Origin of the sequence: Paraburkholderia sp. RCC_158 (genome assembly GCF_041355255.1) — a bacterium.
GTDB lineage: Bacteria > Pseudomonadota > Gammaproteobacteria > Burkholderiales > Burkholderiaceae > Paraburkholderia > Paraburkholderia graminis.
Map to the genome: position 1 here is coordinate 1 of NZ_JBFUPM010000001.1, position 57,671 is coordinate 57,671.

General features: G+C 64.4%; 52 protein-coding genes (1 of these 52 running past the window's edge). 16 read left to right on the forward strand and 36 right to left on the reverse strand.

Features of this window, described 5'->3' with window-relative positions:
* Nucleotides 1-154 precede the first annotated feature (154 nt).
* From AB6809_RS00005 to AB6809_RS00045, 9 genes are all read right to left on the reverse strand, one after another.
* Nucleotides 155-721: a phosphonate degradation HD-domain oxygenase gene (locus AB6809_RS00005; protein ID WP_029970323.1), complete on the reverse strand. Its 567-nt coding sequence runs from the start codon at nt 719-721 to the stop codon at nt 155-157.
* Nucleotides 722-725: 4 nt separating this feature from the next.
* Complete coding sequence (gene phnY, locus AB6809_RS00010; protein WP_029970322.1) at nt 726-2,177, reverse strand: phosphonoacetaldehyde dehydrogenase; 1,452 nt, start codon at nt 2,175-2,177, stop codon at nt 726-728.
* Nucleotides 2,174-3,451, reverse strand: coding sequence for a phosphonoacetate hydrolase (phnA, locus tag AB6809_RS00015; protein ID WP_307259712.1), 1,278 nt, complete (start codon nt 3,449-3,451; stop codon nt 2,174-2,176). Before phnA ends, phnY begins: the two co-directional genes overlap by 4 nt.
* A 64-nt stretch (nt 3,452-3,515) precedes the next feature.
* Entirely contained in the window at nt 3,516-4,262 is a 747-nt protein-coding gene (locus tag AB6809_RS00020) for a phosphonate utilization associated transcriptional regulator (RefSeq protein WP_006053230.1), read from the reverse strand.
* Between the two features lie 94 nt (nt 4,263-4,356).
* A complete protein-coding gene (phnV, locus tag AB6809_RS00025) occupies nt 4,357-5,220 on the reverse strand; it encodes a 2-aminoethylphosphonate ABC transport system, membrane component PhnV (RefSeq protein ID WP_006053231.1) in 864 nt (287 codons plus the stop codon).
* Nucleotides 5,210-6,175, reverse strand: a complete 966-nt coding sequence (locus AB6809_RS00030; protein ID WP_029970319.1) for a 2-aminoethylphosphonate ABC transporter permease subunit — start codon at nt 6,173-6,175, stop codon at nt 5,210-5,212. Before AB6809_RS00030 ends, phnV begins: the two co-directional genes overlap by 11 nt.
* Nucleotides 6,153-7,253, reverse strand: a complete 1,101-nt coding sequence (gene phnT / locus AB6809_RS00035; RefSeq protein WP_006053233.1) for a 2-aminoethylphosphonate ABC transport system ATP-binding subunit PhnT — start codon at nt 7,251-7,253, stop codon at nt 6,153-6,155. The genes AB6809_RS00030 and phnT overlap by 23 nt, the downstream gene beginning before the upstream one ends.
* Nucleotides 7,254-7,354: 101 nt before the next feature.
* Entirely contained in the window at nt 7,355-8,443 is a 1,089-nt protein-coding gene (gene phnS, locus AB6809_RS00040) for a 2-aminoethylphosphonate ABC transporter substrate-binding protein (RefSeq protein ID WP_029970318.1), read from the reverse strand.
* A gap of 614 nt (nt 8,444-9,057) precedes the next feature.
* Nucleotides 9,058-9,813 carry a DeoR/GlpR family DNA-binding transcription regulator gene (locus AB6809_RS00045; RefSeq protein WP_006053235.1) on the reverse strand — a complete coding sequence of 252 codons (756 nt, stop codon included), beginning with the start codon at nt 9,811-9,813 and terminating at the stop codon, nt 9,058-9,060.
* A gap of 572 nt (nt 9,814-10,385) precedes the next feature.
* Here AB6809_RS00045 and AB6809_RS00050 point away from each other — a divergent pair.
* A complete protein-coding gene (locus AB6809_RS00050; RefSeq protein ID WP_006053236.1) occupies nt 10,386-10,736 on the forward strand; it encodes a hypothetical protein in 351 nt (116 codons plus the stop codon).
* A 133-nt stretch (nt 10,737-10,869) separates the two neighbouring features.
* Here AB6809_RS00050 and AB6809_RS00055 read toward each other — a convergent pair whose 3' ends face one another.
* The 13 genes from AB6809_RS00055 to AB6809_RS00115 all read right to left on the reverse strand — a co-directional run bounded on the left by AB6809_RS00055 (nt 10,870) and on the right by AB6809_RS00115 (nt 24,856).
* Entirely contained in the window at nt 10,870-11,706 is an 837-nt protein-coding gene (locus AB6809_RS00055) for a DeoR/GlpR family DNA-binding transcription regulator (RefSeq protein ID WP_035570305.1), read from the reverse strand.
* A gap of 78 nt (nt 11,707-11,784) precedes the next feature.
* Nucleotides 11,785-12,786 carry a 4-hydroxythreonine-4-phosphate dehydrogenase PdxA gene (gene pdxA, locus AB6809_RS00060; protein ID WP_029970316.1) on the reverse strand — a complete coding sequence of 334 codons (1,002 nt, stop codon included), beginning with the start codon at nt 12,784-12,786 and terminating at the stop codon, nt 11,785-11,787.
* A gap of 72 nt (nt 12,787-12,858) precedes the next feature.
* Nucleotides 12,859-14,214 (reverse strand): four-carbon acid sugar kinase family protein, encoded by a 1,356-nt coding sequence (locus tag AB6809_RS00065; RefSeq protein WP_029970315.1) that lies wholly within the window; start codon nt 14,212-14,214, stop codon nt 12,859-12,861.
* Nucleotides 14,211-15,191 (reverse strand): 2-keto-3-deoxygluconate permease, encoded by a 981-nt coding sequence (locus AB6809_RS00070; protein WP_029970314.1) that lies wholly within the window; start codon nt 15,189-15,191, stop codon nt 14,211-14,213. The genes AB6809_RS00065 and AB6809_RS00070 overlap by 4 nt, the downstream gene beginning before the upstream one ends.
* Before the next feature lie 419 nt (nt 15,192-15,610).
* A complete protein-coding gene (locus AB6809_RS00075) occupies nt 15,611-16,237 on the reverse strand; it encodes a DAK2 domain-containing protein (protein WP_029970312.1) in 627 nt (208 codons plus the stop codon).
* A 12-nt stretch (nt 16,238-16,249) separates the two neighbouring features.
* Nucleotides 16,250-17,260 carry a dihydroxyacetone kinase subunit DhaK gene (locus tag AB6809_RS00080; protein WP_029970311.1) on the reverse strand — a complete coding sequence of 337 codons (1,011 nt, stop codon included), beginning with the start codon at nt 17,258-17,260 and terminating at the stop codon, nt 16,250-16,252.
* 48 nt (nt 17,261-17,308) lie between these two features.
* Nucleotides 17,309-18,310 carry an ABC transporter permease gene (locus AB6809_RS00085; protein ID WP_006049724.1) on the reverse strand — a complete coding sequence of 334 codons (1,002 nt, stop codon included), beginning with the start codon at nt 18,308-18,310 and terminating at the stop codon, nt 17,309-17,311.
* The gene (locus AB6809_RS00090) at nt 18,307-19,842 is read right to left on the reverse strand and encodes a sugar ABC transporter ATP-binding protein (protein WP_371025918.1); all 1,536 of its coding nucleotides are present in this window, start codon (nt 19,840-19,842) and stop codon (nt 18,307-18,309) included. Before AB6809_RS00090 ends, AB6809_RS00085 begins: the two co-directional genes overlap by 4 nt.
* Before the next feature lie 62 nt (nt 19,843-19,904).
* Nucleotides 19,905-21,014 (reverse strand): sugar ABC transporter substrate-binding protein, encoded by a 1,110-nt coding sequence (locus AB6809_RS00095; RefSeq protein ID WP_006049726.1) that lies wholly within the window; start codon nt 21,012-21,014, stop codon nt 19,905-19,907.
* Nucleotides 21,015-21,078: 64 nt separating this feature from the next.
* Nucleotides 21,079-21,750: an L-fuculose-phosphate aldolase gene (locus AB6809_RS00100; protein ID WP_029970309.1), complete on the reverse strand. Its 672-nt coding sequence runs from the start codon at nt 21,748-21,750 to the stop codon at nt 21,079-21,081.
* Nucleotides 21,747-22,826 (reverse strand): S-methyl-5-thioribose-1-phosphate isomerase, encoded by a 1,080-nt coding sequence (gene mtnA, locus AB6809_RS00105; RefSeq protein WP_029970307.1) that lies wholly within the window; start codon nt 22,824-22,826, stop codon nt 21,747-21,749. The genes AB6809_RS00100 and mtnA overlap by 4 nt, the downstream gene beginning before the upstream one ends.
* Nucleotides 22,827-22,842: 16 nt before the next feature.
* Entirely contained in the window at nt 22,843-24,111 is a 1,269-nt protein-coding gene (gene mtnK, locus AB6809_RS00110; RefSeq protein WP_029970306.1) for an S-methyl-5-thioribose kinase, read from the reverse strand.
* A 49-nt stretch (nt 24,112-24,160) separates the two neighbouring features.
* Nucleotides 24,161-24,856, reverse strand: a complete 696-nt coding sequence (locus AB6809_RS00115) for a GntR family transcriptional regulator (RefSeq protein WP_307259724.1) — start codon at nt 24,854-24,856, stop codon at nt 24,161-24,163.
* A gap of 360 nt (nt 24,857-25,216) precedes the next feature.
* On the opposite strand from AB6809_RS00115, the gene AB6809_RS00120 reads away from it, so the two are divergent.
* Nucleotides 25,217-25,981 (forward strand): Crp/Fnr family transcriptional regulator, encoded by a 765-nt coding sequence (locus AB6809_RS00120; protein WP_029970303.1) that lies wholly within the window; start codon nt 25,217-25,219, stop codon nt 25,979-25,981.
* On the opposite strand, the gene AB6809_RS00125 is transcribed toward AB6809_RS00120, so the two are convergent.
* The 4 genes from AB6809_RS00125 to AB6809_RS00140 are packed head-to-tail and all read right to left on the reverse strand — an operon-like array spanning nt 25,956 to nt 30,160.
* A complete protein-coding gene (locus tag AB6809_RS00125; RefSeq protein ID WP_029970302.1) occupies nt 25,956-26,612 on the reverse strand; it encodes an aspartate/glutamate racemase family protein in 657 nt (218 codons plus the stop codon). The two genes, AB6809_RS00120 and AB6809_RS00125, sit on opposite strands and share 26 nt — an antisense overlap.
* 30 nt (nt 26,613-26,642) lie before the next feature.
* Nucleotides 26,643-28,160: a sugar ABC transporter ATP-binding protein gene (locus AB6809_RS00130; RefSeq protein WP_029970301.1), complete on the reverse strand. Its 1,518-nt coding sequence runs from the start codon at nt 28,158-28,160 to the stop codon at nt 26,643-26,645.
* Nucleotides 28,160-29,101 carry a sugar-binding protein gene (locus AB6809_RS00135; RefSeq protein WP_006049734.1) on the reverse strand — a complete coding sequence of 314 codons (942 nt, stop codon included), beginning with the start codon at nt 29,099-29,101 and terminating at the stop codon, nt 28,160-28,162. Before AB6809_RS00135 ends, AB6809_RS00130 begins: the two co-directional genes overlap by 1 nt.
* Before the next feature lie 57 nt (nt 29,102-29,158).
* On the reverse strand, nt 29,159-30,160 hold the full coding sequence (locus AB6809_RS00140) for an ABC transporter permease (protein ID WP_081653049.1): 1,002 nt from the start codon (nt 30,158-30,160) through the stop codon (nt 29,159-29,161).
* 244 nt (nt 30,161-30,404) lie between these two features.
* Here AB6809_RS00140 and AB6809_RS00145 point away from each other — a divergent pair, with 244 nt between their 5' ends.
* Nucleotides 30,405-31,304 (forward strand): NAD(P)-dependent oxidoreductase, encoded by a 900-nt coding sequence (locus AB6809_RS00145; protein WP_006049736.1) that lies wholly within the window; start codon nt 30,405-30,407, stop codon nt 31,302-31,304.
* 54 nt (nt 31,305-31,358) lie between these two features.
* On the opposite strand, the gene AB6809_RS00150 is transcribed toward AB6809_RS00145, so the two are convergent.
* The 4 genes from AB6809_RS00150 to AB6809_RS00165 form a co-directional block, all read right to left on the reverse strand.
* Entirely contained in the window at nt 31,359-33,041 is a 1,683-nt protein-coding gene (locus tag AB6809_RS00150; RefSeq protein ID WP_310032280.1) for a methyl-accepting chemotaxis protein, read from the reverse strand.
* 113 nt (nt 33,042-33,154) lie between these two features.
* Nucleotides 33,155-34,525: an MFS transporter gene (locus AB6809_RS00155; protein WP_029970298.1), complete on the reverse strand. Its 1,371-nt coding sequence runs from the start codon at nt 34,523-34,525 to the stop codon at nt 33,155-33,157.
* 156 nt (nt 34,526-34,681) lie between these two features.
* Nucleotides 34,682-36,067, reverse strand: coding sequence for an MFS transporter (locus tag AB6809_RS00160; protein ID WP_006049739.1), 1,386 nt, complete (start codon nt 36,065-36,067; stop codon nt 34,682-34,684).
* Between the two features lie 198 nt (nt 36,068-36,265).
* The gene (locus AB6809_RS00165) at nt 36,266-37,357 is read right to left on the reverse strand and encodes a porin (RefSeq protein ID WP_029970297.1); all 1,092 of its coding nucleotides are present in this window, start codon (nt 37,355-37,357) and stop codon (nt 36,266-36,268) included.
* Between the two features lie 309 nt (nt 37,358-37,666).
* Between AB6809_RS00165 and AB6809_RS00170 the strand changes: the two genes are divergently transcribed.
* From AB6809_RS00170 to AB6809_RS00225, 12 genes are all read left to right on the forward strand, one after another.
* Nucleotides 37,667-38,245, forward strand: a complete 579-nt coding sequence (locus tag AB6809_RS00170) for a UbiX family flavin prenyltransferase (protein ID WP_006049741.1) — start codon at nt 37,667-37,669, stop codon at nt 38,243-38,245.
* A 227-nt stretch (nt 38,246-38,472) separates the two neighbouring features.
* The gene (locus AB6809_RS00175) at nt 38,473-39,660 is read left to right on the forward strand and encodes an FAD-dependent monooxygenase (protein WP_029970296.1); all 1,188 of its coding nucleotides are present in this window, start codon (nt 38,473-38,475) and stop codon (nt 39,658-39,660) included.
* 58 nt (nt 39,661-39,718) lie between these two features.
* Complete coding sequence (locus AB6809_RS00180) at nt 39,719-40,261, forward strand: VOC family protein (protein ID WP_029970295.1); 543 nt, start codon at nt 39,719-39,721, stop codon at nt 40,259-40,261.
* The gene (gene fahA, locus AB6809_RS00185) at nt 40,258-41,613 is read left to right on the forward strand and encodes a fumarylacetoacetase (protein WP_029970294.1); all 1,356 of its coding nucleotides are present in this window, start codon (nt 40,258-40,260) and stop codon (nt 41,611-41,613) included. Before AB6809_RS00180 ends, fahA begins: the two co-directional genes overlap by 4 nt.
* A gap of 3 nt (nt 41,614-41,616) precedes the next feature.
* Nucleotides 41,617-42,381, forward strand: a complete 765-nt coding sequence (locus tag AB6809_RS00190) for an alpha/beta fold hydrolase (RefSeq protein ID WP_371025919.1) — start codon at nt 41,617-41,619, stop codon at nt 42,379-42,381.
* A 61-nt stretch (nt 42,382-42,442) separates the two neighbouring features.
* Nucleotides 42,443-43,246, forward strand: a complete 804-nt coding sequence (locus tag AB6809_RS00195; RefSeq protein WP_029970292.1) for a xanthine dehydrogenase family protein subunit M — start codon at nt 42,443-42,445, stop codon at nt 43,244-43,246.
* A gap of 38 nt (nt 43,247-43,284) precedes the next feature.
* Nucleotides 43,285-43,743 carry a carbon monoxide dehydrogenase subunit G gene (locus tag AB6809_RS00200; RefSeq protein ID WP_006049747.1) on the forward strand — a complete coding sequence of 153 codons (459 nt, stop codon included), beginning with the start codon at nt 43,285-43,287 and terminating at the stop codon, nt 43,741-43,743.
* 28 nt (nt 43,744-43,771) lie between these two features.
* Nucleotides 43,772-44,281, forward strand: coding sequence for a (2Fe-2S)-binding protein (locus AB6809_RS00205; protein ID WP_029970291.1), 510 nt, complete (start codon nt 43,772-43,774; stop codon nt 44,279-44,281).
* Nucleotides 44,278-46,629: a xanthine dehydrogenase family protein molybdopterin-binding subunit gene (locus AB6809_RS00210; RefSeq protein WP_029970290.1), complete on the forward strand. Its 2,352-nt coding sequence runs from the start codon at nt 44,278-44,280 to the stop codon at nt 46,627-46,629. The genes AB6809_RS00205 and AB6809_RS00210 overlap by 4 nt, the downstream gene beginning before the upstream one ends.
* Entirely contained in the window at nt 46,619-47,344 is a 726-nt protein-coding gene (locus tag AB6809_RS00215) for an enoyl-CoA hydratase/isomerase family protein (RefSeq protein ID WP_029970289.1), read from the forward strand. The genes AB6809_RS00210 and AB6809_RS00215 overlap by 11 nt, the downstream gene beginning before the upstream one ends.
* A gap of 35 nt (nt 47,345-47,379) precedes the next feature.
* On the forward strand, nt 47,380-48,945 hold the full coding sequence (locus tag AB6809_RS00220; RefSeq protein WP_371025920.1) for a UbiD family decarboxylase: 1,566 nt from the start codon (nt 47,380-47,382) through the stop codon (nt 48,943-48,945).
* Between the two features lie 135 nt (nt 48,946-49,080).
* Nucleotides 49,081-50,001 (forward strand): LysR family transcriptional regulator, encoded by a 921-nt coding sequence (locus tag AB6809_RS00225; RefSeq protein ID WP_029970287.1) that lies wholly within the window; start codon nt 49,081-49,083, stop codon nt 49,999-50,001.
* On the opposite strand, the gene AB6809_RS00230 is transcribed toward AB6809_RS00225, so the two are convergent.
* The 4 genes from AB6809_RS00230 to AB6809_RS00245 all read right to left on the reverse strand — a co-directional run bounded on the left by AB6809_RS00230 (nt 49,979) and on the right by AB6809_RS00245 (nt 53,745).
* The gene (locus AB6809_RS00230) at nt 49,979-50,881 is read right to left on the reverse strand and encodes an anti-sigma factor (RefSeq protein WP_029970286.1); all 903 of its coding nucleotides are present in this window, start codon (nt 50,879-50,881) and stop codon (nt 49,979-49,981) included. The genes AB6809_RS00225 and AB6809_RS00230 overlap by 23 nt on opposite strands.
* Nucleotides 50,882-51,016: 135 nt before the next feature.
* On the reverse strand, nt 51,017-52,096 hold the full coding sequence (locus tag AB6809_RS00235; protein ID WP_029970285.1) for a catalase family peroxidase: 1,080 nt from the start codon (nt 52,094-52,096) through the stop codon (nt 51,017-51,019).
* 108 nt (nt 52,097-52,204) lie between these two features.
* Nucleotides 52,205-53,200, reverse strand: a complete 996-nt coding sequence (locus tag AB6809_RS00240; RefSeq protein ID WP_029970284.1) for an anti-sigma factor — start codon at nt 53,198-53,200, stop codon at nt 52,205-52,207.
* Nucleotides 53,197-53,745 (reverse strand): RNA polymerase sigma factor, encoded by a 549-nt coding sequence (locus tag AB6809_RS00245; protein WP_006049756.1) that lies wholly within the window; start codon nt 53,743-53,745, stop codon nt 53,197-53,199. Before AB6809_RS00245 ends, AB6809_RS00240 begins: the two co-directional genes overlap by 4 nt.
* Nucleotides 53,746-54,003: 258 nt before the next feature.
* Between AB6809_RS00245 and tssA the strand changes: the two genes are divergently transcribed.
* Nucleotides 54,004-55,092 carry a type VI secretion system protein TssA gene (gene tssA / locus AB6809_RS00250; protein WP_371025922.1) on the forward strand — a complete coding sequence of 363 codons (1,089 nt, stop codon included), beginning with the start codon at nt 54,004-54,006 and terminating at the stop codon, nt 55,090-55,092.
* Between the two features lie 94 nt (nt 55,093-55,186).
* On the opposite strand, the gene AB6809_RS00255 is transcribed toward tssA, so the two are convergent.
* Nucleotides 55,187-55,618, reverse strand: coding sequence for a hypothetical protein (locus AB6809_RS00255; RefSeq protein ID WP_307259747.1), 432 nt, complete (start codon nt 55,616-55,618; stop codon nt 55,187-55,189).
* Nucleotides 55,615-57,671: the 3' portion of a serine/threonine-protein kinase gene (locus AB6809_RS00260; protein ID WP_029970281.1), read on the reverse strand. 802 nt of this gene lie beyond the right edge of the window; only the last 2,057 of its 2,859 coding nucleotides appear in the window; its start codon lies off the right edge, out of view; it ends in the stop codon at nt 55,615-55,617. Before AB6809_RS00260 ends, AB6809_RS00255 begins: the two co-directional genes overlap by 4 nt.

The window sequence follows — 57,671 nt, forward strand, 5'->3', positions numbered from 1 at the left end:
CCTTGCCGCTATTGGCTCTCCCGCTTCCCGTGCCCCGGCGTCCGGAGCACGAAAGAGCGAGATTCTAGCGAGCCGGCCGGCGCCTTGCAAGCGTTATTTCCACATAAGGAAATTGCTCGAGAACGGTCGTCACGAGCTATGAAAACCGGACCGTTCAAACTCCCGAAATCGCGCGCTTATGCATGACGCGCTCAACCACTGCGAGGTAGTGATCGATACCCGGCGTCGCGCGATTTTCTTCTTTTGCGCGGTCGTCCCATTTACGCAGACGCAGCGCGTCCTGTGCGTACGGCTTCTCGAGAAACGCTTCGGCTTCGTCGCGGCTGAAGATCCCGCCTTGCAACTGCAGACTTCGCACCGAATCGGCGGAAAGCTGGTCGAAATACGCGTCGTCGATGGCGCAAAGGCAGCGCTTTGCGTCCACATGCAGGCGAATCGGCTCCAGTACCGCGTCCGGCAACACGGCGCGCAGAAACGGCAACGCGAAGTACTGGTGCAGATCGTCGATGCCCCGCTCCGTCGGCGTCGCGCCTTGCAGATTGAGCAAGTGCCCGAGGTCGTGCAAAAACGCGGCGGCGACGAGTTCGTCGTTCGCGCCAGCCTCTTCCGCTAACACGCCGCTTTGCAATGCATGCTGGAGTTGCGTGACCGGTTCGCCGCTATAAGCGATGCCGCCATATTGCTCGAATAGCGAACGGATGTCGCTCACACTCAGTGCCACGCCGTCACTCCCACGGTAAAGAAAAAGTCTTCAGATTGGTAAAGCTCTTCATCGCTTCCTGAACGCCTTCCTTATAGCCGAGCCCCGAATCCTTGATTCCGCCGAACGGCGTCAACTCGATCCGATAGCCCGGCACTTCCCACACGTTGACCGTGCCCACCCGCAACTCGTTGATGAAACGCGTGATCGCGTCCTGTCGGTTCGTGCACACGCCCGACGACAAACCGAATCGCGTGCCGTTGCTGATACGGATAGCGTCGTCGAGCGTGTCGAACGTGATGATCGGCGACACCGGCCCGAAGGTTTCCTCGCGCACCACGCTCATTTCGGGCTCAACTCTGTCGAGCACCGTCGGCGAATACAGCGCGCCATTGCGCCGATTGCCGGCAAGCAAACGCGCGCCGCCCGCAATCGCCTCGTTCACGCGCGATTCGAAAAGCTGCGCCGCGGCGACGTCGATGACCGTGCCCATCTGATTGGCCGCATCGAATGGATCGCCGAAGCGCCAGGCCCGCGTCTTCTCGACGACCAGCTCGGCGAAATCCGCCGCGACGCGCTGTTGCACGAGCATCCGCTTGACGGCCGTGCAGCGTTGACCGGAGTTCTTGTACGAGCCCTGCACGGCGAGCGTCGCCGCGCGCTCGAGATCGGCGTCGTCGAGCACGATCAGCGGATCGTTGCCGCCCAACTCGAGCACGACACGCCGATACGCCGCCTTCGCCGCGATGTATTTGCCGATCGCCACGCCGCCCGTGAAGGTGACGAGTTCAGCCAGCGGATGCGTGATCAGTTCATCGGCGATTTCGCGCGGGTCGCCGGTCAGCACTTGCAGCATCGGCGCGGGCAAACCGGCCTCGTACAGAATGTCGGCGAGATAAAGCGCCGACAACGGCACCTTCTCCGACGGCTTCACCACGACGCGATTATTCGTCGCGATTGCCGGCGCGATCTTATGCGCGACCTGGTTCATCGGATGGTTGAACGGCGTGATGGCGACGATCACGCCGGCGAGCGGCTCGCGCTGCGAAAACACGCGCCGCCGCTTGCCGTGCGGCGTCAGATCGCACGCGAAGCTCTGCCCGTCGTCGCGCAATGCTTCCATCGCGGCGAACTTGAACACGTCGGCGACGCGGCCAATTTCATAGCGCGAGTCCTGCTTCGACAGACCCGATTCCAGCGAGATCAGATCCGACGCCTCTTCGGTTCTCTCGCGCAACAAAGCGGCCGCGCGCTCGAGAATCTGCGAGCGTTCATAGCGCGTGAGCTTCGGCTGATAAGCCGCGGCGTAGTTGAACGCGGCGCGCACATCGTCGACGCTTGCAAGCGCGGCCGTGCCCACGCGCGTACCCGTGTACGGATCGAACACGTCGAACGAGCGAGGACGCGCCGCGCGTTCGCCTTCGAGCCGCAGCGTTTCCGCCCGGAAGGCCGGATGGTCCCGCAGCGTCGTGTTCATGATGCCGACACGCGGTTCAATGCGACGTCGAAGATATCGAAGTTGCGCAGCCGCCGGCCACTGTCCGCGGTCGGCAATCCCTCTACGCGCCGATTGAAAAGCAGCGGCACTTCCTGTTCCGACAAGCCGCCATGCGAGCGCAACGGCACGGTCAATCCGGAAAGATCGTGCTCGTCGCGGCGCGTGCCGAGCACGACATGCTTCGTGCCGATCACAACGATGTCGCCGACGCGGTCGTTGGGCAATTCGAAGCGTTCGCACGCGGCGCGGTTATCCAGCGCGAGTTCGACTCCCGCCAGGCCGCGAATGCGCTCAATGACCTGCGCGGCGCTCACATCGCGCGGCAAATAGATCGTCGCGAACGAACCGAGCGCACCGTGATGCACCACGTACGGGTCCGTGATCGGCAGAATCACGCGTGCCCTGCGAGCGCCGAGCCATTCGTCCAGCACGTCCTGCAGATAGATCACGTTCGGCTCGCCGGTTTGCGGATCGTGCTTCGCGTTCATGCCGTGATCGGCGGTCAGTCCGATCACCCAGCCGAGCGCGTCGAGTTGCGCGAGATAGCCGTCCATCATCGCGTAGAACGCGTTCGCGCCTTCGGTGCCCGGCGCGAATTTGTGCTGGATGTAATCGGTCGTGGACAGATACATCAGGTCGAGCGTGCGCGTTTGCGCGAGCCGCACGCCTGCCGCGAACACGAACTCCGACAGCGCCGCGCTGTACACGTTGGGCAGCGGCAAGCCGACCAGATCGAGCACTTCGTCGATGCCGTTTTCCGCGCGCGTCACCGTGTCCGCTTTTTCCGCCGAAAAGCAGATGCCGTTCAACTGCCAGCCCAGCAAGCGGCGCAACTTGTCTTTCGCGGTGACGACGGCGACCGCCGCGCCGGCTTCGCTCGCGGCAGCCAGCAACGTGCCGGCGCGCAGATAGGCCGGATCGTTCATCATCACTTCGGCGCCCGCACCATCGTTCGCGTCCGGGTCCCAGAAGTAATTGCCGCAGATGCCGTGCACCGAAGGCGGCACGCCGCACACGATCGACAGATTGTTCGGGTTGGTGAACGACGGGATCACGCAATCGCCCTTGAAGGCCGCGCCACCCTTCAGCATCTTGCCGATGAACGGCGCAACGCCGGCCGCGACCGCCGCCTCGAGATAATCGAACTCACAGCCGTCGACGCACACCACGACCGTCGGCCGCGACGGCAGCCTGTAGCGGCGGCCGTTGACTTCAATCATCCGCCCAACCGTTTCTTCGTTCGTGCTTGCCATTGTTCCCGTCCCTGCGTGCCGCGCACGCGTGCTCGAGCCAATCGGTTATGACCACTTCATCGCTTCACTCGTCCGACGCCGGCGTAAATCGCGCCGCATCCAACTGGCCTGCCGCGGCACCGCCTTCCTCGCACGCCGCATGCGCGCGCTGCAAGCCGCCGTGCACATGAGCCTGCATCAGCGCCGCGGCACGCGCGGCGTCGCGTGAAGCCAGCGCGGTCAGAATCGCACGATGCTCGGCAAGCGAGCGCTCCATCGCGTCGGCATGCACGACCAGCGCCGCACGACGAAAGAGACTCAGCTCGCTCACCAGCCTTCGATACGTCTCATACAGCTTCACATTGCCGGCCGCCGCCACGATCGCATCGTGAAACGCGACGTTGGCACGCGCATACGCGTCGGCGTCCTGCGTGTCGAGCGCGGCGCGCATCGCGTCGAGCCAGTCGCGCAGCACCGCCAGTTGTTGCGCGTCGATGCTCGCGGCCAGCATGCGGCACGCTGCCTCCTCGAGCACGGCGCGCACCGCGTAAATTTCGTCCGCCTCGGCGAGCGACACCGTCCGTACGAACACGCCGCGGTTCTTCTCAGTGCGCACGAGCCCCGCCTGCTCCAGCGCCCGAAACGCCTCGCGCACCGGCCCGCGCGACACCCGCAGACGCGCGGCCCACTCCGCTTCGTTGAGCTTGTCGCCCGGCGCAAGCTCGCCCTCGACGATGTGCCTTTCGATTTCGTCGCGGACCAGCGCCGTCAGCGAATGCCTGCGCACAACCTCAATCGGATCGACAGAAGCAGTTTGCATATATTCGGTCATTTTGACAAATTTCGCCACATCGAAAACGACGTTTGCGCGACGGCGTCTCGTGAGCCAGACGCGCAACGCAAGCAGGGAAATCGTGAATGCGGGCTCAGTCGATCCGGCGACGCGGCACGCGCGCGGCAATGACGAGCAGCGCGGCAAGCGAAACGAGCAGCAAGATCAGCGACAGCGCCGACGCCGGCAAGTAATAACCACGCTCCACCTGACCGACGACCACGATCGGCACCGTCGCGAAGCCCGGCGGATAAACCGTGAGCGTCGCGCCAAGTTCGCCGAGCGACAACGCGAAGCCCAGCGCGAGACTCGCGCGGATCGCCGGCACGAGTTGCGGCAGCACGACGCGGCGCAGCACCATCGACGGAGGCGCGCCGAGGCTCGCGGCCGCTTCGCGCAGAACCGTCAATTCGGGGCGCAGCGCGGCGGCCGCGCATCGGTAGCAGAACGGCAGGACCAGCGCGAGTTGCACGAACACGACGATCGCCGCCGAGCTCGACAAATCCACCGGCCGCTTGTGATACGCGATCAGCACCGCGAGCCCGAGCACGACGCTCGGCACGCCGTTCGGCATCATCGCGATGGTGTCGACGAAGGCGCCGAGGCCGCGCCGGTCGCGTCCTTCGAGCGCAAGCGCGAGCCAGAGCCCGAGAATCGTGCCGAGCACGGCGACGCCCATGCCGATTTCGAGGCTCGTCGTCAGCGCGTCGAAGTCGCTCGACGAGAGCCGCTCGAACCAGCGCGTGCTGAAGCCGTCGGGCAGGATCGTGCCCGACCAGTGAGCCGCCACGCTCGATAGCGCGACCACGATCACCGGCAACACGAAAAGCCAGAAGCACAACAGCGCCGCAAAGCCGAGGAACAATCCGCCGAGCATTCTGACGACGAGACTGCGGCGCACCGGCCGCGCCTTCATATGCATGACCGGCAGCACGGTCGGATCGAGTTCATCGGCCATGACCCGCTCCTTTCACCTTGCGACGATTGACCTGGCGGTACAACGCGTACAGCGACAAAGACATGACGAGCATCACGACCGCGCCGGCGGCAGCCGTCGGCAGATCGAGATCGACGGTGGCCGAACTGTAGATCGCGACCGGCAACGTAATCAGATGCGCGCTGCCGAGCACGAGCAGAATGCCGAACTCGTTGAGCGTGAGCAGAAAGCACAGGATCGTGCCGGCCGCGATGCCCGGCCACGCGAGCGGCACGATCACCTTGAACGCGACCATCCAGCCGTTCGCGCCGAGACTGCGGGCGGCTTCGATCAGACGCATGTCGAGCGTCGCGAACGAGGCCAGCGTCGGGCGAACGACGAACGGCGCGTAGAACACGACTTCGGCGAGAATCACGCCACCCACGCCGAACAGAAAATCGAGCGGCGGCGCCTGAAGATGAAAGAGCCGCTGCAAGCCGATGCTCACCGAGCCCTGCGAGCCGTACAAAAAGATCAGCGTGAAGGCGACGAGGAACGACGGGAACGCGACAAACAGTTCGAGAAAGCGCGTGACGAGGCGCGCGCCGGGAAACGGCTTGAAGAACAGCAGTGAGGCAAGCGCCACGCCAAGCAGCGACGCGAGTCCTGCGCTCGCGAACAGAATCCACAGCGTCGTGCCGATCACGCCGCGCGTTTCCGGATTGCCGAAGAATGCCGCGTACGCTTGCAGACCGAAGCCATGCGGCCCGCTCAAACTCAGCGCCACCAGCCGCACGAGCGGATAGATGACGAGCGGTCCGAGCACGACCACCGCGATGAACAGCAGATGCCATTGCGCCGCGCGCTGGCGGCGCTTCACCGCGGCGCGATGCGAAGCGGCGCTCGCGCTGCGGCGAGCGTCGGCGGCTGCGGAAGCCGACGCCGACGCCGACGCGGTCAGCGAAGCCGGCGCCTCAGGGCTTGATAAGGACGACATCGTCAGCCTCATAACGCAGGGAAACACGCGCGCCTTTCTCCGGCATCATGCCGTGGCCGCGCTGCATCGTGACGAGCACCGGTTCGTTCGGCATTGCATCCAGCATGACGGAAACCGACAACACCGCGCCATACCATTCCACCGACGCAATCGCGCCATGCAAGTGCCCTTCGCCCAGCGGCACGATGCGCAGCGCCTCGGGCCGCAGACAAGCGACGCGCTCACGCTCGTTATAGCGCGCGTCGTCCATGCTGAAAGCGACTTGCGGCGGCAGCAGATTGGCCGCGCCGAGATAGCGCGCGACGAACGCGTCGGCCGGCGCGTCGTATAACTGTTGCGGCGTGCCGAGCTGCGCGATGCGTCCGTCGCGCATCAGCAGCGTGCGGTCCGAGAGCACCAGCGCGTCGTCCTGATCGTGCGTCACGCAGACAATCGTCAGATGCGGCAGGCGCTCGTGCAGTGCCTTGAGTTCGGAGCGCACCGACGCGCGCAGGTTGGCGTCGAGTGCGGACAGCGGCTCGTCGAGCAACAGCACGTCCGGCTCGATCACCAGCGCGCGGGCGAGTGCCACGCGCTGCTGCATGCCGCCAGAAAGCTGCGCGGGCATCACATGCCCGGCGTCGCCGAGTTGCACGAGCTTCAACGCATCGGCGACGCGACGCGTGATGTCTTTCGCCGATATGCGCCGCGCGCGCAAGCCGAACGCGACGTTCTCGAACACCGACAGATGCGGAAACAGCGCATAGCTCTGGAACAGCAGACCGAGATTGCGCTTATGCGGCGATACGTGCGTGAGATCGTGACCGGCAACGGTCAGCGTGCCCGACAACCCGTCCGCCTCGATGAAACCGGCGATGAAGCGCAGCAGCGTGGTCTTGCCGCAGCCGCTGCGGCCGAGCACGGTCAGCAACTCGCCGCGCTGGATCGTCAGCGACAGATCGTCGAGCACGGTGCGCGAGCCGAAGCGCACCGTCAGATGGTCGATCTGCACGCCGCCGGGCGCGTCCGAACGCGCCGCGCCGAGGGCGTCCGGCGAGGCGCCGAGCGCGCCTGGATCAGCAAGACTGGCGGTATTCACCGGGTTCATCCTCCAACAAGATTGATGCGCGTGCAGCGCCGTGGCGGCTCAAAAAGATCGCGCAGGCGCTGCATGTTCCAGATTTACTGCGTATTGCGAAGTTACTTCGGCTTGACGACTTCGATCTGCTTGCCCGACGAACCCACCACGTCGTTCTTCCAGCGCGCGGTCCAATCGGCTTTCTTCGCCATGACCTGATTCCAGTCCACCGGAATCAGCTTCACGCCTGCGATGGCCTGCTTGACCGTTTCGCCGTTCTTGCCGGCGAGCGGCACGTCGGTGCGGCCAGGAATGCCGAAGATGTCCGGCACTTTGGCTTGCACTTCCGTCGACATCAGATAGTCGATCAGCTTCTTGCCTTGCGCTTGGTTCGGACCGTTCTTGATGAGACCGATCGCGTAAGGCAACTGGAACGTGGTCGGCTGGCCGCCCGGCGCCGCCGCGAGAAACACCGGCTTGAGCGACAAGCCGCCGTTGGCCGCGTCGTCGAGATCCATTTGCAGATCGCCGTTTGCGAATGCGATTTCGTTACGCGAGAGCAGCACGTCCAGATAGCCCGTGCCCTTGGTGTGGAACTTGGCGCTTTGCTCGAGCTTCTTCAGATACTCGAACGCCTTGTCCTCGCCCATCAGCGACGACGTCAGGATGATCACGGCCATGCCGTCGCCGGCCGTCGCCGGATTCGAGTACGCGATCTTGCCGCTGTAGTCGGGATGCAGCAGATCGGCGAAAGTCTTCGGCGCGTTTTTCGTGACTTCAGGATTGATCGCGAACGAGAAGTAGTTGTTCACGAAGGTCGCCCACGCGCCATTGGATGCCTTCGCGATCGCCGGGACGTTCTTGTAGTTCGCGCTCTGATAAGCCTGCAGCAGACCGTTCTGGTCCGCTTGCTGGATGAACGGCGGCAAGGTCACGAGCACGTCGGCCTTCGGCTGATCTTTCTCGATGGTCGCGCGGTTCACCACTTCCCCGCTGCCCGCGGTGACGATGTTCACCTTCACGCCTTCCTTCTTTTCGAAGGCCGGCAACACGTCCTTGTAGAGATTTTCGAGGCCGTCGGCGGTGTAGAGCACAACGGCGTCGGCCGCGTGCGCCTGTATCGCCGCGCCGCCGAACAACGTGGCGGCCAGCAGCGCCGGCAACAGCTTGCGTGCGAGGCCCGTGGCTTGAGAGGAATTGGTCTTTGTCATGTCGCTTCTCCGAAAGGCTTAAAACCAGACGGTCGGGAAAACCCGATACCTGTTGTGATTGAACGGCGCGTGGGCCGCGCCGTTTGCGCTTTTATCTGTTGCTTGCGTGTTGCTTGCGTGTTCGCTGCGTGCTGCTCGCTTGCTGGTTGCGTGCTGCTTGCTTGCTGCTTGCGTACCCGTTGCGTGCGTGTCGACTGCTCGTTTGCCTGCATGTTGCCCGGCGGCGGCGCCGCTGTCCCGTGTGGATTGCAGATTGCCGACAACCCGGACGCGTGATGTTTGCCCCGGCATACAGCTTCTTACGACCTTCGCGCTGCCTCCCACGCCTGCATGGGCATGGCAAGGATCACAGGTTTCGATGACAACGCCATGACCATTCTGTCGAATTCCAAAAAACGACACAATTCGCCAATAATAGCCAAGCTGCAACGAAGTGCCAGGAGAACATGCTGGGGAATTCCGACGTTGCCGCCGGATGCGTGGCGGGTATCAGCGAACGAATTGCGCGGACGCCTGACCGAGCGGTTGTGTGGGCGTGTTGCATGCGCTTTTTTGCAACCGCCGCGCGTCGTACGGCGCGGCGGCCTGGGCATCTGCCTGCTTGCGCGCGTCGCTCAGGCAATCACGATTTCCGGACCATGATCGGTGATGGCCTTGCCGAGCGAGCGCTCGGGCGCCAGCTCGGTCACGAGATAGCGCGCCGATTCGATACCGTTGATGCGCACAGGCGTCACGCGGCCGAACTTCGAATGATCGGCGACGACCACGACCGTGTCGGCGGCGGCGATCATGCGGCTGCGCACCTCGGCGGCCATGCGGCTGTAGTCGGTCAGATAGCCGTCGGGCGAGATGCCGCCCGCGCCGATGAAAGCGAAGTCCGCGTGATATTGCGTGAGCTGGTGCACGGTATCGAGCCCGAACGTCGCGTCTTCGATGTCGGAAAGCTCGCCACCGAGCAGCGTGACGCGGTTGTCATTGCGCCGGCCGAGCAAGAGCGCGATGCGCCAGTCGTTGGTATAGACCGACAGGCGGTGGCGGTCGAGCAAGGCTCGCGCGACGGCCTGCGTGGTGCTGCCGGAGTCGACGATCAGCGACGCGCCGTCCGGAACGAACTGCGCGGCGCGCTCGCCGATCGCACGCTTCGCGCCCGCATTCGCGGCTTCGCGTGTGTCGAGATCGGGCTCGCGCCGGTCGCTCGATAGCGCGCCGCCATGCGTGGTGACCAGCAGGCCGCGCCCGGCCAGCGCGTTAAGGTCGCGGCGGATCGTCTCGCGCGACACGTTCAATTCGCGCACCAGTTCGGCGACCGAAAGCGCGCCGGTTTTGGCGACTTGCGCCAGGATGTATTGATGACGTTGTTCTGCCAGCATTCAGGACGGTTCCTTCGTCTTCCCGCGAGAGGCGTATCGCGCGGGGTGCTTCTTTGTCAAATGCCCTTGAAATAAGGGCTTTTCGTATCAGTAGTCGGTCGTCTGCAGGTTGCTGAGTTCAAGACGTTAGCGTAGCTTTTTTCACTCTCCAGCCGAAAACCTGCGCCGACCATGAGGTTCGATGCCAAGGCCGCGAAACAGCTAGAACGACGGCCGGACGCGTCGGCAAAAGCTGGGCGAGTGGCAAGACATTCGCACGCGCCACGACGCTGGCGACGCCCCCGTTCCTGCTCGCAAGGCACCAAATCAGCCTGTGACAGCTTCGCCGCCGGAATCATACACGGAGCGGAAACTGTGCAAGGACTTCGTCACGGGCCACATCGCCCGCAGGGCCCTTGCTCCTCGTGCTGCCGACATGACCAGCCCAAGCAGATCCCATTGCGATAAAACCTGTATGGATGTACAGTATCCCACACGGAACCGCCGCTATTGCGCAGGCTGCCACAGCTGATGCATGCATCAGCCGATGGCTTGCAAAAAGTGGCAGCAATGACAGGCAGGCAGGGGGAATCGTGAGAAAACTGGGACTTGCGTTACTGACCGCGGCGTTCGCGCCGATGGCTTTCGGGGCCGGCACCTATTCGGAGGTGTGGAATCCGCCTGAGGCGCGCGCGACTGCCCCGCACCGGGTGGCTACCGCACACAGGCTCGCAGTACGACGCCATGTGGCCTTGCACGCGAAAAAGGTGCGTTCGCCGCGCGCGCTGGCAACTGCTCCACGGCTCGTGGCGAAGCAAGGTATTGCGCAAAAGACCTTGCGCAACGAAGAACCGGACATGTCCGAGATTCCGCGGCAAACCACGCCGGAAGGCAACGTGCTTCGCGTGAGAGGCCACGCGGCATCCGCTCACGTCGTGCGCTAATGCAATCGCAGAAGTAACGCGGCCATGACGTATGGAGTCACGCCATCGTTGAGCAAAACAACGGCGACTTCCGGTTTCCTGCGGAATTTGTTGCTGCGCGGCTTGGCCCATACAGACAACCAGCCGTCGCTGCTCAATCCCGAGCGACTCCAGTACCTCGAACCGCCGCTTCGCGGGGCGTGGCAGCGAGCGGCGCGTTCTCGAGATCGGCCGTCTCCACCACGACGCGCTGAAGCGCCCTGAACGGCGCAAGACACGCCTCGTCCGCGACACTCGACGTAATGAGCCGCCAGTCGCGCTCGAGGGGAGTCCAATGCTGCTGCCGCGAGCGGCCGAGCTTATCGGCGTCCGCGAGCACGATGACCTGCGCCGCGCGCCGGATGATGCAGTCTTTCAGATACGCTTGCTGCGCGCTGGCCTCGCAAAGCCCGAAGCCGGCAACCACGCCGTCGGCGCCCAGAAACGCCTTGTCCACGCTCAAACGGCTCAGCGAAAGTTCGGCGAGCGGCCCGAGCGTGCTCATGCTCGTGTTGCGCAGATCGCCGCCGATCAGCGTCAGATGCACGCCCGGTGCATTGGCAAGCGTCATGACGGCAAGCAGGTTGTTGGTAACCACATGAAGATCAGCACGCGAGCCCAGATGCCGCGCGAGCGCTGCACAGGTGGTGCCGCCGTCAAGCAACACCGTATCGCCGTCGTGCACGTGCGCGGCGGCCGCACGCGCAATGGCTTCCTTCTGATCGCGCTGCGTCGCCTTGCGCTCCTCGAGCGACGCCTCCGGTTCATGCGAGCCGATAAGCGCGGTCGCGCCGCCATAGGTGCGTACTAGCCGCCGCTGATTGGCGAGCGTCGTCAGGTCACGCCGGACGGTTGCCTCGGACACGCCGAGCGCGGCGCTCAGTTGCTCTACGTTGGCGTCGCCGGTCAGGACGAGTTCGAGAATCGCGCGATGGCGCTCGGACGCTTTCATGGGTGTGATTCTGCTGTAACAAGGCTGCCGATGTTACACCACGGTTCGCACGCCATCTTCGGCGTTAATTGCGCGGGTTCAGCCGCGCCGCGTCGCGAGTTCCGCGCCCTGGCGCAGTGCTTCGAGCAGGCTGCGCTCGTCGGCAATGCCCTTGCCCGCGATGTCGAATGCGGTGCCATGATCGACCGAGGTACGGATGACTTCGAGACCCACCGTCACGTTCACGCCGGCTTCGAGACCCAGCACCTTCACCGGGCCATGTCCCTGGTCGTGATACATCGCGACGACGAGATCGAAGTCGCCCCGGCCCGCGCGGAAGAACAGCGTATCCGCGGGTAGCGGGCCGGTCACGTCCAGGCCGCGCTCCTGCAACACTTTCACTGCCGGAACGATCTTCTCTTCTTCCTCGCCGTAACCGAACAGGCCGTTCTCGCCCGCGTGTGGATTGATGCCGCACACACCGATACGCGGCTTTGCAATGCCGGCCTTGACCAGTGTCGCGTTGCCGCGCTCGATCGTGCGTTGCACGAGGCCCGGCTCGATCTTGCGGATCGCGTCGATGATGCCGATGTGCGTCGTCACGTGGATCACGCGCAGTTGCGGCGCCACCAGCATCATCGACACTTCATCGACGCCCGTCAGGTACGCAAGCATTTCAGTGTGGCCGGGAAACTTGTGGCCGCCCGCGTGCAGCGCTTCCTTGTTTAACGGCGCCGTGCAGATCGCGTCGATCTGCTTCGCCTCCGCGAGTTCGACCGCGCGCGCGATGAACCGGTACGCGGCGTCGCCCGCGACTGCCGACAACTGGCCGAACGGCAGATCGTCGGGAATCAGATCGAGGTCGATGCAGTCGATCGTGCCCGGCTCATAGCGCGCTTCGGCCGCTTCCTTGATACGGCGGATCTTCGCCGTGCCGCCAACGATCTGCGTCGCGCGTTCGAGCCGGCGCGCATCGCCGATCACGAGCGGACGGCATTGCTTGTAAACGATGTCGTGCGCAAGGCTCTTGACGACGATCTCCGGGCCGACGCCCGCTGCGTCGCCCATCGTGATGCCGATTACGGGAAGGTAGTTGCTCATGGTGTTTTGCCTGGTCCTTGATGTCTGTGCTGTCCTGCCAGTCCTGCCTGCCTGATTACGCCAACGCGGCGATCAGGCCGAGTCGTGTGATCCGGTTCCGGCGGCTGCCGGTGCTGCGGGTGCTGCCGATGCTGCCGGTTCTGCCGGCGCTTCGTGCAGATAGCGCCAGGCGGCGAACAGCGCATGATCGGTGCCGAAGGCGCCCGCCTTCGTGACGATACGCAAATGCGGCCGCAAAGCGCACGTTGCGACGGGCTTGCCGACTGCCACACCCGCTTCGATCTCCGCGATCAGTTCGATACTGCCGATGCCGGCCGCGCTCAGCATCGCTCGCGCCGTCTCGCCGCCCGTGGCGATCAGGCCGCCGAGCGCCGCAAAGTGCGGCTTGACGAGCGCAGCAAGGGCCGCGGACAGCAACGCGCCTTCCGCAGGATCGAACGCATCGTCGCGGCCTATGCGCAGCAGGAGATCGGCGCGCGTACCGAGCGCCTCGCCAATGCGCGTCTGCCATGCCGCCCAGTCCGCGTGACGTTCGCCGTCACGCAGCACGCCGGGCGGCACCGTCAGTTCCGCCATGCCGGCGCGATCGCGCAGCATCGCGCACTGCCGCTCCGATACCGCCGACAGGCTGCCTACCAGCACCAGCACCGGCGAATGGTCTTGCTGTTTCTGCTGTTTCTGCTGTTCCTCTCGGTGCCGTTCGGAAGCGCTTGTGGTCTCTTCTGCCGCTCGCGCGCCGAACAAGCCTTCAAGGCTCGCGATCTCGCGAGCAAGGCCACCCGAGCCGACCCAGAACAACGCCTGATCCATTTGGGTGGTGGCCTGTGCGAGCGTCAGCAGGTCTTCGCTGGTCTCTGCGTCGACGATCAGCGCCTGCGTGCCGCTCGCCGCCACCGCCGCGATCCGCGCCGTGAGCGCCTGACCGCCTTCGCGCAACGCATCCACGTTCAGTTGCGCCGTCGACAGGCCGACCTCCGCCAGCATCGCATGCAGATCAGCGGCGCGGCCGGCGTTTTCAAGCTTCCAGGTATCGGTGCCTTCCAGCGGCTTGCCGTGCACCAACACACGACCGCCGCGCAATGTCCGGCCGGTCGCCGGGAATGCCGGCGCAACGATCGCCAGACCCGCGAGCGATTGCAGCGCGGCGACTTCCGCGGCCCAATTGCCGCGCAGCGTCGAGTCGATCTTCTTGTACAGACGCCGGCCCGGTACGCGCAACGCCTGCCACGCCGCCGCAGTGCGCCGCGCGGCCTCGACGGCCGTCAGCCGGCGCGTGTCGGTATCGGCGGCGATCACGTCGGCCGCATGGGCGTCGAGCGCTTGCGCCGACGCCTCGAGCGCGACGACCGTGCGATAGCCCGCGCTCGCGAAACCGATCGCGCAATCCGCCGCGCCGGACAGATCGTCGGCGATGATCAGCATGCTCATCGCGCCAGCTCCCTCGATTCGCGCCGTACCTGCACGCGTTTTGCGACGGCGGCGGTCAGGATCGGCGACAGGATCGCGGTCACCACCACGCAGGCGGCCACCAGCAGCGTCGCGCTTTTCGCTGCTTCCGCGTAGACCGGGTTGGCCGCGGCGATCAGCGCGGGCACGGCGGCCGCGTTGCCTGCCGTATTCGCCGCGGCGGTGCCCGCGACTCCGGTGCCGCCCGTCAGACGGTCGGCGAGATAGAGCGGAATGCCGGTAACGATCACGACGGCGATGCCAAGACCAATGCCGAGGACGCCGGCCTGCCATACCTTATGCAGGTCCAGACTGGCCCCGAGCGCCAGCGCGAAAAAAGGAATCATGACCGGGACGGCTTTGCCGAGAAACGCCCGCATTTCGCGGTCCAGATTGCCGAGCAGCATGCCGAAAACAAGCGGCAATATGCTGCCGACGAGCGTGGGCCACGGAAACGCGGACAGGCCGGCGACGCCCAGCGTGACCATCGTCAGGAACGGTCCCGATTCGAGCGACATGATGGTGTACGCGCCGACATCTTCAGAACGGCCGTACTGGCCCATCAACGCCATGTAGAGCCCGCCGTTGGTGTCGTTCATCGCCGCGACCACGGCAAGAGTCGACAGGCCGGCGAACAGCCCGGACGAAATCGGCTGTTCACCGAGGAAATGTCCCATCACGACGCCCACGACGATTGCCGCGCCGACCTTGGTGACAAACAGCGCCCCGCCCTTTTTGAGCAGATAGGGGGTCGCTTTGACATCGATGCTCGCGCCCATGCAGACGTAGAACACCGCGAGAATCGGCAGCGCGCCAGTGAAAAGCGCATTCGTGAACGAGCCGAAAAACTTCGGCATGCCCGGCAGAAAGGTCGCGACGAGTGCGCCTAACAGCAGGGGGACGATCATCATGCCGCCGGGTACGCGTTCGATGCCGCGCTTGATGTTTATTTGGGCCATGCCAGTCTCCGCTCTGATTGGGTTTTGATCGGATCGGTCACTTTTTTGATTGAAACGATCATGTCCAAGTGTACTGCGGTCGGCAGACTTGCGCAAATCGCTCATTTTTATGATCGATGTGATCAAAACGGCACAGTGGGAATTAGGGAGTCTGGGCGGCGGCGTGTCGCTAATCATGCGCGGCACGCATTCGAACGCGAGCAAGCCGCCAGCAAAGCGCAGGCGCGCATGCTCCGCGTAGGTCGACAAGCGGGAATAGCGTGGACTGCCTATGGACGTGCGTGGGCAGGAGCTTCGGTTACCGGGACGGCGATAACCTGCGGACCCGCGACAGGCGACACCTATCGCCGCGTCCGCGAACGCATTTTTCCGGTGCGGGCAGTGCGGCTGCGAACCCGCCCGCACCGTCAATGAACGTCCTAGGCGGCAAACGCCGTGCGCAGCGCCTCCAGAAAGCGCACGTAAGCGGTCGCACCGGGGTCCGCATGGCCGATGCTCCGTTCCCGCACCCAGGCGGCACGGCCTTTTCGCGACTGCATCGAGGCCGTGGCGGCGACTTGCGCCTGCGCCGTCGCGATCATCGCGTCGAGCAGTTCGACGGCCCTGCCTTCCGATGCTTCCAGGGTGTCGAGGCTCGGAACAAGCGCATCGAGCACGGTCTTGTCGCCGACCTGACTCTTGCCGCGCTCGACGATGCGAGCCGCCACCGCGCGCCCGATCGTCAGCGCGTCGGCGCGCCCGGCGCTCTGTACCCCGGCCGTCGCCTTGGCAGCAGCAAGCAGACCGCCGCCCACGAGCGCCGCGAACGTTGACGGGTTGGCGGTCGAGAACGCCTTGCCGGCAGCCAGCAGCAGTTCCGAAACCGATGCTTGGTCGGGCAGTGCGGAAAGCGCCTTCACCACCGCTGCCGAGCCTGCGCGTACCGTGATGCCGAGATCGCCGTCGCCCAATGCCGCGTCGAGTTCGCGCAGTTCGTCGGCGTGGGCCGGCAGCGCATTCAGTGCGCGCGTCAAAACCTCACGCATTTCCTTGCTGGATACAGTCATTGCCGGACCTCTTCAGGATGCCGTGCCGTCGCGGAAGAACGGCGAATTCGCCGGCGCTTCGAGCAGCGCCTGAAGCTCGTCGTCGAGCAGCATCACCGTAATGGATGCGCCCGCCATCTCGAGGCTCGTCACGTATTCGCCGACATAGGAGCGCACCACCTTCAGGCCGCGATCCGCGATCAGGCGCGCCGAACGTCGATAGAGCAGATACAGCTCTTCTAGTGGCGTCGCGCCGAGGCCGTTGACGAGCAATGCCACGCGTGAGCCCTTCTCCGCGTCGAGGTCGTCGAGAATTTCGCGCGTGATGCGCTCTGCAATGGCATCCGCGGATTCGAGCTTGCCGCGGTGCGTGCCGGGCTCGCCATGAATACCGATACCGATCTCCATCTCGCCTTCAGGCAGCGTGAAGGTCGGCTTGCCGGCGGCGGGCAGGATCGTCGGCGACAGGCCGACGCCCATGGTGCGGCAACTGGCGTTCGCCTTGCCGCAGAGACGCGCCACTTCGTCGAGCGAATCGCCGCGCTCCGCTGCCGCTCCCGCGCATTTGAACGCGAACAGCATGCCCGCCACGCCGCGGCGGTCCGCGGCGCGCTCTTTCGGTGCGGAAGCGACGTCGTCGGTCAGCACCACTGTCTGAATTTCGATGCCCTCCGGCTCGGCCAGGTCGGCGGCGAGATCGAAGTTCAGCACGTCGCCGCCGTAGTTTCCATAGACGTAGAGCACGCCGGCGCCGCCGTTCACGGCCTTGGTCGCCTCCAGAATCTGCTCGGCGGACGGCGACGAAAAGACGTTGCCCACCGCGACGCCGCTGCACAAACCCTCGCCCACGTAGCCGAGAAAGCCGGGCAGATGACCCGAACCGCCGCCCGTCACGATGCCCACGCGCCCCTCTTTCGGCGCGTCCTTGCGGACCAGCGCCCGCTTGTCGGCCGTTGCGCTTTTGATCCACGCCGGATGGGCGGCAAGCAGCCCTTCGATAATCTCGTCGACGAAGACATCCGGTTCATTGATGATTTTCTTCACGTGCTGCTCCTCCGGTTTTGGGGTGCTTTCACAGATGCAATAAGGCGCTTACTGCTTGCGCCGCTGACTGAGCGCATCCAGCAGGACCGCCGCGAAGATGACGCCGCCCTGTATGAACTGCGTCCAGAACGGATTGACGCCGAGCAGCGACAATCCCACATTGATCACGCCGATCAGCACGACGCCGATAAACGTTCCGACGATCGACCCGCGCCCGCCGGCAAGCGACGTTCCGCCAATCACGACCGCTGCGATCACCTGCAATTCCAGCCCGTTGGCCGCGGAAGGCAGCGCGGAATTGAGGCGCCCCGCCAGCACGATCCCGGCAATCGCGGCCGTCACGCCGGCCAGCATGTAAGTGAGGAACACGACGCGATGCACGGGGATGCCCGCAAGACGCGCGGCTTCCTGATTGCCACCCACTGCGAACACCTGATGGCCGAATGTCGTCTTGCGCAACAACACATGGCCGATGGCGAAGATCACCAGCATGACGATCATCGGCATAGGCAGGCCCGCGACCGTCTTCGCGCCGAACGCGGTGAAGGCATTCGGGAAATCGAATTTGGTGCGGCCGTCCGAAATGGCGAGCGTGAGGCCGCGCGCCATCGCCATCATCGCGAGCGTGACGATGAAGGGCACGAGCCGCAGCCACGCCACCGCGAGGCCGTTCAACGCTCCCGCGGCTGCGCCGACCGCGAGCGCCACGCATAGCCCAGCAATGCCGAGGCCGACCGCGCCCGGCGTGGACCCCGCCATCACAGTCGCGGCGACCATGCCGGTCAACGCGACGAGCGAGCCGACCGAAAGATCGATCCCCGACGTGATGATCACGAAGGTCCCGCCCACCGCCGCTATGCCGACCACCGACACCTGCACCATGATGTTGGTCAGCGTGCTGGTCGTCAGAAACTCGGGCGATGCGATCGACAACGCGATGCAGATCAGCACGAGCGCCGCGAACAGTGGCCCGATTCCGCTCCTCAGTTGGCGAATCACGCGGCGCGACAGCGCCTCCGTATCCGCGCGGTTGGCTGCCGTGGAGGTCATGCGCCTGCTCCTGTTGTAGCCCATTGAATGACAGCTTCGGAATGCGCGTTGTCGCGCGCAATTTCCGTCACGATGCTGCCGCGATACATCACGAGCACGCGATCCGACATGCCGAGCAGTTCCGGCAATTCGGAACTCACCATGACGACCGCAGCGCCCGCGCGCGCCATCGACACCATATGCGCGTAGATTTCCGTCTTCGCCCCTACGTCGATGCCCCGCGTCGGCTCGTCGAGCATGATCACAACGGGTTGTGTTGCGGTAGCGCGCCCGAGAATCACCTTCTGCTGGTTGCCCCCGGACAGCGTGCCCGTGACCTGCAGGACCGACGACGAACGCACGTTAAAGCGCGTGCTGGCGTCGCGTGCCAGTTTCCGCTTTCTGGCGCGGCTGACGAATCCGCCCGTGGCCAGCGCCTTCAGACTGGACAGTGCGATGTTTTCTTCGATGCTGGCATCGAGCACGAGCCCCTCCAGCTTGCGATCCTCGGACGTATAGACGACGCCATGACGCACGCCTTCGGTCGGCGAATGATTCGAGATCTTCCTGCCCTTGACGCGTATCTCGCCGGCCGTCGCAGGCAGCGCGCCGAAGATCGTTTTCAGCAGTTCGGTGCGCCCCGCGCCCGCGATTCCCGCTATGCCGACAATCTCGCCCGCGCGCACCTTGAAGCTCGCATTGCGCAGCAGCGGCGCACTGGCGAGATCACGCACCTCGAGCACGACATCGCCGTAATCGCGCGGCTCCCACGGATAGAACGACTCGAGATTGCGCGCAACCATCGCCTGCACGAGTTCGGCTTCGGTCCATTGCGACATGGGACGCGCGCCGACGGTCGCGCCGTCGCGCATCACGACCGCCGAATCGGCCAGCTCGAACACCTCTTCGAGATGATGCGAAATGAAGATGATGCCCATGCCCGCCGCTCGCAGCCTGCGCACCACAGCGTACAGATTGACGATGTCCTGGCTTTGCAGCGCGGCGGTCGGTTCGTCCATCACGAGGATGCGCGCATCGCGCGTAATGGCTTTCGCGACTTCGACCAGTTGGCGCTTGTTGAGCGGCAAATCGCCGAGGCGCATCCACGGCGGCACATCGTCGAGGCCCACGCGCGCGAGCGCCGCCCGCGCGAGACGATTGGCTTCGCGCTGCATGAGGAAACCTTTGCGCGCCGGCATGCGGCCGAGAAACAGGTTTTCCGCCACCGTCATGTCGTTGATCAGCGAGAGTTCCTGATAGATCACCGCGACGCCTGCGTCGATGGCCGCATGAGTGCCGCGCGCCAGCGGCACGCCGTCTATTTCGATCGTGCCTTCGTCGGGCTCATACGCGCCCGACAGCGTTTTGACGAGTGACGACTTGCCCGCGCCGTTTTCGCCGACGATCGCCATCACATGCCCGGCCTGCAATTCGAGACTCACGCCGCGCAACGCCTTCACGCCCGGAAAACTTTTGACGATGCCCTGCATGCGCAGCAGCGGCACAGGTGTCTCGACGGGCACGCGCTCCCCTTCTTCGGCTTGCACTGTCATGTCGCCTCGTTCCGTTTGCGGGCTGCGCGCACTGTTCGCTGCAACGCAGCCCGCGATCCGTCTTACTGTTTGACTTCCTCGGACCACAGCCCATATTTCTTCGTCGCATCCGAATCGATATTGGACTTGTCGATCAGCAGGGTCGGCCACGCATAGTTCGCCGGCACGTCCTTTTTCGCGGTGTAATCCGCGACGAATTGCAGCGACTTGGCGGCCATCTGAATCGGGTTCTGCGAAATGGTCGCGTCCTGCTTGCCCGCGCGAATCGCCGACAGTGCCTGCGCCGTGCCGTCCGCGCCGATCACGAGAATGTGCTGCTTGTCGTCGAGCGGCTTGTAGCGGCCCGCATTGTCGATGGCCTTTTCCGCGCCGACGGTGTTGTCGTCGTTAGCGCCGAACACCGCGTCGATCTGAGGATACTTCTGCAGGATATTGGTCATCGCGTTGAGCGACTTCTCCTGATCGAATGCGCCTTCCTGACGCGCGACCACCTTGATGTCGGGATACTTCGCGATCTCGTCGCTAAAGCCCTTCTCGCGATCGGTGGCGGCCGTCGTGCCCACGAGCCCGATCAGATCGACCACGTTGCCTTTCGCCGAGCCGTAACGCTTCGTCAACTGGTCGGCGATCCATTTGGCGGCCGTCTGTCCTAGCGCAACGTTATCGGATGCAACAAAAGACGTGACCTTGCCGCCATCCGAACCACGATCCAGCGTGAACACCGGAATGTTCATCGCATTGGCTTTTTCGACAGCGGGAATGATGGCCTTCGAATCGATCGGATTGAGTACCAGTGCTGTCACGCCCTGGCTCAGAAGATTGATGGCGTCGTTGACCTGCTGCTGCGCGTCGCCGTTCGCATTCGTCTGCACGAGATCGAAGCCTTGCTCCTTGGCGCCCTTCTCCACGCCCGCCTTGAGGCCGACAAAGAACGCATTGTTGAGCGTAGAGACCGAGAAGCCGATCTTCGTCTTGCCGCCCGCTGCGTTCGCCACGGGCGCGCTCGCCGGCGCGCTCGCGGCTTCACTCGCGCTGCCGGTCGAGCTGCTGCTGGTCGAACTGTTGTCGCTTTTCGAACACCCGGCAAGCGCGGCTGCCGCACACAGCAACACCGCGCAGGTCGATTTACCCAATACGTCCCATCCGTCGAATCTTGCTGAACTCCAGGCCATAGCTGTCTCCGTTGTAGGATTTCTTCACTGCGATGCGAACGACCACTTCCTTCAAGCAAGCGTGCTAATGCTTGGCTTCCTTGCGCCTGCCATACGTCTTGAACTTTTCGAGCACCTCGTCCATCTGCTCACCCGACAGAAGCGGCGGCGCTCCCAGTTGACACGCGAGCAGATACTGCCGTGCCAGCACTTCCACTTCGTGCGCGAGCCAGACGGCGCGCGCCAGATCGACACCCAGCGCGACCACGCCATGATGCGCAAGCAGGCACGCGCGGCGGTCCTGCAACGCCGTGAGCGCATGATCCGAAAGCAACTGTGTGCCGAACAGCGCGTATGGCGCGCAGCGAATCGAATCGCCGCCCGCTGCCGCCACCATGTAATGCAGCGCCGGAATGTCGCGTCCATGAATTGCCATCGCCGTGGCCGCGATCGAATGCGTATGCACGACCGCATGCATCTCCTGCCGCGCGCGAAGAATGTCGCGATGAATGCGCCATTCGGACGACGGACGCTTGTCGCGCAGCACGTCCGCGTCGTCGGCCACGTCGAGCGATAGCCACACGATGCTGTCTTCGCGCAGCTCGCGCGCCGGCACGCCGCTCGGTGTGATCAGAAAACCATCGCCGAGGCGCGCGCTCACGTTGCCCGAAGTGCCCTGGTTGATGCCGAGCCGCTCCATCTCGAGCGAGGTCTCGACGATGTCCCGGCGCAACGCGCGCTCCGTTGCCGCACTCATGCCGCGTTCCCTGCCGCAGGAAAGAGACTGCCGAGCGATCGTTCGAACGGCGCCCTCACGATGCCGCGTTCAGTAATGAAACCCGTGACGAGTTCTTGCGGCGTCACATCGAATGCGGGATTGCGGACCTTGATGCCCGGCGCCGCCGTGCGTTGTCCCGCGATATGCGTGACCTCTTCGTCGCAACGCTCCTCGATTTCGATCTGCGCGCCGCTCGGCGTGCGAAAGTCCAGCGTCGACGACGGGCACGCCACGTAGAACGGTATGCCGTAATGCTTCGCTGCAATGGCAACCCCGAGCGTGCCGATCTTGTTGGCAAAGTCGCCGTTGGCCGCCACGCGGTCGGTGCCGACGATCACCAGGTCCACGAGTCCCTGCGACATGATCGAAGCGGCCGCGCTGTCCATGATCAGCGTCACGTCGACGCCCGCCTGCTGCAATTCGAACGCGGTGAGACGCGCGCCTTGCAGCAGCGGCCGCGTTTCGTCCGCGAATACCTTGAAGGTCACGCCTTCGCGATGCGCTGCGTAAATCGGCGCGGTTGCAGTGCCGAGGCCAGTCGTGGCAAGCGCCCCCGCGTTGCAATGTGTGAGCACGCCGCTGCCCTGTCCGATGAGCGGCATGCCATGACGGCCGATGCCTTCGCACAGCGCCTGGTCTTCCGCGTGGATCTGCTGCGCCTCGTCGACGAGCGCAGCGTAAAGCGCAGCGGTATCGCTTGCGCCGCACGTGAGCGCACGTTGCAGCATGCGTCTGAGGCTCCAGCTCAGATTGACGGCAGTGGGACGCGCGGTGTCGAGCCAGCGTGCGCGCCGTTCGAGTTCCGCCCGAAACTGCGCGAGCGGCAATGCGCGGGCATCCTGAACAGCGACGCATAGTCCATACGCCGCCGCGACGCCGATGGCCGGCGCGCCGCGCACCCGCAATTCGTGAATGGCTCGCCATACCGCGGCTGCATCGGCGACATGCTCCACGACGATCTCATGCGGCAGGCGAGTCTGATCGAGCAGCAGAAGATCGCCGTCGCGCCATTCGATCGTAGGGGCCAGCGCGGGGAACAGGGACTGCGCAACCATGAAAGCTCCGTGTGCGTTAAACGTGTACAGGCGTCTCGCGGCGAATCTCGCGCGCGAGCATGGCGACCTGCTCGATGTCGGTGAGCGTCTCGCGTTCGACGAGCAAGGCTTCGGCGCAGCGCAGGCAACGCACTTCGATTCGCGCCCGCGCCTGCGCATCCGGTATGCGCGTGATGTCGGCGACCTTCGCCATGCCGACGATGCGGCGGATCATCTTGCAGCCGGCAAAACCGAGCGTATCGGCAAGCAGGCGGCGCATGAAATGCGCGCAATAGCCTTCGAGCGCGCGTGTCTGCCCCTGTCCGCCGATAAAGCGGCGCTCGCTGCGGCTTTCGTGATCGCGCCACAGCGCAACGAACTGCTCGCTAAAGCCGTTCCATATGCCGATCACCTGAGCCAGCAGCCATTCCTCGTAAGCCGCCGGGTCGCCTCCGTCAGCACGGCCATGCCAGTCGCGCGAGAAATAGGCCAGAAGGAGATTGGCCAGCACCGCGCCGATGTCGAAACCCATCGGCCCGTAGAAAGCGAACTCCGGATCGATCACGAACGTCTCGTCCTCGTTGACCATGATCGAGCCGGTATGCAGATCGCCGTGCAGCAAGGTCTCCGCGCGGTTCATGAATGCCCACTTCATGTCGCCCGCGGCAATGCGCAACGCTTCGTTCGTTCTCAAACGTTCGAGCGCGGATAGCGGCAAGGCGGGGCTATAAATATTCGACGGATGATCTTCGAAAGGAAACGTGAACACCAGATCTTCAGTGATCCTGCACAGTTCGACATTGACGGCTGCGCTCACCGCCTGCTTTTTGATGTCGGGCGCAAGGAAGAGATCCGAGCCATGAAAGAGCGTGTGCGCGAGATAGGTGGACAGATGCGCCGCGAGCTTCGGATAGGTCATGCCGCTCATCAGCCCTTGCCGCAAAATGCAATGCGACGCGAGCCGTTGCATGACCATCAGAAAACGCTGGCTGTCGGCGTGATACACCTTGGGCACATGCTGCGGGCAAAGCGCGCCGAAGCGGCGCAGGGCCGCGACTTCGTGCTCCATGCGCTGACACGACAGCGGCCACGTCTTGCCGACCAGCCGCAAAAAGGGCGGAGCCTGCTTGACCACGACGCTGCGCTGCGGCGCCTTCGCATTCGTCACGAAGTACACATAATTCAGATTGCCGTCGCCGACTTCGGCGACGTCCAGATCGTCCGGCTCGCCGAGCAGCGCGCGCACCTTGGGAATGGCGCCGAGATACGCTGCGAGCTCGCTTGCGGTAAAGGCTTCAAACTCCATCGGTGCCTCCTCCGATGTTGCTTCCGGCGCTCATCGACCAAAGACGTCTTTAGCGACGCTTGCGCACCAGGTCGAACTTGAAGATGCTCGTGTTGTAGTAGTCGTTGCTATAGCAAAGCGGCTCGCCGCTCTGATCGAAATCCACTTCGTCCAGCAGCAGAAACATGCCGAAACCATCGCCCAACTCGGGCAGATCGCGCGGCGTGAGAATAGTGGGCTGTATCGACGTGTGCGTATGCGACAAACGCCGGCCAGTCCGCGCGAACATGCCGAATAGCGATTCGCCCAACTCACCCTGCGCCTCGTCGAAAAGCGCCTTCGGAATCGTGTCGATGCAGTAAGCGGCAATTGCGTCGTCGGCGCGGCGCACCCGTTCGATGCGGATGCAACTGTCGCCCGGCGCGATTCCAAGCTTCTCGGCAAGACTCTCCGATGCGGCAATGCTGTCCATCTGAATACGGCTCGTGGAAGGTACGGCGCCCACGCTCCTGATCATGTCAGTTACAGACATCAGATCATCGAGGCCGCCTTGCAGCTTCAACGAAATTTGTCTGATGAAGGTGCCGCGCCCCTGAATCCGTGAAAGCAGTCCATGCGAGATCATTTGCGCCACTGCTTCGCGCAAACTCGAACGGCCGACGCCAAGCAGTTCGCAGAGCTCCAGCTCAGTAGGAATCTGGTCACCCGGCTTGAGCTTGCGCTCACGAATCATGGTCAGCAGCGACTCCTGGATCTTGTCGCTCATCGATCGCTCTACGCTCAGGCGCATGTTGTCTCTCGCTCGTCACTGCGCCCAATATACATCAGACATCTGATGTTTTTGTAGGGAGTTTCCCTTGGTTTTTTCTCGCGTCTGCCACCTTTCACGAGCCGCGAATTGCGTCGCACGCGCAGCAAGTCCAGACGCTCATCCTTGTCGATGCACGCTTCTCGCCGCGCTGCGTTGCGCAAAATCCGGCTTGCGCGGCGACGCCTTGCAAAGTGCTGAACGCGCTGTGCCGAGCGCGTTTTTATGGTCGATGTGTAGAATGAATCGCACAACGCCGCGCTATTACAAACGCCTGAATGGGCGCTGCATTCGCAAGGCAAATTTAAGGAGACGACAATGTGGTTTGTCGGCAAGAGCGAACTGCTCTCTTTGATCGAATGTCATTGCCTCGACGAGGTCATGCCTGCCTTTAGCGACCATCGCACGCTGCGTAAGAACACCGTGATCTATCGGCCGGACGAATCGAGCGAGCACGTGTACCTGCTCAAGAGCGGCAGCGTAAGGCTCTACCGTCTGACCGAGGACGGCCAGGAAATCACGCTTGCGTTCGTGAAGGCGGGCATGATTTTCGGCGACGGCGACGTGCTCAACGAAGAGAACTATTCCCATCACGCGCAGGCGCTGACGCCGAGCATGGTCTGCTATATCCGCAAGGCCGATTTCAAGGAACTGCTCGCGCGTTACGACGTCATCAATCAGTTCGTGCTGCGCAATCACTATCTGCGCTGGCAGGAAGCACAGCAGTTGATCGAGAATCTCTCGCTGCACGATGTCAGAAAGCGGCTCGTCAACATCCTCGTCATGTTCGCCGGCCAGGTCGGTGCGGCCCACGAGCACCCGGAGCACGGCGATACCATCCTGATCGACTTGCCGATCGCACAGGACAAGCTGGCGGAATTCATCGGCACGTCGCGCGAATCCGTCAACCGGCACTTCAGCGACCTGAAGGCGGAAGGCTTCGTCGACATGCACGAGCGCAAGATCGTGCTGACGCCTGCGTTCGTCACGCGCTACATCACAAGAGCGCCCAGCTTTACGGCCGTACCGGCAAGCGCAAGCCAGGCGCCGCGCGAGTTCAGAGCGCCGCTAATGCGCGCTTGACCGACGCCACGCCGCTCTGCGGACTCGACAGCACCGGCACCGGCAGCGAGCCGAGCGACGGCACGAGGCGCGCCATGGAGACTTGCGCGAGCACGATCACATCCACCTGTCCGGCAAGCTCGATAATCGCGCGTTTGAGGATGTCGTCGTGCTTCGCGGCGTCGCCAGCAAGCAGCGCTTCGAATGCGCCTTGCGCGATGCATTCCGTCACCTCGATCTCAACGCCGCGCTCGACAGCCTTCCTGCGAATGAGGCGCACCGTGGGCTCCAGCGTCGTGGACACGGTAGCGACCACGCCGATTCGCGGTCCGAGCGCGCAGGCCTCGTCAGCCATCGCTTCGTCCACCTTGACGATTGGCGTGCGGATCATGCCGCGCAGCAGGTCGGTCGCCTCGCCCACCGACGAGCACGCGTTGAGAATGATGTCCGCGCCGAGCGCTTCCGCGTTCGCCATATAGCTATAAAGGCGGCGCGTTACTTCGGGCGTCAGGTGTCCCGCCGAACGCACATCGGCAAGCAGGCTGTCGTCGACGATATTGACGACCCGCGCATCGGCGAGTTGCGCGGCGAATTGCGCCTTGAGCGGGTCGACCGTGACTGGGCCGGTATGTATAACGACGATCGTGGTCATGTTCGTGTCCGTTACTTCGTTGAATGATTTTCAGGCGGTGGCGAGTGCCATCACCTTTTCCTGCGATGCTTCCGCCCTGCTCAATTCGCCGCTGATGCGGCCTTCACGCACCGTCAGAATCCGGTCGCTCACGGCAAGTACTTCGAGAAGATCGGAAGAGATGACGATCACGCCAATGCCCTCGGCCGCGAGCCTCGCAATCAGCGCGTGCACCTCCGCCTTGGCTCCCACGTCGATCCCGCGCGTGGGCTCGTCGACGATCAGCACTTTCGGACTGCGCGCGACCCACTTGGCGATCACGATCTTCTGCTGATTACCGCCGCTCAGGTTGACGACCTTCTGCTCCACGCCCGGCGTCTTGATGCCCAGCATGCGCACGAAATGCTGACAGCTCTCGCGTTCACGTGCATGCCGGACGAACTGGAACGGCGAATAGCGCTCGAGATGCGTGAGGCTGAAATTCTCGCGCACGCTCATGCCGAGCACGAGCCCCTGGGCCTTGCGGTCTTCGGTAACGAAGCCCATGCCGGCTCTGATCGCATCGTGCGGATTGCGGATCTCCACCGGCTTGCCGTCGATCCTGATCGATCCCGTGCATGCCCGCATGCCGAAGATCATTTCCATTATTTCGGTGCGCCCGGAACCGACCAGGCCGGCAATGCCAAGCACTTCGCCGCGATGCAGCGTGAAGCTCACGTCGCGAATGCGGGGCGCCGCCCCTCTGACCGGTTTGAGCGACAGCGCCTGCACTTCGAGCACGGCCTCCCCGCTCGCATGAGAATCCGGCTCGCCGTAGAGTTCGCTCAACTCGCGCGCCACCATCATGCGCACGAGCGTCTCGCGGGTCATCTCGGCAATCGGCGCCGTGCCGACCGTGCGTCCGTCGCGCAGCACGGTCACGCGATCCGCGAGTTCGAAGATCTCCTCCAGACGATGCGAGATATACACCACGGCGATGTTCCGTTCGCGCAAGCGCTTGACGATCCCCAGCAGTACGCCCGTTTCGTGATGACTGAGCGACGCTGTCGGCTCGTCCATGATTATGGCCCTGGACTGCGCACACAAAGCCTTGGCGATCTCGATCATCTGCTGCTGTCCGACACTCAGTTCGCTGACGCGCGTGGCGGGATCGATATCCATGTCGATGGTGGCCAGCACCTCGCGCGCCTCGCGATACATGCGCGGACGGTCGATCAGCCCGAGCCGCGTGCGCGGTTCCCTCGCGAGAAAGATGTTCTCGCCGACGGTGAGATTGCCGACGACCGCCAGTTCCTGGTAAATGATGTTCACGCCGAGCGCGCGAGCGTGATGGCTGTCGGCCAGCGTGACTTCCTGCCCTTCGATGAGAATCGTGCCGCCTGCGTCGGGCGCATAGATACCGGTAAGTATCTTCATCAACGTGCTTTTGCCGGCGCCGTTCTCGCCGGCAAGCGCGAGCACTTCGCCCGCGCGGATCTCGAGATTCACGCGATCGAGCGCCTTGACGCCGGGGAAGGTTCTGGAGATGTTGCGCATCTCCAGAAACGGAACGCCTGTCACGGGGCTCATCACTTCGTATAGCTGGTCATGTTGTCCTTCGTGACCACGGTCACGCCCGTGTCGATGTCCTTCGGCTGGCCCTCCTGGCCCTGGATCTGCGCGACGAGATGGTCGACCGCGAGCGAGCCCATCGTCACCGGGCGCTGGACCATGATGCCCTGAATGTAGCCGTCCTTGAGACCTTTGAGCGTGTCCGGAAGATCGTCGAAGGCGAGCACTTCGAGCTTGCCCTTCATCGCGCCGAACTCCCGCGTGTTGAGCACTTTCGCGACCGCCGGCCCGCCGACCTGGCTCACGCCGAAAATGCCCTTGAGGTTCGGGTGCGCGCGCAGCGTGGTTTCGACGACCGACACGCCGCGCGCCAGGTCGTCGTCGGTGCCTTGCGTCTCGACCACCTTGATGCCCGGATACTTCGCCAGGCCCTTCTTGATGCCGGCAATGCGTTCGTTCAGATTGACCGCGCCGAGCTGCCCCGTGATGATCGCGACTTCACCCTGACCATTGAGCGCCTTGCCCATTGTCTCGGCCATGGTGGCGCCCGCCTGTTCGTTGTTCGTGCCGATATACATGGACCGGCCGCTTTTCGGCGAATCCGAATCGTACGTCAGCACCTTGATGCCGCTTTGCTCCGCGCGCTTCATCACGCTCTCGACCGACTTCGGCTCATTGACAGATATCGCAATGCCATCCACGTGCCTTGAAATCAGATCTTCGATGATCTGTACCTGCGTGGAGCCCTGGGTGTTTTGCGGCACCACCCATTGGTATTTCACGCCGGCTTTGTCGGCCGCCGTTTTCGCACCCTTGTTGCAGTCGTCGAAGAACGGCACGGCGACTTTGGGAATGACGGCCACCGAAATATCTTTAGCGTCCTTCGCGTGAGCCGTTGTCCCGACCGATGCGGCCAGCGCGACCAATGCGCCCGCGGTAATACGTTGCGTGAGTTTCATGCGTGTCTCCTGATGTTATGTTCGCGGCACTCGGTATGACTCGTGTTTCTAGTGTTTCTAGCGTTCCTTGCGGCGCACGCGCCAGATGTCGATGCTGACGGCAATCAGAATCACGCAGCCGGTGATGGCCTGCTGCGCATAGGTATCGATATTGAGCAGCACCACGCCGTTCGTGATGATTCCCGCGAGCGCCGCGCCGATGATGGCGCCTTCCACGCTGCCCGCGCCGCCCGACAGGCTTGCGCCGCCGATGGCAGCCGCCGCGATCACGTCGAGTTCGGCGCCGAAGCCGGAGGCCGGCTCCGCCGATACGAAGCGCGAGAACGCGATGACGCCCGCCATCGACGCGATCAGTCCGGACAGCACATAGACCGAGAACTTGACGCGGGCCGTGCGCACGCCGGACAGGCGCGCGGCCACTTCGTTGCCGCCCGTCGCATAGACATGACGGCCGAAGCGCGTCTGCCGCATGACGATGGAAAAGACGGCTGTCATCGCCAGAAGAACGACGACCGGAAAGGGCACGAAACCGATATAGCCCTGACCGATGAAGGTGAAACTGTCGGGCACGTCGGGCGTGACGGGCACGCCTTTGGTGACGATGTACATGAGGCCGCGGCCGATCGACAGCGTGCCCAGCGTCGCGATGAAAGGCGGCAGTTGTATCCACGTGATCATGAAGCCGTTGAACGCGCCGACGGCAAGTCCCACGCCGAGCCCCGCGCCGATCGCCACCGGCGCGCTGTAACCGTGCTGGAAGGCGAGCGCGGTGACGAGCGACGATAAGCCCATGACCGAGCCCACCGACAGGTCGATGCCGCCTGTAATGATCACGAGCATCATGCCGATCGACATCAGCGCGATCAGCGAAAACGAGCGGAACACGCCCATCAGGTTGTTGGTCGTGAGGAAGTACGGCGAGAAGACGCTGATCAGCAAGCCGACCAGCAGCAGCACCGACAGCACGTTCAGCTCGCGTATCCGCAGACACGCCTTGATCCGTTCCGCGGTACGCGACGGCGCAGGCTGGGGTTCCTTCTTCGACGATATTGCGGTCACCGATCGCTCCTCTTTACAAGCCCGGAACAGATCATAGAAGCGCCGGCCCGCGGAAATCTGTGACGCCCGTCATAGATCCGTATCGGGATTCACCCGTAGATTGCCTGCGGATAGCGCGATGAAAGGCCCCGTGCCTATGACGCGCGTCACAGCATTCGCGCGAGGCGCGGCGTTAGGATGCGGGTGGTGTGATCAACGGCGCGGCAAAACCGGACGGCTTTATGAACTGTAAAGGAGACAAGGCATGACCAAGCGAGTGATAGTGACGGGCGGCAGCGGACTTGCCGGCAAATGGGTGGTCGAGGATCTGGTGGCGCACGGCTATGAAGTGCTCAATGTGGACCGCGTACCGATGGCCAAAGGCACGGCGCGAACCCTGATCACCGACATCACCGATGCGGGACAGGTATTCAATGCGTTCGCATCCACTACAACGGCGAAGGAATTCGACGACGACATCGAGCCCAAGCCGATTGATGCGGTCGTGCATTTCGCGGCGATTCCGCGCATTCTCGTCACGACCGACAACGAGGTGTTCCGCATCAACGTGATGGGCACTTACAACGTGCTGGACGCGGCGGCGAAGCTCGGCATCAGGAAGGTTATCGTGGCTTCCAGCGAGACGACATACGGCGTGGTGTTCGCGCATCGCCATCGCGACCCGGCGTATTTTCCGCTCGACGAGGAGTACCCGGTGGACCCGATGGACAGCTACGCCACGTCGAAGGTCATTAATGAAGTGACGGCCAAGGCGTTTCATGCGCGCACGGGCTCGGACATTTACTGCTTCCGTATCGGCAACGTACTCGATCCCGAGGACTACCGGAAATTCCCCGTCTGGCTGAAGGACCCTGCGTTGAGAAAGCGCATCGCATGGAGTTATATCGACGGCCGCGATCTCGCGGCGGCCTGCCGTCTCGGCATTGAAAAAGACGGGCTGGGCTATACGGTGATGAATGTCGCCGCCGACGACGTCTCTTCGGACCGCCCGGTTGCCGAACTGCTGAAGACCTACTACCCGAATGTGCCGGTCAAAAAACCGCTCGGCGAGTTCGAGACCTTGCTGAGTAACGAGAAGCTCAAGCGTTTGCTTGGATGGCAGCAGGCGTATCGGTGGCGCGAGCAGGTGTCGTCACAGTCGTAGGTCGTAAATCGTAAGAGCCGTGCGCTGAGGCAAGGCCGCACCGCACCGGCATCGCTATGCGGCGCCGATGCGAAACACCGCGACTTGCCGGCTCAACTGCCGGGACTGCTCGTCGAGTAACTGGGCGCATGCGCTCGCCTGCTCGACGAGCGCCGCATTCTGCTGCGTGATCGAATCCATCATGGTCAGTGCGGCGTCGACCTGCTCGATGCCGACGCGCTGCTCCTCGGCCGCGGCAGTCATCTCGCTCATTACTTCGCGAAAGCGTCCGGCTGCGTCGAGCACGGCCCGGATCGCGCCCTCCGCATGTGTCACGAGCGTCGAGCCATCCGCCGCCGCGCCGACGGAATCCGCCACCAGCACGCCAATGTCCTTCGCAGCCGTCGACGCATGCTGCGCGAGAGAGCGCACCTCGGCGGCGACGACGGCAAAGCCCCGTCCATGCACGCCGGCCCGCGCCGCTTCCACCGCAGCGTTCAAGGCGAGGATATTGGTCTGGAACGCGATGCCCTTGATGATTCCCGTGATGTCCGCGATCTTCCTCGAACTGGCGTCGATGCGCGCCATGGTCTTGCTCACTTCTTCGACGGCATCGTTGCCCTGGTTCGCGGCCGAGGCCGCCTCCTGCGCGACGCCATATGCTTGCTGCGCCCGCGTCGCATTGCGGCGCACCGTCTCCGTCAGACCGCTCATGCTCGCGGCGGTCTGCTCGAGCGACGCCGCCTGTTCTTCCGTCCGCGCGGACAGATCCAGCGTGCCGGCAGCAATCTCGCCAACGGCCGTACCGATCGATTCGCAACTGTCGCGCACCGCCGTTACCGTTTGCGCGAGCCGCGCCTGCATCTGATGCAGTCCGTCGAGCAGTTGTCCCATTTCATCGGCGCGGTGACGGGCAACCGTGCGGCTCAGATCTCCGGCCGCGATCGCGTCGAAGTGCGCAAGCGCGTCGCGAAGCGGCGCAACGATCGCACGGCGCAGCGCCAGCCAGCTAAACGCCGCCGCGGCGACGCCGAACGCAAGCATCGCCGTCGATCCCGCAAAGAAAAGCTCGAAGTAGTGTTCCGCGTCGTCGTAGCTGCGTTTGGCATTCGCATACAGCGAGCGTTTGAGCGTGTCGTTCGCGCCGCTCATGTCATTGAACAGCGTGCTCAACTGCGATACGCCGATCCGCTGCGCAGTCGACCGGTCACCTGACTCGAGCGCGTCGAGGAATGCTCGCATCGCGACACGCATTGCGTCGCGGCGCTGCCCCGCGGCGTCGATAAGAGACGCTTCGCCCGCTTCGTGCGGCTCGTTCAAGAAGCTGCGCCACTGTTCGTCCGATTGCTTGAGGAAGTCGGCGGCATGGCGAATCTGCTCCCCCGCGCGCGCAGTGTCCGTCGCGGCCATTGCACCGCCGAGCACGAGGCGGGTACGCGCCATCAGCAGCTCGGCGTTACCAATGTGGACGGCAGCCGTCAGCTTGTTCTCATAGGTATCGCGCGTCGCCTGGTTCGCGCGCCATGCGCCCGCCAGTCCGAGCACGCCGATGGCAATCATCAGCGCGGCGAGCAACGTCATCGTCAATGCAATGCGCTGCTGCAACGAAATCGCCTTGCGCAGCCCGGCCGGTGCGGCTGTACGATCTGTCGCGCCGAACGCATCGGCGCGGCTAACCGGGTCCGGTTCGGAGAACGGTGTGGCCATGTCGGCGGTGGATGTGGTGGAGGCGTTGGAAGCGTTGGAAAGGGACAGCATGATGCGAACCTCTGCTCTTGAAATCGGATAAATGCCGTGGACGCTATGACGCGTCGACTCGCGCACGGCCTTGCCCGTATATGCCGCGCCTGGTTGCGGCAAGCGGCGTTGAGTTACGCGATCGACTGGCTTGCTGCGCGGCGCCGGTTCCAGCCCAGCCAGACGGAGAACAGCGCAATGAAGATGAAAACGCCCGACACGTTCATGAAAAGATCGGCAACCGGCCAATGCATCGCCAGCAGGACGCCTCCGAGCACCGAGCCGATTACCGAGCCGAGCTTGCCGATGCCGATAGCCGAGCCGACTCCGGCCGAGCGCAACATCGTCGGATACAGCATGCCGGCCACCGCATAGAGCGCAAACTGACTGCCGATCACGCATACCCCGCTCATGAACGACGCGCCGTAGAGCCAAAGAGCGGGCATCGGCATGCCGAGCGAGATGCAAACCGGAAGGCCGACCAAAGCGAGCAACAGAATCACCGCTATGCCGTAACGGTCCACGCATCGGCACAGCGCGAGCGCACCGACCGTCCCGCCGACCGGAAACATCATCGCGGCTTTCGCTGCCTGCGCCGCCGGCAGCGCGCTCATGCTGAACAGAATCGGCAGCCAGTTCTGCAGAAAATGCAGTGCGAGCGAATTCAGGACAAAGAGCGCCCACAGCAAAGGCGTCACACGGACAAGACCGTTGCCGAACAACGCGAGCGGTGTTGCGCGGATACGCGTTTCGTCCTGAACGATGTAGCGCGCAGCCTGGTTTTCCGCGTCGTCGAGAACCCTGTCCGAACCGAGACGGCGAGCGATGCGGGCGACTTCGCGCGGCGCCCGTCCCCTGAGGATCAGGAAACGGACGGACTCGGGCAGCACGGCGAAAGACACGAGGGCGACCGCAATGGCCGCGACGCCGCCCACCTCGAAGAGAACCGGCCAGCCGAAGCGCGGCAGCATCCACGAAGCGATCGCGCCACCGCCGCCGGCTCCGATCGAAAAGCCCGAGAACATTAGCGTGATCCATGTCGCGCGGCGTGCCTTCGGCGCATATTCCGACACCAGCGCGACCGTATTGGGCACCACGCCGCCCATGCCGATTCCCGCAACAAAACGCAGCACGGTCAATTGATCGAGCGATGCCGCCCGGCTGCACGCAAGTGTCAGGATGCCGAACCACAACACGCCGTAAATGATCGTGAGACGCCGTCCGATGCGATCGCCGAGAAAGCCCAGCAGCAACGAACCGACGAGCACGCCGACGAGGCCGTAACCGAACACATGACCGAACTCGGTGGCCTTCACGTGCCATGCGCGGACGAGCGTGGGAGCGGCATAGGCAGCGGCGACCTGATCGTAGCCATCGATGAGCACGATCACGAAGCACCATGCAATCAGGCCCAGCGAAAAGCCGCGCAACTTCTGCCGCTCGATGAGCGCGGTGATGTCAACGGCCGGGGCAACAGCGCTAGCGCTTTCGGGAAGCACAGTCATCGCGTGTATCTCCCATCGGCGCGGCGCATGGCGCGCGCCGACGCGCATCCACAAGCACGTTCGAAGTACGGGCTCATCGGGTCTCCGTGGCTGCGGCCGTTCGCCTGTTTGCGGCGCCGGCCGGCTGATTGTATGAACGCTTCTGTCTGGTCCGGATCAGGAGTCGCCCAGCGCGGAACGCATCTCCTTGATGCGGGCGTCGTCCTGTTTATGCTGTTCGCCGAATCGCGCCTTGTACAACACCGCGAGCACGGTCGAGAAGATGGCGGCGACGAGAAAGAGTCCGGACGCCGCGTAAAACATCTGCGAGATCGGCAGATGCATGGACAGCAGAATTCCGCCGATCACAGGCCCCGATACCGAGCCGATCTTGCCGACGGAGATTGCACTGCCCACGCCCGCCGAGCGGAACGAGGTCGGGTAAATCATCCCCGCCACCGCGTACAGCCCGTACTGGGCGCCGACCACGCAGAAACCCGTCGCGAACACGGCGAACATGAGCCACGCCTCGGACATGCCATGCCCGAGGAAGGCGACCACGGGGCAGCCGACCGCCGGCAACGAGATGATCGCAAGCACGCCGTGACGGTCGACAAAGCGGCACAGGATCAGTCCGCCGAGCACGCCGCCCACCGAGAACATGGTTGTGATGACACCGGCGCTCTGCGGATTGATGCCGACACCTTCCATCAGAATGGGCAGCCAGTTCTGCAAGAAGTACAGCGCCATTGAATTGACGATGAATACGATCCACAGCAACGGCGTGATTGCGCGCAGGCCGTCGGAGAAAATCAGCTTGAGCACAAAGCGCTTCTTTTCCTGCACTTCGCCGGGCACGAACTGCGCGTCGGCGGGAAGCGCCAGTTCGGGGCGCAGACGCGCAACGAGCTTGCGCACCGTTTCGACACTGCGCCGACGCACTACCAGCAGCTTCGCGGATTCCGGCAGCGTCACGATCAGCAGGCACGCGACCGCGAGCGAGCCGATACCGCCCACGACGAACATCACCGGCCAGCCATAGCGATGAATGAGCGCCGACGAAACCAGCCCGCCGGACCCCGCGCCGATGGAAAAGCCCGAGAACATCAGCGTCACCCATGTGGCGCGCAACCGTTTGGGCGCGTATTCGGCGACGAGCGCAACCGAATTCGGCACTACGCCGCCCATGCCGAGACCGGCGATAAAACGCAGCAGCATGAGTTCGTGCAGCGAAGTTGCCCACACCGACAGAAGCGTCAGCAAACCGAAAAACAGACTGCCCGACACGATCGCACGCTTGCGGCCGAAGCGGTCGCCGAAGTAGCCGAAGATGAACGAGCCGATCAACGTGCCGAACAGACCCGCGCCGAAGACCGGTCCAAAGCCGCCGCGTGCGACGTGCCACTCCTTGATGATGGCGGGCGCCGCGAACGACACGGCCGTCTGATCATAACCGTCCATCAGCATGATGAGGAAGCACCAGAACAGCAAGCCGACCGCGAAACGTCCTGTCTTCTGCTCTTCGATGAGTGTCGATATGTTGAATGTGCGCTCTGCTTGCATGTGCGTCCCAATATGCCGATCAGGCGGTGGGCGCAGTTGCCGCGCACGCCGCTTCGTTCTGTTTCCCGTTGGCGCCTGCGCCGGGAGCCTCAATATACGGCCCGGCAGCGGGCGACAGAATCAAAAAATCCCGATGATGAAATCGAAATTAGTGAACAAAGCCCGCCGCGTTACCCGGCACACGGCATCCGCGTCACGTCAAAACATCTGGTTGATACCGATACGTCCAACCGTCTGCGCACTCGAACTCGACGGCTGATAGCCGAACTGCTCCGCCTTCGCATTCGTGCCCGAGGCCCGTTGCAGGCCGACGCCTGCATAGATCTGCGTGCTCTTGGACAGATAGTGCGTGATGAACAGGTTGTACTGGTTGTACGTCAGCCCCTCGAACATGGAGCGGTTGTACGAAATCCCCATCACATAGAAGCGCTTGCCGCCGCTCAGGTCGATGTTGACGCCCACCTGATAGTTGCGCTCCGTCACCGAGCCCTGCGGATCTTCGAGCTTCACGTCCGTAAAGGTCGCGTGCGGAATGAAGTCGCCCACGACCACCGAGCCGCCCACCGCTATCGTGCTGTAACGGTCGGCGTTGAACAGGGTGCCCTGCTTGAGCCGCTGACCGAGTACCGAGGTCACGCCGAAGATACCGAACAGGTCGGCCGTGCGGTTGTGCGACATCGAATACGCCGCGCCCAGTTTGACTCTGCCGTTCTGGTAGCGCGCACCCACGCTGTACTGACGCCCTTCGCTGAAGTTCGTCTGGTTGCCGAAGGCGTTCATCGCACCGGCCTGGAAACCGCGGTAGTCGATCGATTCGTACTTCACCGAGTTGTCGAGCGCGCGCGTGTTCGCGAGGCCGTCCAGGTTGCCCACGGTGTAATACGACGAGATACCCGGCACCGAATTGTTCAACGCGCCCACGTACTCGTACACATAGTCGGGGATATGGCCGAGACTCAGCGAGCCGAAGCGGCTGTTCGTGATGCCCACGTACGCGTCCCGGTTGAAGAAGCTGGCCGGATTGATCTGCGTGCCCGTGTTGGTGAGAAAACCCGACTCCAGCCGCGCGAAAACCGTGTTGCCGCCGCCAATGTCTTCCTTGATGAGAAAGCCGAAACGGTCCGGCGTGCGCTTGCCGGCCGACTCCTGATACAGATGCCCGCCGCGCGAGTTCGTCACGAAATCGACACCCACGTCGACGCTCCCGTAGAGCGTCACCGATGACTGTGCGAACGCGGGGCACCCCAGCACCAACGCGCACGCACCTGAGAACAGACTCGTCGTTTTCAACCCATGTCTCCAATGTCTTTTTTTGTCGCCGGCCGCATGTCTGCTGACCGATCCCCATGTGGGTGACAGGCGCCGGTCTGCTGCGCGGTTCGCTGCCGTCTTCCAGATGTTGCCGGGAGTGTAGCGAATGGATTTAGGCTTTTGAATCGTGAATTATTTATCAACTCATCGAACAAAACGAATAAAGCTTTTAATGGTCGGTGAAAATACCAGGTAAGCACGATTAATTGGCACCCACGCTTCTATTAGCCAGAACCCGGTGCTACCATCCGCCGCGTCGGCATTAAGAACCTGCGTCTGGAGACTCGTATGGATATAAGAGGCATGCTGCCGCGGCGCATGGTGGTTGGAATCAGCGGCGCGTCGGGCGTCATATACGGCGTGCGGCTCCTGCAACTGCTGCGCAAGCTCGAAATCGAAACGCACCTGGTGATGAGCCGCTCGGCGCAGGTGACGCTCGCTCACGAATCGGACTTCAGCGTCGCCGACATCCGCGCGATGGCGAGCGTCTGCCATTCCAACACCGATATCGGCGCGTCGATCTCGAGCGGATCGTTCCCGGTGATGGGCATGATCGTCGCGCCCTGCTCGATCAAGACGCTGTCGGAAATCGCCACGGGCATGACGAGCGGCCTGCTTTCGCGCGCCGCGGACGTCACGTTGAAGGAGCGCCGCCGCCTCGTGCTGATGGTGCGCGAGACACCGCTGCACCTCGGCCATCTGCGCAGCATGACGGCGGTAACGGAGTCCGGCGCCATCGTCTATCCGCCCGTGCCCGCGTTCTACGCGAACCCTGAATCGCTGACCGACATGGTCGATCACACGCTCGGCCGCGTGCTCGACCTGTTCGGGCTGGACGCCGCCACGGTGCAGCGCTGGGGCATGTAGGCGCGCCGCCGTCTCTGCCGTTCAGGGCCACCGCGCCCTTGTCACAGCGCCTGTTCCGATTATCAAATTTCAGTGATGATCCATTCGGATTAATTTGCTTCTTTCGCGCGATTCGCTGAATTAAAGTGATTCCCGATTTCACCGCGTTGGCTACTTATAAAGATTATCGATCGATTCATAACGAAGATCGATAAAAGCGCTCATTACGAAAAAGGTCGAATCGTCGAATGAAGATAGTTATTGCAGGCGCCGGTATCGGCGGATTGACGGCCGCAGCCGCATTATTGAAAAAAGGTTTCGATGTCACGGTGTTCGAGCAGGCGCAGGCGCTCAAGGAGATCGGCGCCGGCGTGCAACTGAGCCCGAACGCCACCCGCGTGCTGTTTCGGCTCGGCGCGGGCGATGCGCTCGAGGGCCTTGCGTGCGAACCGCTCGGCAAGCGCGTGCGTCTATGGAACACCGGCCAGACATGGCGCCTGTTCGATCTCGGCGCGCAATCGCGCGAGACCTACGGCTATCCCTACTTCACACTGCATCGCGCCGACCTGCATCAGAAACTCGCCGACGTGGTGCGCTCCATGAAACCCGACGCCATTCGCCTGAACCATAAGGTGGAGAGCTTCTCGCAACAGAACGGCAAGGTGCTGGTGCAGGCCGTCAATGGCGAAACCTGCGAAGGCGATCTGCTGATCGGTGCGGACGGCGTGCATTCGCGTGTGCGGCACGCGCTCTTCGGCCCTGACGAGCCCGTGTTTTCCGGCGTGATGGCATGGCGCGGCGTGATCGACGCGAGCAAGCTGCCGGAGCACTTGCGTTCGCCTTACGGCGCGAACTGGGTCGGCCCCGGCGCGCACGTCATTCACTATCCGCTGCGCGGCAACGGGCTCGTCAACTTCGTCGGCGCGATCGAGAAGTCGGGCTGGCAAGTCGAATCATGGTCCGAACGCGGCACGCTCGACGAATGTCTCGCCGACTTCGAAGGCTGGCACGAAGATGTGCGCACGCTGATTTCCGCGATCGACATTCCGTATAAATGGGCATTGATGGTGCGCGAGCCGATGACCCGCTGGAGCCAGGGCCACGCGACGCTGCTCGGCGATGCCTGTCATCCGACGTTGCCGTTTCTCGCGCAAGGCGCCGGCATGGCGATCGAAGACGGCTATCTGCTCGCGCGCTGTCTCGAACGCTATACGCACGACGTGCCGCAGGCACTGCAACGCTATGAGGCGCTGCGGCTCGAACGCACCGCGAAAGTCGTGCGCGGATCGGCGGCCAACGCGACGCGCTTTCACAATCCGCAGCTTGCCCATGCGGAAGGCGCAGCCGCCTATGTGGACCGCGAGTGGAGCGAGGAGCGCGTGAAGGAGCGCTACAACTGGCTGTTCGAATACAACGTCGACGCGATCGAAGTCTGACCCGCGCCGGGTTTCGCGCGACGCTGCCCCGTACGATCCAGCAATACCAGGAGACACTGTGTCCATCCATCTCGATCCTCCAGCGCCGGTGCTCGGCCTGCATCATTTTGCGTGGCGCTGCCGCGACGCAGAGGAAACGCGTCACTTCTACGAAGACATTCTCGGTCTGCCGCTCGTGCACGTCATCCGCCTGGACCGCGTGCCGAGCACCGGCGAATATTGTCCCTACGTGCATCTGTTCTTCGAAATGGCGGACGGCTCGAACATCGCCTTCTTCGATCTCGGCGATGGAACGGCCGCGCTTGCCTCGCCGAATACGCCCGCGTGGGTCAATCACATTGCGCTGCGCCTTGAAACGCTCGAACAGCTCGAAACGATGAAAGCGCGGCTGACCCACAATGGCATCGAGGTGCTCGGCGTCACCGATCATCACTTCGTCCGCTCGATCTATTTTTTCGACCCGAACGGCTTGCGTGTCGAACTAACGGTGCCCGTCGCGCCCGCCGAAGAACTCGCGGGTTATAGAATGCGGGCTCGGCCGGTGCTCGACGCCTGGACCGCTGAAAAGAACAAGGCAGTATCGGAGACACGCCCCGCATGAGCGCGCTCAATTCCACGCACGATCCGGCGCGGCGCAGCTGGATCGAATCGGCGAACGCCGGCAACGCGGATTTCCCCATTCAGAACCTGCCGTTCGGCGCATTCGTGCGAGGCGGCGAATTGCGCATCGGCGTGGCAATCGGCGATCGCATCGTCGATTTGCGCGCGCTGCACGACACGGCGCTGCTGAAAGGCGACGCGGCGCTCGCCTGCGCGTCGGTTCGCGACGGTACGCTAAACGCGCTAATGGCGCTCGACGCCCGCCATGTGAGCGCGTTGCGCGGCGCACTGTCGGCGCTGCTCGCGCAGAACGCGCCCGCACGCTCGCGGCTCGAATCGTCGATCGACGCCGTGCTGCCGCATATGAACGATGTGCAACTGACACTGCCGTGCACGATCGGCGACTACACCGACTTTCTGACGTCGCTTCATCACACCGAGCGCCACGGCCGCTACAAGGGCCTCGCCGATCCGCTGCCGGCCGCGTTCAAATCGCTGCCGATCGCGTATCACGGCCGGGCTTCGTCGCTGCGCGTGAGCGGCGGCGAAGTGCGGCGCCCGTACGGCCAGTATCGCGACGCGGAAGGCCGCGTGTGTTTCGGGCCCGCGCCGATGCTCGACTTCGAACTGGAACTGGCTGCCGTGATCGGCCGCGGCAACCCGCTGACGCAAGCCATTCCGATCGACGACGCCCGCGCGCACATCTTCGGTTACTGTCTGCTCAACGACTGGTCGGCGAAAAGCATTCAATGGTTCGAGCAGGTACTGGGGCCGTTCCTTGGAAAGAGCTTTCATTCGAGCATCTCGCCCTGGATCGTCACCGACGAAGCGCTCGCCCCGTTTCGCAAGGCGGCGCCCGCACGCGCCGCCGGCGATCCGGCGATCCTGCCGCATCTTCACGGCGTGCAGGACCAGCAAAGCGGCGGTCTGGACCTGCAGTTGTTCGCACAACTGTCCACGGCTGCGATGCGGCGCGACCACATCGAGCCTGTGCGAATCACGCACACGCATCTGGACAATCTCTACTGGACGTTTGCGCAGATGGTCGCGCATCACACGAGCAACGGCTGCAACCTGCGCACGGGCGACCTGCTCGGCAGCGGCACGATCTCCGGTGCGAGCGATGAATCGCGCGCCTGTCTGACCGAACTGACCGACGCGGGCAAGAAGCCGCTTGCGCTGCCGAGCGGCGAATCGCGCATCGCGCTCGAAGACGGCGACGAGATCGTGCTGAGTGCGCGTGCGAGCGCGCCCGGCGCAGTGTCGATCGGCTTCGGCGAGTGCCGCGCGCGCATCGCGCCGGCGTTGCCGTATCCGCACGCGCCAAACGCGCTGCCGCACGGAGAACACTGAACCATGACGACGCTCAACGGCTTCGCGCAGTTCGGCGGCGGCCCGCATAAAGTCATCGCGCTGAACGGCTGGTTCGGCAGTTCGGCCGACTGGAACGCGCTCACGCCCGCACTCGATCCCGAGCGCTTCAGCTACGCGTTCTTCGACTATCGCGGCTACGGGCTTTCGCGCGACAAAGACGGCGAATTCACCTTCGACGAAGTGGCAAGCGACGTACTTGCGCTCGCGGACCATCTCGGCTGGCAGCGCTTCAGCCTGATCGGCCACTCGATGGGCGGCATGGCGATGCAGCGGGCGATGCTGGCGGCGCCCAGGCGCATCGTGAAGATGGCGGGGGTGTCGGCCGTTCCCGCGTGCGGCTCGCGCATGGACGACACGCGTCTCGCGATGTTTGCCGCTGCAATCGGCGACGTGACGAAGCGCGCGGGCATCATTCACTTTTCGACGGGCAGCCGGCTCGCCGCACGATGGAGCGCGCACCTCGCGCAGCAATCGGAGCGCGAATCGCGCCGCGAGGCTTTCGCGGCCTATCTGCCGCATTGGGCCACCGGCGACTTTGCCGCACAGGTGGAAGGCAATCCCACGCCGGTGAAACTCTTCGTGGGCGAACACGACCCGGCCATCACGGCGGAGCTGACGGCGCGCACGTGGCTGACGTGGTATCCGAACGCCGCCGTCGAAACCTTGACCAATGCAGGGCATTACGCAATGAACGAAGCGCCGGTGGCGCTGGCGACCGCACTCGAAAACTGGCTCTCGGAGCCTTAACGGACCGCGCTAAGCAGTCAGGCACGCGCGCCAACACAATGCGCGCGATGCAGGAGACACCATGTACGAGACCACCTATCTGCGCGCCGCATCGCTTGACGAAGCCGTCGGCTGCCTGCGCGAGCATGAAGAAGCGCGGCCGCTGTCGGGCGGCATGACGCTGATTCCCACCCTCAAGCAGCGCCTCGCCGCGCCCTCGCATCTGATCGATCTCACGCGCATCGACGCGCTGCGTGGCATCGAAGTGTGCGGCAGCGTTTTACGCATTGGCGCGCTGAGCAAACACGCCGAGGTTGCGGCGTCGAGCGTCGTGCGCGGCGCGATTCCGGCGCTTTCCAGCCTGGCTGGCGTGATCGCCGATCCGCAGGTGCGCAACCGCGGCACGCTGGGCGGCTCGGTCGCCAACAACGATCCTGCCGCCGACTACCCCGCCGCCGTGCTCGGTCTGAATGCGCACGTCGTCACGTCGTCGCAACGGCGCATTCCCGCCGACGAATTCTTCGTGGATACCTTCGAGACAGCGCTGCGCCCGGACGAACTCGTGACCGCAATCGAATTTGCGATTCCGCTGCGCGCGGCCTACGCCAAGTACCGGCATCCCGCGTCCGGCTACGCGGTGGCCGGCGTCTTCATCGCCCAGTACGACGATACGATCCGCGTCGCCGTGACGGGCGCGGGCGCGTCGGTGTTCCGCTGGTTCGATGCGGAAAACGCCTTGCAGCAGGACCTTTCGCACGCGGCGCTCGCGTCGCTTTGCATCGACCGCGATACGCTCCCCGACGACGACAACGCGTCCGCGCCGTATCGCGCTCATCTGATCGAAACCTATACCCGCCGCGCACTGCAGGCGCTGCTTGCGTCGTAACCGCGTCGTCACAGCGGACGCTCATCGAGGAGACAAGAATGGAATTTACTGGATCGCAAACCATCGCGGCATCGCGCGAACAGGTCTGGCAAGGACTCAACGACGCAGCCGTGCTGCAGGAATGCATACCTGGTTGCGAATCGTTCGAGGCCGAAAGCGAAGACCGCTACAAGGCGGTGGTGGTGGCGTCGGTCGGGCCCGTCAAGGCGCGCTTCAAGGGCACGCTCGAACTGTCGGATCGCGATGCGCCGAGCGGCTACCGGATCGTAGGCCAGGGCGAAGGCGGTATCGCGGGCTTCGGCAAGATGACCGCGACCGTGACGCTCGCCGATGCCGAAGACGGCACGCTGCTCACCTACGTGGCCGACGCGCAGGTCGGCGGCAAGCTCGCGCAGATCGGCTCGCGGCTTGTTACGTCCGTGGCGAACAAGCTCGCCGCCGAATTCTTCAAACGCTTCAACGCGACGCTGAGCGCAGCGAGCCAGGCCGCGCAATGAACGCAAGAACCGGAAACACAGGTGAATCATGGTTGATGTCCAATTGCAGGTGAACGGCGCGGACGTCGCGCGCGACGTGCCCGACAACACGCTGCTGGTCGAATTCCTGCGCGAGCAATTGCGCCTCACGGGCACGCACGTGGGTTGCGATACGAGCCAGTGCGGCGCGTGCACCGTGCTTCTCGACGGTCAGGCCGTCAAGTCGTGCACCGTGCTGGCCGCGCAGGCGAGCGGCGGCCAGGTCGTCACGGTCGAAGGTCTCAACGCAACGTGCGGCGGCAAGCTGCACCCGGTGCAGGCTGCTTTCGTTCAGTGCCACGGTCTGCAATGCGGCTTCTGCACGCCGGGCATGATCATGGCAAGCGCCTTCTATCTGCGCCAAGAGCCGGCGCTCGACCAGGCGAGCATCGCTCATGCGCTGGAGGGCAACATCTGCCGCTGCACGGGCTATGTGAACATCATCGAGGCCGTTCGCCACGCGGCTCGCGAAATGTATCCGGATGCGCCGTTCGCCAGGACGGAGGCTCACACGTCATGATCGGCAAACCGATACCTCGCGTCGAAGACCAGCGCTTCGTCACCGGCAACGGCCAGTACACAGACGACATTCACGTCGACGCACAGTTGCATGCGGCGTTTCTGCGCTCGCCCCATGCGCACGCCGTGCTGCGTTCGATCGACATCGCCGCCGCCCGCGAAGCGCCCGGCGTGATCGCGGTACTGGTGGGTCAGGATTATCTCGACGACGGCTTCCAGGGCGTCGACCATGTGCCGAATCCCGTCGATGCCATCGACGCGACGAAGAAAGCTTTCCTCACCTCGCTGACCGGCTCGATCTTCAATCAGCCCCACCTCCCGCTGCCGGTCGACCGGGTGCGCCATGTGGGCGAAGCGATCGCGATGGTGATCGCGCAGACGCCGCTGCAGGCGCGCAACGCGACCGAACTGATCGACGTGGACTACGACGTGCTCGACGCCGTGATCAACGGCAACGACGCGATGCAGGACGGTGCGCCGCAACTCTGGGATGGCGCGCCGGGCAATCTGTGCTTCCAGACCCAGATCGGCGATCGTGACGCCGCGCGCGCGATCATCGCCAAAGCGGATCATGTCGTGCGCCGCGAGTTTCATCACAGCCGGCTCGTCAATTGCCAGATGGAGCCGCGCAGCGCGATCGGCGCGTACGACGCGGCAACCGACGTCTACACGCTGATCTCCGGCAGTCAGGGCGCGGTGCGCCAGCAGCTTTGCCTCGCCGCGGCGCTGAAAGTGCCGCCGGCGAACGTGCGCGTGATTTGCCCGGATACGGGTGGCGGCTTCGGGCCGCGCTCGTTTATCTATGTCGAACAGCTTGCCGTCGTATGGGCCGCGCGCCGCATCGGACGCCCGGTCAAATGGACTAGCGATCGCAGCGAAGCGTTTCTGTCGGACTACCAGGGGCGCGACGCGATCATCCGCTCGACAATCGGTTTCTCGAAAGACGGCCGCATGCTTGCCATCGACAACGAGTGGATCGGCAACGTCGGCGCCCACACGGTCTCGTATGTGCCGATGTCGAACGGCACGCGCATCATGACGACCGTCTACGACGTACCGGTGGCCGCCGTGCATGTGAGCGCGGTGCTGACCAACACCGTGCCCACGGCGCCGTATCGCGGCGCGGGCCGCCCCGAAGCGACGCATGTGATCGAACGTATGCTCGATCTTGCGGCCGCCGGCTTGAGTATCGATCGCGCGGAAATTCGCCGGCGCAATCTGGTGCCGCGAGACAGGCTTCCGTATCGCAGCCCGATGGGTCTCACATACGACAGCGGCGATTTCGCGCGCAACATGGCGCGCGCGCTGACGCTCGCGCAATGGGACAGCTTCGCGGAGCGCCGCGAGCAGTCGCGCGTGCAGGGACGGCTGCGCGGCATCGGCCTTGCGAATTACATCGAATCGCCGGTGGGCGCGCCGCGTGAGCGCATCGAATTGACGGTGCGCGCCGACGGCGGCATCGATATCGTGTCGGGCACGCAGTCGACCGGCCAGGGACACGAAACCACGTTCGCGCAGGTGGTCGCGCATCATCTCGGTGTGCCGATGGAAGCCGTCAAGCTGCGCACGGGCGATACCGCGTTCGTGAGCGTCGGCGGCGGCAGTCACTCGGATCGCACGATGCGGCTCGGCGGCATGCTGCTCGTGGATACCGCGCAACAGATCATTGCCGCCGGCAAGCGCGTCGCCGCGGTCTTGCTCGATGTGGACGCAGCGAGCGTCGAATTCGCCGGCGCGCAATTCACCGCGCCCGCGAGCGGCCGTCGAGTGAGCCTTGCCGGGATCGCGCAGCATGTGGCGAAAGACGGCCTGCCAGGCGACCCATCGGCGAAAAAGCTGCACGCCCACGCGGAAGTCAGCACGCGCGTGCCCGCCCATCCGACCGGCGCGGCCGTCTGCGAACTCGAAGTGGACCCCGACACCGGCGCGGTCGAGCTGGTGAACTACACGTCGGTGGACGACGTGGGGCAGCCGATCAATCCGCTGATCGTCGAAGGCCAGGTGCATGGCGGCCTCGCGCAGGGAATCGGCCAGGCGCTCTCGGAAGGCTTCTACATGGATCGCCAAACCGGCCAGGTGCTGACCGGCTCCTACATGGACTACGGCGTGCCGCGCGCCGGCGTGATTCCGCCGCTCAACGTGGAGCTGACGGAAGATCCGACGCAGGGCAATCCGTTGCGCGTGAAAGGCGGTGGAGAAAGCGGCATCACGCCGGCTACGGCCACCATCTTCAACGCGCTGGCCGACGCGCTGCGCGACTACGGCAGCGACGAACTCGCGATGCCGGCCACGCCCAGGGTGATCTGGGAATACATACACCGCGCGCAAGGAGGCGCTCATGTCGACTGAATCCGTGACTATCCGCCGTGAGGGCGCGTTGCTCGAAGTGGTGCTCGACCGTCCTGAGAACGGCAACCTGATCGACCAGGCGATGAGCGATGCGATCATCGCCGCCCTGACCACGATCGACGACGACACCAAGCTCGTGCGCATTGTCACGAGCGGCAAGGACTTCTGCAAAGGACGCCAGTCGCCGATGCCGCCGGCAGGCGCGAAGCCGTCGGCGGAAACGCTGCGCCGCGTCGTCGCCGCGCCGCCGCTCGCGCTCTACGATGCGCTGAAGGCGGTGCGTGTGCCGGTGCTGTGCGTCGTGCGCGGCGAGGCGATCGGCGTGGGCTGCGCGCTCGCGGGCGTTTGCGATGTCGCGCTTGCCGCCGACGACGCCGTGTTCCAGATCCCCGAGATGGAGCGCGACATTCCGCCGACGCTCGTCATGTCGGCGCTGATCGGACGCGTTCCAGTCAAGACAGTTGCACACATGGTGCTGAGCCGCGCGCGGCTCTCCGCGCACGAAGCGCTGGCGGCGGGGCTCGTGAGCCGCGTCGTTGCATCCGCCTCGCTCGACGCCGAAGCCGGGGCGCTCACCGAAACGCTGCTCGGCTGCAGCGCCGTCACGCTGCGCGCCGTCAAGCAGTTCCTGCATCTCGCTCCGGAGATGCCCGCCGCGGCTTCGAGCGGCTTTGCCGCCCATCTTGCAGCCACAGCGCTGTCAGCCCGCTTCTGAGGGCCGCGCGCCGCCCCTCGCACAAGGACACGACATTGAGACCGAAGACCACCATCGCTTCCACCGCGCAAGGCGCGGAACTGCCCGACCTGGAGCGTTTCCGGCTGCGCCGCTTTCTCGACTCGCTCGACGAAACGGAACTCGATAGACGCAGCGAGCCCGTCGATCTGGCCGATATCGCCGCGATCATGGAAGGCAATCCGCGCGCCGTCTGGTTCGCGCAACCGGCGGGCGGCAGCGTGCCGCTCGCGGGCAGCGTGGCGGCGAGCCGCTCGCGCCTTGCCAAAGCGTTCGACACGACACCCGGCCAGTTGCTCGAAGTCGTGCGCGACCGTTTGCGCACGAAGGGCAAGCTCGTCGAAGTGAGCCGCGCACAGGCGCCCGTTCAGCAAGTGGTCCTGACCGGCGACGCTTGCGATTTCACGGCGCTGCCCGTTCATCTGCAACACGATCTGGACGGCGCGCCGTATATCTCGGCGTCGATCGACTTCGCGGTCGACCCCGACACGGGCTGGACCAACGTCGGCATTCGCCGGCTGATGCTGCGCGGGCGCCGCACCGCCGGAATCGATCTCGTGGCGCCGTCCGATCTGCGCGCGATCTCGCTCGCACATTCGAAGCGCGGCGAGCGGCTGCCGATCGCTTTCGCCGTCGGCACGCACCCCATCGATCACGTTGGTGCAACGATGCGCATTCCCGCCGACGAACTCGAGCTCGTTGCCGCGTTGCGCGGCGCGCCGATGGGCGTCGTCAAATGCGTGAGCAGCGATCTGCTGGTGCCGGCCGACGCGGAGTTCATTCTCGAAGGCTATCTCGACGAGCGCGGCCACGCGGAGCCCGAAGGACCGTATGGCGAATTCCTCGGCTATTACGGCGGCATCAAGACCAACCCGGTGTTTCATCTGACTGCGATCACGCATCGCAAAGACGCTGTGTTCCAGACCTGCACGATCGGCGGCCGCACGATGGCGCGCACCGATACCGCGCAACTGGCCGCGCTGCGCACCGAAGTCACCGTATGGCGCGCGCTGGAAACGGCCGTGCGCGAGATCGGGGCGGTGTACGCGAGTCCCGCGACGGGCGGCATGTTCAACGTGCGGGTCGCGATGCAACAGCGTGTGCCTGGCGAAGCGCGCAACGCGATCGCCGCCGTGTTCGCGTCGCTTGCCAACGTCAAGCATGTTTTCGTGGTCGACCCCGACATCGATATCTTCTCGGACGAGCAGATGGACTGGGCGCTCGCCACGCGCTTCCAGGCGGACCGCGATATGGTGATGCATGGCGGCATGCGCGCGATGCCGCTGGACCCGTCGCTCGCCGGCGCAACGGTCACCGCCAAGCTCGGCTTCGACCTGACGCTGCCGCTCTTGCGCCCCGGCGAACAGCGCGATCTCGAACATCGCGTTCCCACGCCGCCGGTTCTGACGGGCGCGCGTTTCGATTCGCTGCAAGCCGCACTCGAGCACGGTCCGAAGCGTTTCACCGAACTCATGTCCGCGACAGGAACGCGCGATGGCCGCGAGATCGTGCGCTGGCTCGAAGACACGGCGGCAACCCGCGCCATCGTCCGCGACGAGGAGGGGCGATACGCGTTTGCATGACGGGCGCGGCGCAACGGTGCCGTCGCATCGTCATGGACATGTAAGGGGCGATCGGGTGTTGTCCCGGTCGCGGATACCCGAGCGCGGCGATAGAATCCCGGCAGCCCTCTCGTGCCCTTCCCACAGGACCGCCGCATGAATCTGTCCCTGAAACAACTGAAGGTCTTTCTCGGCGTGGCGAACGCGTCGAGCTTCACGAAGACCGCGCAGAGCTTGCATCTGAGTCAGGCGGCGCTGAGCGCGATCATCCGCGAGCTCGAGACCCAGCTCGATTGCCGGCTGTTCGAACGCACCACGCGCACGGTTGCGCTCACGGAGGCGGGTCACCTGTTCTATCCAACGGCGATGAAGATCGTCGACACGCTTGAAAAATCCGTTGTCGAACTCAACGAACTCGGCCGGCAGAAGCAGGCGTCGCTGCTGCTCGGCTGCACGCCGATGATCGCCGCGAGTCTGATGCCGCAAGTGCTTGCGCGTTTCGCCGAGACGAGTCCGCAAGCGCAGATCGAACTCGTCGACCGTCCTCCCGGCGAGCTTCTGAAGATGGTCGAGGACGGCGATCTCGATGCGGCGTACGGCATCTTCTTCTCGCAGTTGTCCGGGATAGACCGCGTGCCTATCTTTCCGACGCGGCTCGTCGTGGTCTCGTCGCCCGTGGAAGGAGCGCATGGCATCGGCAAGGTGCCGCGCGACGGAGTGCAATGGCGCGCCCTCGAAGGGTTGCCGCTCATTACCCTGCCGAAGGAGAACCCGTTGCAGCGGCTGATCGAAGCGTCGTTGTCGAAAGAAGAAGTGACGGCGGGCCGGCGTACGGTTGTCGGCCATTTGCAGACCGCGGTCGCGATGGCTCACGAAGGACTGGGCGTTGCGATCATGCCGTCGTTCTGCGAACACATCTGCCGGCACTATCGGGTGCGCATCGACGTGATCCGGCCAGAGGTGGAATTTTCGTTCTACCGGATCACGCGCAGCGGACGCGACACGCTGCCCGCGCTGGATCAATTCACGCGGATGTTCGCAGCGGCGGCTCAACTCAGCCCGTTCGTGCCTGGATGAATGGCCGCGTGCCACGCCCGTGCTGCGACGATGCGTCGAGCCCGGAGAACATATCGTCGAGATTGCCGTTCGATATCTGCCGGGCGATGGCCGGCAAATCGGCGGAGTCGGCGGAATCGGGCTTGCCGATCAGCGCATAGGACAGTTCGTTCTGCCGCCACGAAACGACGTTCATCCCGTCCATCTGGCGCTGGGCGATGGACTCGTCAGGGCGCGAATCCTTCATCACGCACAGCGCCACCGGCATGCCACGCTCGGGGAGATACACCATCTGGACGAGCGGCTTGCCGTTATAGCGCAACCGCTCCACCGCCTTGAACGATAGCCCCGCCGCCTGCAGATCGGGCATGCGCAAGCGGATGCCGTCGACTTTGCGAATCGCATCGACAGTGCGGGCGGCAGCGGCGCCATCGGGAACGACACTGGCGACCGTCTCGCGCGTGTACATGCGCTGATAGTCGACCGCGACGCTGATCCACGAGCGCGTCTGAACGGCCGCCGTGGAGACTCCGCGATTGCCGGACGCGCCGGGCCATCCGCCAAGATGCTGCACGAGGCCCGCGCAAAAAGCGCCCGCAATGAAAGCGGCGGCAAGCCACACGCGGCGCTGCGAACGCTGTGCTTGCGGCGCGCGATGGCTCGATGCCTGCGGCCCCGCGGCCTGCGCCATCGACTCGATCCGCCACCGGAGTTCGTCAGGCAGCGGCGGCAATTTCTGCGCCGCGAACGCTTCGCGATAAGGAAGCCGCGACGCTCGCAGCAACGCCACGCTCTCTCTCAGATCGGCGGATTGCGCGAGCGCGCTCTCGACCGATGCCGCTTCGCGAGCACTGAGTTCGCCGTCGGCATACGCGATCAGTTGGCTGTCGTCGGGCTTCATTGGACGATAGGCTAAGGAGAGAAAGGGCTGTGTGAATGAGTGAGTGGCGTCACGGCGGGCACGAACGCCCGTGCTGCCGAAGGCTTCCATGATAACCGTACTGGCGGTGCGTTCCCACCCGAGGCAGTGCGCGCGTCAATGTGCGCGGGCCCGCGCCGCCGCTTCTTCACTCGTGCGGCGCTGCAGGGACACGGCATAGGCGGCGGATCGTGCGGCAAGCAGCGGATCGGCGGAAGGCGCAATGCCGTCCGGCAAAACCGTTGGATCGAAAGCAAGATCGCGGCACGCACCGTCGATCTGCGTTTGCGCGCGATCTATCACGAGCGTGCCGGCGTCGATTCTCGGCCGGCGCGGCGAACTCACCCATTGCCGGGTGGAGTCGTCGGTCGTGTCGCCGGGCATGGCGACGTTCATAAACAGATGCCAGCGCAACGGCCCCTTGCGCAGACTTTTCGACAGATCGTAGAACAGAAAATCCGGATCGCGCAGATCGCCGGCATCGACGGCACGATAAGGCTTGTCCGGCACCACTTCCCACCGAACGAAGCGACGGATACCGTGCGCGTCGATAGTCTGGAACGCGCTGATGCCGTAGTACGTGGCGTTGTCGTAGCCCGACGACGGCGGATGCTGCTCGATAAAACGCCTGAACGCGCGTGCCTCGGGATGACTGTCGAGGAACGCCTGCATCTTCGCCGGATCGCGGCGGCCCGTGCGCGGATCGCGCGCATCCGCTTGCAACTGATCGAGCAACGCCTGAGGTGTGCGCACCGGGAAGACAGGCGTGGAGTTCATCGCAAGACGCCACTCCTCGCCGCGCGGCAGCGCCATGCGCAGCGCGAGGCTGCGCACCGTGGCCGCGGCGTCGTCCTCGCCGGGATCGCCGCCGGGTATCGACAAGCGTCCGACAACCGCATAACGCCCCTTCGCAAACACGCTGGCACGTGAGAGCAGCGCGCCGTCTCCGTTGCTGTCGAAGTGGCCGGTCACGCAAATTCCTTTCGCATGATTGCGCCTGAAACCGGGGTGCGGCGTGGTCGTCGCCTCGAACGCATTGACGATGCGCCGTGCGTTCAGCCGTGGAGAAAGCCAGCCCACGCAAGAAAGGAACACAGCGGCGAGCGCCGCGGGTATCGCGCATACGGCGAACGTGCGCAATGTGCGACGCGATGATCGCGGACGCGCCGGCTGATCGCCCAAGTGGCCGAACCTCATGCGTTATGCGGCCGGCGGCGCGTGCGCTTCAACGCAGCGTACGCGAGCGGCTCGTGACCAGCGGATGCGGCGCGACTCGTCACGCACATCGAACCGCTAAGGTTGCGCTCAACTCTGCTGGACATCGGTGCCGGTGCGGTTGTCGCCGACGGTCGCGGATACCCGGCCATCGTAAAGCTGCCTGCCGAGCGCATCCAGATCGACTGCACCTGGCGTGCCGATCAGCGCATAGCCCACCTCGCCGCGCCGCCACGCGACCACCTTCATGCCTTCGACCTTCGCGTTCGACGGCGCTGCATCCGCCTTCGGTTCTTTCAGCACGCACAGCGCGACCGGGTCGCCCTTCTCGGGCAAATAGACGATCTGCACCAGTGGCTTGCCATGAAAGCGCAGCCGCTGGACGCGCTTGAAAGTCAGCCCCTGGCTGCGCAAATCGGGAATCCGTACGGGCAGCTCATCCACCTGCTGGATGTCTGCAACGGTCGTCGCCGTGGTGCTCATGTCGGGTTGCAGCAGAGCGACCGTGTCCCGTGTGTACAGCTTCTGATAACCGGCCGCCGCCTTGATCCACGGCGTCATGCCCGAGTCGTCAGAGGCCGTGGTGAGCGCGCCGCCGCCACCGGCCAGTTGCGGCACGAGCCGCAGCGCGAGGCCGCAGCAGAACGCGCCCGCGACGAACGCCACCGCGAGCTTCGGCCACGTGGGCCACTGCGGCAGCGACAGCCATTGCCGCGACTTCGTCCGAGGCCTTAGCGGCCGCACATTGTCGCCATGCTGTTCTTCGGTGCCGCGCGAGTTATCCGCTTCTGCCGCTTCTGCCGCTTGGGCCACTTCTGCCGCGTCAGCGCTCGCGCTCCGCTCGGCGCTCTCGCGCTCCACATGCTGACGGATCAACGCGTCGACGCTACGGCCCAGCGATTCCGGCATGGGCGGCAACGCCTGCTGTTCGAACGCATGCCGATAAGGCAGTTGCGAGGCGCGCAGCATCGACACGCGGGACGCGAGGTCTTCCGATTCGCGGATCGCCTTTTCCACCTGTTCGCGCTCGGGGCCCGACAACTCACCGTCGACATAAGCCAACAGGCTGGCATCATCGATCTTCATTGCGCCGCTCGCTGGTTTTTCGACGATCGTGCCGAAGACGTATCGTGGTCGCTGAATTGCGCGCCGATTGTCTGGCGCGCGCGGGAGAGCCGGCTCATGATGGTGCCGATCGGCACGCCGAGCACCTCGGCCGCCTCGGCATAGCTGAACCCTTCGACCGCCACGAGCAGCATCACGGTGCGCTGCGCGTCGGGAAGACGCTCCACCGCCGCGATGATCTCGCTCACGCTGTCGGCAGGATTGCGCGCCCCTGGGTCGGGCACGGTTTCGAGAAAGTTGTCGTCCCACTCCATGCTCGAGCGGCTGCGCACGTTGCGCGCACGTAGTTCGTTGAGCCAGGTGGAATGGACGATGGAGAACATCCAGCTCAGAGGCGAGGTGCCCGGCTGCAATTGATGAGCACGTTCGAGCCCCCGCACGCACGCGCGCTGGAGCAGATCCTCGGCGTCGTGCTGGTTCCCGCACAGGCGCAGAGAGAATGCCCAGAGCCGCGGCAGCATGCCCGGTAGAAGACTGGGCAGATTCTCGACATCTGCTGTTGACATGATTGACTGGCTCGAAGCAGGGTTACCGTCCGGCGCGCCGGCTGCTGACTGACCGTTCCTGCGGGTGAAGGAGTTCGCGGATTGTACAGCGTGCGTCAAACGTTTGCTTCCGGGCAGCCACGCCTGTTTGCCGCATCAGGTGGAATAACCGCTCGCCGTCAGTTGTTCTGTCATGGACCGGAAACACCGAACGAAATCACGCGAGCGCGTCCGCCGTTTTCGCTCGCGCTTGCACATGCTCTCCTCTTCCAGTCCGACATGACCGACTCCTACACGACGAATGCCCTGCTTTCCCCTATCGACGATGCGGCGCCGGCCGGGCTCAACCTGGAATACGATCCCGCCTTCACCGAACTCGAACTGCTGGCGACACCGACGCCCGAGCGCGCCATGGGCGACAGTCTGAAAGCGGCTCAGGAACCCGACTGGGACAAAGTCGCAAGCGCCGCCGGCGCGCTGCTCGCGTGCACGAAAGATCTGCGCGTCGCGGTCCACCTGTGTTCTGCTCGAACCCGTAGAGAAGGTCTGTCCGGATGGGCAGCGGGCCTCGGCCTCGTGCGCGGGCTGCTCGAACGCTACTGGGACCATGTGCATCCGCAACTGGACGCAGACGATAACAACGACCCCACCGCCCGCGCCAATGCGCTGATGCCGCTTGGCGATCCGCAAAGCGCGCTCGGCATGTTCAGGCTTGCTCCGTTTGTGCAGTCGCCGCGTCTCGGCCGCTTTTCGCTGCGCGATCTGCGCGTCGCGACGGGCGCGATCAACGCGTCGCCGTCGCAGGACGGCGCGCCGGCTCCGACGCTCGTCGATCTCGAAGCATGTTGCATGGACTGCCCGGAGGATCAGTTGCCGCAATCGGCCGCAACGCTCGCAGAAGCACAGGAACATGCGCAAGCCATCGTTGCGTTGGCGCGGGAAAAACTCGGCACGGCGAGCCCCGACCTGGCGCTGTTGTGCGGCGATATCGCGGAGCTGAAAAAATTCGTCGATGCGCAAGTGCAGCGCCGGTTTCCTGGACGACCGGACGCGGGCGTCGGCGCGTCGCCGGCCTCGCTGTCGGGCTCGCTTCTGGACTTGTCTTCGTCTTCGTCTTCGCCTGTGTCGCCGCACGAGGGCGCTACGCATGAGCCGGCCAACGCGAGAATCTCCGGCCAGGCCGATGTGATCCGGCGGCTCGACGAGATTTGCGACTACTACGAGCGCGTCGAACCTTCGAGCCCGCTACCGATTCTGCTCAAACGCGCGCGGCGCCTCGTCGGCAAGAGTTTCGCCGAGGTGCTCAGGGACATCGCGCCAGGCGGGCTGTCGGAGCTTCAGACATTGTCGGGTTCCGAGAGCGAATAAGCGCGGCCGGCGAGGCGTGGCCGGCGAGGTGCGGCCGCGGAGGCGCGTTCAGCAGACCGCATCGCGGCCCTCAACGGCGATCATGACGCCAGCATCAACGAGTCAGCATCAACCACCCGGCGGCAAGCGCGCCGGCCACCGCGACCAGCAGCAGCATCAGCAGCATCCATAGCGCGGACGAGCGGCCTCGCTTCACAGGCATCTGCGCGCTGCCGGCATCGCGCCGCCGAATCGGCACGGGCTGGCGCCGTGCGGCACCCGCAGGGACGCTTCGACGCACCGTATCGCCCCCATCGGAGGGCACTTCGCCGACGAGCGAATCAAGCAAGCGTCGCCGCCGTTGCCGATATGCATCGCGTTCGATGCGGCCGAGCCGATGCATTTCATCGAGCACCCGCAACGCGTCGTTGACCTGCTGCTCGCGCACGCCCGGCTCCTCCTGTGTCGTCACCGCAAGCTCCGCCTGCAGGTCGCGCCGCGCCGCCCGTTTGCCCTGTCCTGCGCGCCGCATTTCGCTGCCCGTCATGCGTTCGCCTGGCTGTGCCGGTCGCTGCGCGCGGGCAGCGTCATTGAAACCGACGCCGCCGCGCTCGCCGCGTCGCCGCTTTCGACCCGCGCCTTGATCTGCTCCAGCAGCGCGCTCAAGCCGCCTGGCGGCAACGCGATGCTCGCGCCGATGTCGCGCTCCATCTGCTTCATGGCTTCCGGGTCGGCTGCCTGCGCGGTATCGAAGCGTGCCTGCAGCGCCTGCAGATCCGGGTCGGCCATCGGCTGATCGCGCGCGGCCAGGATTGCCGCCGCGAGCAGATAGCGTTGCGCCGCGTCGCCGAGTTTCTGATCGCCCGAAAGCGCGTCGGCACCCTGCGAGGCGACGCGAGCGGCGTCTTGCAGATGGCCCGCGCGGCCAAGCGCACGAGCATTGCCGAGATACGCGTTGGCAACGAGCTGCGGCGCGCCGCTCGTGAGGAACGCGTTGCCGGGTTCCAACGCGCGCATCCGGTTAAGTGCCGCGAGCGCACGGGCTCCGTCGTTGGCGGCAGCGGCGAGCCGCAGCGCGTCCATTTGTGCAGCCGCGTCGCCGCTCGCCGTCAACTGGTCGATGCGTTGCTGCTGCAACAACTGCAGCATCCGGTCACGCTGAGCGGAAAGACCCGGCGAATGCGGCGCATAACGCAAGCCGACCTCGATGACGTCCAGCGTCCGATGCGCCAGCAGCGGATCGGTCACGCGAGACGCCGCGGCGACGATGCCGTCGGCGAGCGCGTCTATTGCGGTGCCGGTTTCCGGCGAAGCGTCGTTTTGCAGCGCGCTCATCGCCCGGCTCACGCCGTCGAGCCACGCGGCGCTGGCTGACGGATTAGCCGCCAGTTCCACGAGCGAGCGGCGCGCATCGGGCACGCTCATCGCGGCGGCAGGCGTCCCATGATTTTGTGTCGCCGATGCCGCTGCGGCCGCCAGTTGTCCGCGCCGCCGCTGCAAGCGCGAGGAGTCCGGAAACAGTTGCAGCGCCAGCGCGATCCGCGCCCGCGCTTCTTCGAACCTGGCCGAGTCGAGCGATTGCCCGATCGCGGCGTCGTAGCGCGATTCGATCTGCGGACTCTTCAGCAACGCGCTGCCCGGGTCGAGCATGCGAATCCGCTGAAGGATGTCCGCCGCGCTGCCCGGCTGGTCGTCGAACAACGCGTCGCGATCGAGCGCTTCGTCGAGGCTGCTCGCGAGCTTCGCGAGCATGTCGGCGCGCTCATCGTCGATCTGCTTGCGCCGCACGTCGAATTCCGGCGAAAACAGCTTCAACTGGTCGCGGATCTCAAACACGTGCTGGGCGGCCGCATAATCGATTCGCCCGAGCGGCGGGCTCCAGTACGCGTCGAGCCGGCTTGCGAGAAAGCGCTGGATCAGATCGTTCTGGTTCAGCACGAGGCGTTCGCGCTCGTCCACGCCAAGCAAGGCGAGCGCCGCGACGGCCTGGTCTTCGTTCGCGTAGTGCCGTGGATCGCTATCGGCAAAGCGCGCGATGGTCGCCTCCAGTTGCCGATGGCGATGCTGGCTATGCCATGCGGAAGCGCCTGCGGCGAGCACCGCCACGGCGAGAGCGCCCGCGCAATATGGCAACAGGCGCTCGCGCATTTTCCTCGGCCGCAGCGCTTCGACGAGCGCGCCCACCGTCTGCAACCGCTCGCCGCCGCGAAAAGCCACCGCCTGGCACAGCGCCCGGTATTGACGCCGCCCGAGACCCGGCACGGGCGGCGTCACCGCACTCTCGCGCAATGCGATATCCGCGCTGTGCCGGTCGAACGGATGGCGGCCGGTTAGCAACTCGAAAACCACACAGCCGAGCGCGTACACGTCGTCGCGCACCGACGGCGCCGCGCCCTCGATCATGTCGAGGCTCGCATAGGCCGGTGTCATCGCGCCGAGCGTGCCGGCATCGAACACGGTCTGCTCACCGGCCGCGCCCGCCGCAGCGAGCCCCGCCCGCGCGATGCCGAAGTCGAACACCTTCGGCAGGCCGTCGCGCGTCACCATGACGTTGCCCGGCTTGAAGTCCGAGTGCACGATGCCGCTCGCATGCGCGCGCT

Excerpts from the sequence above, each read along its gene's own strand:
- phnY (WP_029970322.1), bottom strand. The coding sequence starts at position 2,177 with ATGAACACGACGCTGCGGGACCATCCGGCCTTCCGGGCGGAAACGCTG.
- phnA (WP_307259712.1), bottom strand. The coding sequence starts at position 3,451 with ATGGCAAGCACGAACGAAGAAACGGTTGGGCGGATGATTGAAGTCAAC.
- AB6809_RS00020 (WP_006053230.1), bottom strand. The coding sequence starts at position 4,262 with ATGACCGAATATATGCAAACTGCTTCTGTCGATCCGATTGAGGTTGTG.
- phnV (WP_006053231.1), bottom strand. The coding sequence starts at position 5,220 with ATGGCCGATGAACTCGATCCGACCGTGCTGCCGGTCATGCATATGAAG.
- AB6809_RS00030 (WP_029970319.1), bottom strand. The coding sequence starts at position 6,175 with ATGTCGTCCTTATCAAGCCCTGAGGCGCCGGCTTCGCTGACCGCGTCG.
- phnS (WP_029970318.1), bottom strand. The coding sequence starts at position 8,443 with ATGACAAAGACCAATTCCTCTCAAGCCACGGGCCTCGCACGCAAGCTG.
- AB6809_RS00045 (WP_006053235.1), bottom strand. The coding sequence starts at position 9,813 with ATGCTGGCAGAACAACGTCATCAATACATCCTGGCGCAAGTCGCCAAA.
- AB6809_RS00055 (WP_035570305.1), bottom strand. The coding sequence starts at position 11,706 with ATGAAAGCGTCCGAGCGCCATCGCGCGATTCTCGAACTCGTCCTGACC.
- pdxA (WP_029970316.1), bottom strand. The coding sequence starts at position 12,786 with ATGAGCAACTACCTTCCCGTAATCGGCATCACGATGGGCGACGCAGCG.
- AB6809_RS00065 (WP_029970315.1), bottom strand. The coding sequence starts at position 14,214 with ATGAGCATGCTGATCATCGCCGACGATCTGTCCGGCGCGGCGGATTGC.
- AB6809_RS00070 (WP_029970314.1), bottom strand. The coding sequence starts at position 15,191 with ATGGCCCAAATAAACATCAAGCGCGGCATCGAACGCGTACCCGGCGGC.
- AB6809_RS00075 (WP_029970312.1), bottom strand. The coding sequence starts at position 16,237 with ATGACTGTATCCAGCAAGGAAATGCGTGAGGTTTTGACGCGCGCACTG.
- AB6809_RS00085 (WP_006049724.1), bottom strand. The coding sequence starts at position 18,310 with ATGACCTCCACGGCAGCCAACCGCGCGGATACGGAGGCGCTGTCGCGC.
- AB6809_RS00090 (WP_371025918.1), bottom strand. The coding sequence starts at position 19,842 with ATGACAGTGCAAGCCGAAGAAGGGGAGCGCGTGCCCGTCGAGACACCT.
- AB6809_RS00095 (WP_006049726.1), bottom strand. The coding sequence starts at position 21,014 with ATGGCCTGGAGTTCAGCAAGATTCGACGGATGGGACGTATTGGGTAAA.
- AB6809_RS00100 (WP_029970309.1), bottom strand. The coding sequence starts at position 21,750 with ATGAGTGCGGCAACGGAGCGCGCGTTGCGCCGGGACATCGTCGAGACC.
- mtnA (WP_029970307.1), bottom strand. The coding sequence starts at position 22,826 with ATGGTTGCGCAGTCCCTGTTCCCCGCGCTGGCCCCTACGATCGAATGG.
- mtnK (WP_029970306.1), bottom strand. The coding sequence starts at position 24,111 with ATGGAGTTTGAAGCCTTTACCGCAAGCGAGCTCGCAGCGTATCTCGGC.
- AB6809_RS00115 (WP_307259724.1), bottom strand. The coding sequence starts at position 24,856 with ATGAGCGACAAGATCCAGGAGTCGCTGCTGACCATGATTCGTGAGCGC.
- AB6809_RS00120 (WP_029970303.1), top strand. The coding sequence starts at position 25,217 with ATGTGGTTTGTCGGCAAGAGCGAACTGCTCTCTTTGATCGAATGTCAT.
- AB6809_RS00125 (WP_029970302.1), bottom strand. The coding sequence starts at position 26,612 with ATGACCACGATCGTCGTTATACATACCGGCCCAGTCACGGTCGACCCG.
- AB6809_RS00130 (WP_029970301.1), bottom strand. The coding sequence starts at position 28,160 with ATGAGCCCCGTGACAGGCGTTCCGTTTCTGGAGATGCGCAACATCTCC.
- AB6809_RS00135 (WP_006049734.1), bottom strand. The coding sequence starts at position 29,101 with ATGAAACTCACGCAACGTATTACCGCGGGCGCATTGGTCGCGCTGGCC.
- AB6809_RS00145 (WP_006049736.1), top strand. The coding sequence starts at position 30,405 with ATGACCAAGCGAGTGATAGTGACGGGCGGCAGCGGACTTGCCGGCAAA.
- AB6809_RS00150 (WP_310032280.1), bottom strand. The coding sequence starts at position 33,041 with ATGCTGTCCCTTTCCAACGCTTCCAACGCCTCCACCACATCCACCGCC.
- AB6809_RS00155 (WP_029970298.1), bottom strand. The coding sequence starts at position 34,525 with ATGACTGTGCTTCCCGAAAGCGCTAGCGCTGTTGCCCCGGCCGTTGAC.
- AB6809_RS00160 (WP_006049739.1), bottom strand. The coding sequence starts at position 36,067 with ATGCAAGCAGAGCGCACATTCAACATATCGACACTCATCGAAGAGCAG.
- AB6809_RS00170 (WP_006049741.1), top strand. The coding sequence starts at position 37,667 with ATGGATATAAGAGGCATGCTGCCGCGGCGCATGGTGGTTGGAATCAGC.
- AB6809_RS00175 (WP_029970296.1), top strand. The coding sequence starts at position 38,473 with ATGAAGATAGTTATTGCAGGCGCCGGTATCGGCGGATTGACGGCCGCA.
- fahA (WP_029970294.1), top strand. The coding sequence starts at position 40,258 with ATGAGCGCGCTCAATTCCACGCACGATCCGGCGCGGCGCAGCTGGATC.
- AB6809_RS00190 (WP_371025919.1), top strand. The coding sequence starts at position 41,617 with ATGACGACGCTCAACGGCTTCGCGCAGTTCGGCGGCGGCCCGCATAAA.
- AB6809_RS00195 (WP_029970292.1), top strand. The coding sequence starts at position 42,443 with ATGTACGAGACCACCTATCTGCGCGCCGCATCGCTTGACGAAGCCGTC.
- AB6809_RS00200 (WP_006049747.1), top strand. The coding sequence starts at position 43,285 with ATGGAATTTACTGGATCGCAAACCATCGCGGCATCGCGCGAACAGGTC.
- AB6809_RS00205 (WP_029970291.1), top strand. The coding sequence starts at position 43,772 with ATGGTTGATGTCCAATTGCAGGTGAACGGCGCGGACGTCGCGCGCGAC.
- AB6809_RS00210 (WP_029970290.1), top strand. The coding sequence starts at position 44,278 with ATGATCGGCAAACCGATACCTCGCGTCGAAGACCAGCGCTTCGTCACC.
- AB6809_RS00215 (WP_029970289.1), top strand. The coding sequence starts at position 46,619 with ATGTCGACTGAATCCGTGACTATCCGCCGTGAGGGCGCGTTGCTCGAA.
- AB6809_RS00225 (WP_029970287.1), top strand. The coding sequence starts at position 49,081 with ATGAATCTGTCCCTGAAACAACTGAAGGTCTTTCTCGGCGTGGCGAAC.
- AB6809_RS00230 (WP_029970286.1), bottom strand. The coding sequence starts at position 50,881 with ATGAAGCCCGACGACAGCCAACTGATCGCGTATGCCGACGGCGAACTC.
- AB6809_RS00235 (WP_029970285.1), bottom strand. The coding sequence starts at position 52,096 with ATGAGGTTCGGCCACTTGGGCGATCAGCCGGCGCGTCCGCGATCATCG.
- AB6809_RS00240 (WP_029970284.1), bottom strand. The coding sequence starts at position 53,200 with ATGAAGATCGATGATGCCAGCCTGTTGGCTTATGTCGACGGTGAGTTG.
- AB6809_RS00245 (WP_006049756.1), bottom strand. The coding sequence starts at position 53,745 with ATGTCAACAGCAGATGTCGAGAATCTGCCCAGTCTTCTACCGGGCATG.
- tssA (WP_371025922.1), top strand. The coding sequence starts at position 54,004 with ATGACCGACTCCTACACGACGAATGCCCTGCTTTCCCCTATCGACGAT.
- AB6809_RS00255 (WP_307259747.1), bottom strand. The coding sequence starts at position 55,618 with ATGACGGGCAGCGAAATGCGGCGCGCAGGACAGGGCAAACGGGCGGCG.